The sequence below is a fragment of the Ochrobactrum sp. PL_is501 genome (assembly GCF_055816895.1).
On sequence record NZ_JBVPGR010000040.1, the window covers coordinates 511,642 to 568,759 of the forward strand.

Sequence of the window (57,118 nt, forward strand, 5' to 3'; positions counted from 1 at the left end):
TCAAAAGATACGACAACTTAGGGAGCAGAAAAACCGTGCAACCCCAGGGTTTCAGGGCGATCCTGCTTCAACTCCGATACCCGGCACTGCGTTTGTGCTGCGACAATTCAAGAGAGAAGAAGAGGTAAAACTACTCAGGAAGATATATGGACGGAAATTTATTCAGATTTCCGCCTATTTAGATAATGATGAACGCAAACAGACGCTCAAGCGAAAAATTAAAGGCTACTCATCGGCAACAGTCGCAGACTCCAAAGCGGAAATACAAGCCATTGAACTGATAAACATAGACAACCACGAAGAGACGCACGATTACGGTCAGCGTGTCTCCGACGTTTTTCATTTAGGTGACGTGTTTGTATCCGGCATAAACAGCGCTGAAGTCGACAAGACGATCAATCGCTTCATCAATGCTTTTTTTGGAGATAATAATATTTCGCCGACAAAGATGGAATATGGGATGTACGCGGCTGCGGGCGCGGCGCTCAGATCTATCGATTTATCGAGACAAGTCGGAGCTGCTATTTTCTCTAGACAGGGCGAAATAATAACTCTGGGCTGCAACGAGGTCCCCAAAGCCTTTGGAGGAACATACTGGTGCGATGACGTTAGTTCGCCGCATCGCGATTTTGAAGAAGGAAAGGACGCAAATCAACAGCGAAAAACAGAAATACTACATGACTTTGTCGATCGCTTAGTAAATGAAGGATATATCAAGAATTTTTCAGATGAGAAAACTTCGAATTTAGTTAGAGAACTCCTGCAGAATGACAATATAAATAAATCACAACTAATGGATATTATCGAATTCGGCCGGATGATTCATGCTGAAATGTGTGCAATTACCGACGCCTCTAGACTTGGAAAAGCGCTCAAAGACAGTATTTTATTTTGCACCACTTTTCCTTGTCACATGTGCGCAAAACATATTGTTTCCTCTGGGATTAAAAGGGTCGTCTTTTTAGAACCATACCCGAAAAGTTATGCGGAAAAGCTTCACTCTGATTCAATTTCTTTCTCAGATAAATCTCGAAAAACTCATGTAATATTTGAGCCTTTTATTGGAATATCACCTCGGAGATATAGAGATATATTTGAAAAAAAGAAAAGAAAAGACAAACAAGGGAAATCTAAAGCTTGGTATCAAGGAAAAGCTGTACCGCAGATTGAAGATGCCAGCTCAGGCTACATAACATTTGAGCAGTCAACCGCAGTGCTGCTAAAAAAGCTTTTCAAAGAAACTATGATAGAATAAGGGGCGCCGAAGCGCCCCTAAAACAATCTTGGATCAATCATCGCCCATCTTGAGCGCTTGAATGAAGGCCTCCTGCGGGATTTCGACCTTGCCGAACTGGCGCATGCGCTTCTTGCCTTCCTTCTGCTTTTCCAGAAGCTTGCGCTTGCGCGTCACGTCGCCGCCGTAGCACTTGGCCGTCACGTCCTTGCGCAGCGCCGAGATCGTTTCGCGCGCCACGATGCGGCCACCAATCGCCGCCTGGATCGGAATCTTGAACATGTGCTGCGGGATCAGCTCCTTCAGCTTTTCGCACAGCGCACGGCCACGCTTTTCAGCCGCCGAACGGTGCACCAGCATCGAAAGCGCGTCCACCGGCTCTTCGTTGACGAGGATCGACATCTTGACCAGATCACCCTCGCGGTAATCCGAAAGATTGTAGTCGAACGAGGCATAGCCCTTCGAGATCGACTTGAGGCGGTCGTAGAAATCGAACACCACTTCATTGAGCGGCAGATCATAGGTGATCATGGCGCGCGGGCCGACATAGGTCAGGTCGATCTGGATGCCGCGGCGCTCCTGGCAAAGCTTCATGATCGCGCCCAGATAATCGTCCGGCGTCATGATGGTTGCCTTGATCCAAGGCTCCTCAATCGCGCTGATCTTCACAATATCCGGCATATCGGCCGGATTGTGCAGTTCCTTCTCGGTACCGTCCGTCATTTTCAGGCGATAGACGACCGAAGGCGCGGTCGTGATGAGGTCGAGATTGAACTCGCGCTCCAGACGCTCCTGAATGATTTCCAGATGCAGGAGACCAAGGAAACCGCAACGGAAGCCGAAGCCAAGCGCCGCAGAGGTTTCCATTTCGAACGAGAACGACGCATCGTTGAGGCGCAGCTTGCCCATGGCAGCGCGCAAGTCCTCGAAATCCGCCGCGTCGACCGGGAACAGGCCGCAGAACACAACCGGCTGCGCGGGCTTGAAGCCGGACAGCATCTTTTCGGTCGGGCGGCGATCTTCGGTGATCGTATCGCCAACGCGCGTATCGGCCACTTCCTTGATGGACGCGGTGATGAAGCCAAGCTCGCCGGGACCGAGTTCGTCCACCTGAACCATTTTCGGCGTGAACACACCGGTGCGTTCCACCGGATATTTCGCGCCGGTGCCCATCATGCGGATGGTCTGGCCCTTCTTGAGCACGCCATCGATGATGCGCACCAGAACGATGACGCCAAGATAGCTATCATACCAGCTATCGACCAGCATCGCTTTCAGCGGCGCGTTGCGGTCGCCTTCCTTCGGCGCCGGCAACTGCGTGACGATGGCTTCCAGCACATCTTCGATGCCGAGGCCGGTCTTGGCGGAAATATGCACGGCCTGCGCCGCATCGATGCCGATCACTTCCTCGATCTGCTGCTTCACGCGCTCAGGCTCGGCGGCGGGCAGGTCGATCTTGTTCAGCACGACCACGATTTCGTGGTTGTTGTCGATCGCCTGATAAACGTTCGCCAGCGTCTGCGCTTCCACGCCCTGCGAAGCATCCACCACCAGCAGCGAACCTTCGCACGCGGCCAGCGAGCGCGAGACTTCATAGGCAAAGTCGACGTGTCCGGGCGTGTCGATCAGGTTCAGCACATAATCTTCGCCGTTCTTCGCCTTGTAGGAAAGACGGACGGTCTGCGCTTTGATGGTGATGCCGCGCTCGCGCTCGATATCCATCGAGTCGAGAACCTGATCCTTCATCTCACGCGTATCCAGCCCGCCGGTCAACTGAATGAGGCGGTCGGCCAGCGTCGATTTGCCGTGGTCGATATGGGCGACGATCGAAAAATTGCGAATATGGTCAAGTGGTGTGCTCATGCGCGCGATTTAACAGCAAGACGCCAAATTTCAAAGGAGTATTCGCGCCAAAAGGCGGGAAAACCGGCAGCTTTCGCAATCGTGACAACAAGTCCCCTTTGCCTTGTGGCAAAAAGGCGATAAATCACCGCTCGAATAGCGTGCTTTCATGCAGGAGTTTAGGATGAAGACCGAACCGAACGAAGTCCACAACAGGCCGAAACTGGTCACCGTTTTCGGCGGCTCCGGCTTTGTGGGGCGTGCGGTCGTGGCGGCGCTGACCAAGCGCGGCTATCGCGTGCGTGTCGCCGTGCGCAAGCCGGAAGTGGCTTATTACATGGCGCCGCTCGGCAATGTCGGCCAGATCCAGATGGTGCAGGCTAATGTCCGTCATCGCGGCTCGGTGGAGCACGTGATCAAGGGCTCCGACCATGTGGTGAACCTTGTCGGCATTCTGGCCGAAAGCGGCCGCCAGCGTTTCAACACGGTTCAGGTGCTGGGCGCGAAAAACATTGCCGAAGCCGCAAAGGCCGCAGGCATCCGCATGACGCACGTGTCCTCGCTTGCTGCCGACGCCAATTCGCCGTCGGCTTATGCACGGACCAAGGCGGAAGGCGAAAAGGCCATTCTGTCCGTCTTGCCCGATAGCGTCATCCTGCGCCCGTCGATCATTTTCGGTCCAGAAGACCGCTTCTTCAATCGCTTCGCCAATATGGCGCGCTTCTCGCCTTTCCTGCCGGCCATCGGCGGCGGCGAGACAAAACTCCAGCCGGTCTACGTCGGCGACGTGGCGGAAGCCGTGGCGCGTGCCGTCGACGGCAAGCTGACGGCAGGCGGCATTTATGAGCTGGGCGGTCCGGACGTGCAGCCGTTCAGGAACTGGATGAAGGACATGCTCGGCGTGATCGGGCGCAAGCGCGTGATCCTTTCCACGCCGTGGTGGGTTGCCCGTTTGCAGGCATCGATCCTCGGCCTGCTGCCGAACCCGATGCTCACCAACGATCAGGTGACGCTGTTGAAATTCGACAATGTGGTTTCGGAAAAGGCCATCAAGGAAGGCCGCACTTTGCAGGGCATCGGCATCACGCCGGAAAGCGTCGACGCCGTGCTGCCGTCCTATCTGTGGCGCTACCGCGTCGCCGGACAGTACACCAAGACCGGCTTTGCGTGATCCATAGTCAAGGCGGAAATGAACAAGGGGCCTCGCGGCCCCTTTTCTTTGGTTCGAGCATTTCCAGCAAAAGTGTCGACAAAAGGCGACACGCTTTAGTTCCAGATCAACAAAGCCGCGAGGCCGGCAGATCCGACAATCAGACGCCACCAGGCAAACAGCTTGAAGCCGTGGCGAGACACGTAATCGAGCAGATAGCGCACGACGAAAACGCCGGAGATGAAGGCCATCACGAAGCCGACCCCGATCAGCGCGCCATCGTTGAACGACAGGATATTGCGGCTCTTGTAGAGATCATAGGCAAAGGCGCCCGCCATGGTCGGCATGGCGAGGAAGAACGAGAACTCGGCTGCCGAACGCTTGTCCGCACCCAGCAGCAGCGAGCCGACGATGGTGGAGCCGGAACGCGACACGCCCGGTATCATCGCCAGGCACTGGATGAAGCCGATGGCGAGGCACATGGGCAGCGGATAATCCATCACATCGTGATAGCGCGGGCGCAGATTGATCTGGTCCACCCAGAGCAGGATGAACCCGCCGATAATCAGCATGATGCAGACCAGCATCGGCGTTTCAAACAGCACGCTCTTGATGAAGCCATGCGCCAGCGCGCCAATGAAGGCAGCGGGAAGGAAGGCAACCAGAACGCCAAGGACAAAGCGCCGCGTGCGGGCATCGCGGGGGAAATCGGTGAGGATTTTCAGAAGTTTCGCCGAATAGACCGTCAGAATGGCCAGAATGGCGCCCAGCTGGATCAGCACCTCGAAGGTCTTTCCTGTGGATTCAAAGCCAAGAAAATGCCCGACCAGCAGCAAATGCCCGGTGGAGGAAACCGGAATAAATTCGGTCAGGCCTTCGATAAGGCCGAGAAATGCAGCTTCCAGAAGATTGAAAATATCCATGAAGTCAGTACCTTGGGATAGTGGGCACGGCGACGGGTTAAAAAGACGGAGCGGGATAGCGGGCCATCGGCTGAAAACACGCATTTCCAGCGATTGCTTGTCTCCCGCAAACATAGCCCTTATAGACTTTATATTCCGTTGAGGCGGCGTCGAATCGCTTGATAGCAGGAAATAGCCTGCTGCATGCGCAAACGCCAGCCGCCGTGCAAACTCCGGACGTTCAATTCAAGCTTCAGTCGAGAGTCTCGCGTCGATCATGCTTACGCTTTTTCATCATCCCATGTCTTCGGGTTCGCGCTATGTGCGGCTCATCCTCGGCGAATATGGCGTTGAAGCGGAACTTATCGAGGAACGCCCGTGGTCGCGCCGCAAGGAGTTTCTGGCGCTGAACCCGGCTGCGACCCTGCCCGTCCTTCTGGCGGAAAACGACCTGCCGGTCGTCGGCGCGACGGTCATTGCCGAATATCTGGACGAGACGCGCGGCGCATTGAAGCGCAGCCGCCGCCTTCTGCCCGAAAGCCCGATGGAGCGCGCCGAAGTGCGCCGCCTCGTCGACTGGTTCCTGCTGAAATTTGAAAACGAAGTGACGCGCCACATCGCCCGCGAGCGTGTGTTCAAGCTGCAAATGGCGGCAGAAATGGGCGGCAGCGCGCCGGATTCGACCGCCATCCGCGCCGCCCGCACCAATATCCGCCAGCATATGAAATATATCGACTGGCTGGCCGCAACCCGCGACTGGCTTGGCGGCGCACATCCTAGCTACGCCGATATGGCGGCGGCGGCCTCCATTTCCGTGCTCGACTATCTGGGCGAAATCGAATGGGGCGAAACCAAAGCGGCGCGTGACTGGTATGCCCGCATGAAGTCGCGCCCGGCTTTCCGCCCGTTGCTCTCCGACCGCGTGCGCGGGCTTGCCCCGGTGGCCCATTATGGCGACCTCGATTTCTGATAGCCGCGAACAGAAACTCAAGCGCTTCCTCATCGAAGAGGCGAAGGCGGTGGGTTTCGACGCCGTTGCCTTCACCACGCCCGATGCAATTCCGCAAGCGCCCGAACGGTTGCGGCAATATATTGCCGACGGCCATCACGCCGACATGGAATGGATGGAGGAAACGGAAGCCCGCCGCGCCGATCCGAGCGTGCTGTGGCCGGAAGTCCGCTCCATCATGATGCTGGCCATGAATTACGGGCCGGACGCCAATCCGCTCGCCATTCTGGACAAACGAGATCGCGCGGCCATCTCGGTCTATGCGCAGAACCGCGACTATCATGACATTATCAAGGGCAAGCTGAAACATATTGCGAGCCGCTTCGCCGCGCGCGCCGGGCAGGACGTCAAGGTTTTCGTCGACACCGCGCCCGTCATGGAAAAGCCGCTGGCGCAAGCCTCCGGTCTCGGCTGGCAGGGCAAGCACACCAATCTGGTAAGCCGCGAGCTTGGCTCATGGCTGTTCCTCGGCTCGATTTTCACCACGGCGGAAATCCCGCCCGACCAACCTGATCGCGACCATTGCGGCTCGTGCCGCGCCTGCCTCGACGCCTGCCCGACCAAGGCTTTTCCCTCGCCCTATCGCATCGATGCGCGGCGCTGCATTTCCTATCTCACCATTGAGAACAAGGGCCCGATCCCGCAAGAATTCCGCAAAGCCATGGGCAACCGCATCTATGGCTGCGATGACTGCCTTTCCGTCTGCCCGTGGAACAAGTTCGCGCAGGCGACCAGCGAAATGAAGCTGCAAGCCCGCGACGAGTTGAAGGAGCCGCGTCTCGGTGACCTGCTGGCGCTGGACGATCCGGCTTTCCGCACGCTTTTTTCCGGCTCGCCGGTAAAGCGGATCGGGCGCGACCGCTTCATCCGCAATGTGCTGATCGCCGCTGGCAATTCCGGTGATGCCGCGCTTCTGCCGGATGTCGAACACCTGCTGGAAGATGCAGCGCCGGTCGTGCGCGGCGCGGCTATATGGGCCTTGAAGCAACTGGCAAGCCCCGATCGCGTGGCCAGCATGCAGAAACGCCTGGCCTCGTCGGAAGAGGATGCTACGGTACAGGCCGAGTGGAATATGGAGGAAGTTTGATGCGTATTTTTCTGTTCGGCGCTGGTTATTCCGCTCAAGGCTTTGCACGCAGGATGAGCGGCGAAGCGGAGCGCATCGACGGAACCACACGGCACGAGCAGAAATTCCCTTTTCTTGAACAGGCAGGCATAAAGCCCCTGCTTTTCGATGGTGAAACGCCCTCGCCCGAACTTCTCGACCGGCTTGCCCAATCGACCCATGTGGTCGTTTCGATCTCTCCCGGCGAAAGCGGCGATCCCGCCGTCGCCGTGGTTGAGGAAGCGCTTCGCCGTCCCGACAACACCATCCGCTGGATCGGCTATCTGTCGACGGTCGGCGTCTATGGCGACCATCAGGGCGAATGGGTGGACGAAACCACGGCCTGCAAGCCTGCCTCCCGCCGCAGCCTTGAGCGCATCGAAGCCGAAATGGCATGGGGGCAATTGAGCGAACGGCATGGAACGCCGCTGGCCGTGTTGCGTCTCTCCGGCATTTACGGGCCGGGCCGCAACGCCTTCATCAATCTGGAGCGCGGCAACGCACGGCGCATCGTGAAAAAGGATCAGGTCTTCAACCGCATCCATGTCGATGACATTGCGGGTTCCTTGCGCTTTCTGGCAGGCACCGACACAGGCGGCATCTTCAACATCACCGACAATGAACCAAGCCCGCCGCAGGATGTCGTCACCTATGCGGCGGAATTGATGGGCGCGACGCCGCCGCCGGAAGTCCCCTTCGAGGAGGCCGAACTGACGCCGATGGCGCGTTCCTTCTATGGTGAGAACAAACGCGTCTCCAACCGCCGCATCAAGGATCTCGGTTACGAATTTGCCTATCCCGACTACCGGACAGCCTTTTCGGCCATGTGGCGCGAGGATAGCTGGCGCTGAAGCCGTGCTGCTGCTAAAAGCAAGCCTGCAATCGAACCGGGACGACACAGAATGAGCAGTACCGAACTCGCAACCAGATAAGCCGCAACAGCCTTTCCGACCTGTTGCGGCGTCTGCCCCGGACCAACTTTCCTTAAAACGCATCCCGAAGATGCGCGTTTATAAAAGGCAGATCGCCGCCCGATTTTCCTCGAGCGGATGCTTAGTCATGCCTTTTGATAACAAACAAACTCCACAGTGGAGCTATTCCCTGCCGTACGCGCTGGCGCTGATGGCTCCTTTCGACATTCTCGCCTCGCTGGCCATGGACATCTACCTGCCGGTTGTGCCGTCCATGCCCGCCATCCTTCAAACGACACCCGCCATGGTGCAGCTGACCCTCAGTCTCTACATGGTGATGCTGGGCGTCGGGCAGTTGCTGTTCGGCCCTTTGTCGGACCGTTTCGGACGCAGGCCGGTCCTCATTGGCGGCGGGCTGGTTTTCGCCCTTGCATCTTTCGCCCTGGCGATCACCGACAATGCCACGCTATTTGTGGCGCTTCGCTTCGTACAGGCAACGGGCGCGTCGGCGGCACTTGTGGCCACTTTCGCAACTGTCCGCGACGTCTATGCAAAGCGTCCCGAAGGGGCGACGATCTATGGCCTGTTCAGCGCCATGCTTTCCTTCGTCCCGGCGCTTGGGCCGATTGCCGGCGCACTGATTGCAAAGGGTTTCGGGTGGCGGGCGATCTTCGCCACGCTCGGACTGTTCGGCCTCGCCGCAACGTGGCGCGCTTGGCGCCATTGGCACGAGACGCGACCGAGCAGCACTGCGCCAGCAGCCGGAAGTCTCAGCCGGATCGTGAAGGACTTCCGCTTCTGGACCTATACGCTTGGTTTCGCGACAGCCATGGGTACCTTCTTCGTGTTCTTTTCCACCGCACCGCGCATTCTGATCGAACGCGGCGGCTTCGACGAGACCGGCTTCAGCTTCGCCTTCGCCAGCGTTGCCGTGGTCATGATCGCCGCCACGCGTATCCTGCCCCGCCATACGCAGAAATGGGGCGCGCGCACCAGCGTGGCGCTGGGCATGGCGACACTTCTCGCCAGCGCCCTGCTTCTGGGCCTCGGCGAAACATTCCTCAAGCCCTCGTTCCTGAGCCTTATCGTCCCGATGTGGCTTGCCGCTTTCGGGATCGTTCTCACCGCGTCAATGACGGCAAACGGTGCGCTTGCCGCCTTTGATGACAGCGCGGGCATGGCGGTCGCGGTCTATTTCTGCATCCAGAGCCTGATCGTCAGCCTTGCAGGAACAGCGCTTGTCATCTTCTTGCCCGGTCATACCGCATGGCCCCTGATCGCCTTCTGCACAGCGATGCCATTGCTGGTTCTGACCTTGCTGGCAAGGCTGCGGCAGCGCTGACGAAATGGCGGTCGGCAGCACAAACTGCCGACCGCCATTGAAGCCCCGCCGTTGACACAGCATAATGCCCGCAATCCGGCTGTCTTGATTCGCAGCCGCAGCGCCCTTTGGCAAAACTGGAATTGCCCCATGATCGCAAACAAATTGAAGAAGTTCGTTCTCGCAGCTTCGCTGGCCGCAATGATCGCTCCCGACTTCGTGCCCATGGCCATGGCGGAAGACATGCCCGCCAAACAGGCCTTTGGCGCACAAGTGCTGCCGGTGCTTACGCAAGACCCGCAATCCATCGGCTTTTATGCCAAGGGATGCCTCGCTGGCGCCGTGGCACTGCCGACGGACGGGCCAAACTGGCAGGTGATGCGCCTTTCGCGCAATCGCCGCTGGGGCCATCCGCGCATGATCGGCCTTCTGGAAAAATTGTCTCGCGATGCCGCACAGGACGGCTGGCCCGGCCTCTTGGTCGGCGACATTTCGCAGCCGCGCGGCGGCCCGATGCTGACGGGCCATGCTTCGCATCAGGTTGGCCTCGACGCTGATATCTGGCTGACGCCCATGCCGAAAAAACGCTTTACCGACGCCGAGCGCGAGAGCGTGTCAGCCGTATCGATGCTGCAAAAAGATTCGCTCTATGTCGATCCGAAGAAATGGACCCCTGCCCGCACGGCCCTGCTGAAACACGCCGCAAGCTATCCGGAAGTAGAGCGCATCTTCGTGCATCCGGGCATCAAGAAGCAGCTTTGCGACACGGTGACCGGCGACAGAAGCTGGCTTGGAAAGGTTCGCCCCTATTGGGGTCATTTCTACCATTTCCATGTGCGCCTGACCTGCCAGCCCGGTTCGCCCCAGTGCAAGGGACAGCCGAAGGTCGCCGCCGGTGACGGTTGTGACAAGTCGCTCGCCTGGTGGTTTACGGATGAACCATGGAAGCCTGCAAAGCCATCGAAGGAGCCGCCGAAAAAGCCGCGTCCGGTGATGGTCTCCGATCTGCCGAAGTCTTGCGCCGCCGTTCTCAATGGTCCTGCGCCGAATTCGGTCGCCGATGTCACCTACGGCGTGCAGTGAGGCTTTTGGCACTTTTCAGGCCTTTGGCGCTTCGCTATAGGCTTAAAACGATTTAGAAAGCCGGAGTGGTTCCGTTCGAACAGAACCGCTGGAACCGCTCCGGCTCTTTATCCAATCGCATTGTCCGACGCAAAACCGTTTCACACTTTTGCTGGAAATGCTCTAATGACAAGGTTATCAACTCGTAAGGTTGCTTATTCATGACGGAACGCCTGCGCATCGCACTGATTGCCCACGACCAGAAGAAGGACGACATGGTCGCCTTCGCAAAAGCGCATGAACAGGCACTGGCCCGCTATGACATCGTGGCGACGGGAACGACCGGCGGCCTCATTCTGGATGCCTGCCCTTCGCTTAGCATTCAGCGCGTGAAAAGCGGGCCGCTCGGCGGCGACCAGCAGATTGGCGCGATGATCGCGGAAGGCACGGTGGAAGTGCTCATTTTCTTCATCGACCCGCTGTCGCCGCTTCCGCACGATGTCGACGTGAAGGCGCTGACGCGCCTCGGCAGCGTCTATGACATTCCGATGGCGCTCAATCGTGCGACTGCCGAAAGGCTGATCAAGGCGCTTGACTGATCGGACACGACCAACCAGCAGGCGAAGACATGACCAGGGAGAGGACATGCAAGTGACTAGCCACGCCGAACAGGGTTTCCCGTTTCCGGTGCTCGTCGGCGATATCGGCGGCACCAATGCCCGCTTTGCCATCCTCGTGGATTCCAATGCAGAGCCGAAAGAGTTTCCCGTTCTCCAGACGGCGAATTACGCCACAATCGATGAGGCCATACAGAGCGCCATTCTCGACCACACCTCGATCCGCCCGCGTTCCGCCATTCTGGCTGTGGCCGGTCCTGTCGACGGGGATGAAATCGACCTCACCAATTGCGACTGGGTGGTGCGCCCGAAAAAGATGATCGCCGATCTCGGTTTCGAGGACGTGACCGTACTGAACGATTTCGAGGCGCAGGCGCTTGCCGTCGTGTCTCTCGGCAGCGATCATCTGGAACAGATCGGCGGCAAGCCCGAAGAAGTGATCGCCACCCGCGTCGTGCTTGGCCCCGGAACGGGGCTTGGCGTTGCCGGGCTTGTCCGCACCCGCCATGCCTGGGTGCCGGTGCCGGGCGAAGGCGGCCATATCGATATCGGCCCGCGCACGACACGTGACTATGAGGTCTTCCCGCATATCGAGCGCATAGAGGGCCGCGTTGCTGGCGAGCAGATTCTTTGCGGGCGCGGACTGCGCAACCTCTATCTGGCCATATGCGCCGCCGACAAGGTGACGCCGACGCTGGAAACCCCCGCCGACATCACATCAGCCGGGCTTGACGGCAGCAATGCGCAAGCTGAGGAAACCCTGCACCTGTTCGTCACCTATCTTGGACGGGTGGCGGGCGATCTGGCGCTGATCTTCATGGCGCATGGCGGCGTCTATCTTTCCGGCGGCATTCCGCAGCGCATTCTTTCCGCGCTGCAAGCCGGTGCCTTTCGCGAGGCTTTTGAGGACAAGGCCCCGCACAAGGCCATCATGCGCGACATTCCTGTCCGCGTGATCACGCACCAGCTCGCTGCCCTTGCCGGGCTTTCCGCCTTTGCGCAGGCCCCTGCCCGTTTTGAAGTCGCGACCGAAGGACGCCGCTGGCGCATCGGAGCATGATTCCGAAAAGTGGAAACCGGTTTCCGGATAAAATCATGCTCAAGCAAAAATTTAAAGCGAGATGTTTTTAAGCTGAGCCATCATCCCGCTCCGAGCAGTAAAGCTTGAGGATGGTCAAGCTGCACGGATAACGTTATAGAAACGCTGCGCTGAAATTGCCGCTGGCTTTATCAGTGCAGCGTTTCCGTATGGGAAGTCGTATTTTCAACGATAGCCGCCGGTCCAGCCGGAGGGCAAAGAGACAAAAAGCGCTTTTGCACGTGAGCCTATTCAAAAAGAAGAACAAGAAGATCGATACGGGCGAAGCCACCCGCGTAATCCGGCGCATGATGTCGGAAAACATCCGCGAATATAAGAAGAACTATTTCATCGCCATTCTCGCATCGCTCATCGTCGGCGCATCGAATGGCGCGCTGGCCTATCTGATGAAGCCGATGATCGACAAGATTTTCTACGAGCAGAATCTCGGTCTGGTCTGGGTCATTTGCGGCACATTGCTGGTCATTTTCATATTGCGCGGCATTTCCGGCTACATACAGGCCGTGGAACTCGCCAAGATCGGCAACAATCTGGTCGCGCGCTATCAGAAGCGCATTTTCGACCATCTGATGAGGCTCGGCCTCGATTTCTACAACGATACCCGTTCGGGCCATCTGGCGGCGCAGATCAACCAGAATGTTTCCGGCATCCGCGATCTTCTCAACATGACGATTTCGTCGATCGCGCGCGACCTCATTTCGCTGATCGGTCTCGTCGGCACCATGTTCTATATGGACCCTGTCCTGTCCATCGCGATTTTCCTGATCGGACCGCCGCTCATTCTGGCTGTCGCCTATATTTCGCGCCGCATCCGCTCCGTCACCCGTGATCTCGTGCATCTCAATTCCCATCTGCTGGGCGCGATGCAGGAATCGATCCAGGGCATTGCCATCGTCAAGGCCTTCACGATGGAAGACCAGCTGCGCGCCAAGATCGGCAAGCTCATCGATCAGTCGGAAGGCCGCAGCAACAAGATCGCCAAAGTGTCCGAGCGCACCACACCCATTTCCGAAATGCTGGCCGGTTTTGCCGTGGCGGGCGTGCTGGCCTATAGCGGCTATCGCGCCATTCTCGAACAGCAGCCCCCCGGCGCGACCTTTGCCTTCATCACGGCAATGCTTCTCGCCTACGATCCGGCGCGCCGCCTCGCCCGCCTTCAGGTCGGGCTGGAAAAGGCGCTCGTCAATGCCCGCATGATCTATGAAGTGCTGGATATAGAACCGCGCCAGCGCGATGTTCCGGACGCGGTGGAACTGAAAGCAGGCCCCGGTGAAATCCGCTTCGAGGATATTTATTTCTCCTATAACGAGACCGCGCCGGTGCTGCATGGCGTGAGCTTCGTCGCCAAGGCAGGCGAAACCACTGCTGTAGTCGGCGCTTCGGGCGCGGGCAAATCCACCCTCATCAACCTTGTCCAGCGCTTCTACGATCTCGACCGCGGCAAGATCCTGTTCGACGGGCAGGACATTGAACACGTCAAGAAGCAGTCGCTCCGCCACGCCGTCGCCTATGTCTCGCAGCAGCCCTATCTGTTCGAAGGCACCATCGCCGACAATATCCGCTATGGCCGCCCGGACGCGACGGATGATGAAATCATCGAGGCGGCGAAGCTTGCCCATGCGCATGACTTCATCCTGCAACAACCGCAGGGCTACGATACGCCGGTCGGCGAAAACGGTGTGACGCTTTCCGGCGGCCAGCGCCAGCGCGTTTCGATTGCCCGCGCCATCGTGCGCAACGCGCCGGTTCTCCTGCTCGATGAGGCGACTTCCGCGCTCGATAATGAATCGGAAAAGCGGGTTCAGCAGGCGCTGGAAGGCATCATGCAGAACCGCACTACGATCGTGATTGCGCATCGCCTTTCCACCGTGGTCAATGCGGATCGCATCGTGGTGATGGAAGCCGGTCGCGTGGTGGAGGAAGGCCGTCACGACGATCTGATCGCCATCCCGAATGGCGTCTATGCCCGCTTTTATCAGTTGCAGAGCGGCAATGGCGATATCATCACCGAAAAGACGGCAGAAGAATTGCGGACAGGAGAACCACGATGAGCGGAGAAACCGAAAGCAGCAAAATGGGCCTTGTCGTCGTCGGCGCTGGCGGACGCATGGGCCAGACCCTGATCCGCACCATCCAGGCCATCGAAGGTGCGAAACTGGTCGGCGCCATCGAACGATCCAGCTCACCGCTTCTGGGCCGGGATGCCGGCGAAGTCACCGGCATCGGCCCGCTCGGCGTGACGATCACCGACGATCCGCTGCCGGTGTTCGCCAAGGCGCACGGCGTCCTTGATTTCACAAGCCCTGCGGCAAGCGTCGAATTTGCAGGCCTCGCCGCGCAGGCCCGCATCGTGCACGTCATCGGCACAACCGGCTGCTCAGCGGAAGACGAAGAGAAAATCCGCGCCGCCGCCCGTCACGCAACCATCGTCAAATCCGGCAATATGAGCCTCGGCGTCAATCTTCTGTCCGTTCTGGTGCAGAAGGCCGCGCAAGCGCTCGATCCGGCCGATTTCGACATCGAAATCCTTGAGATGCATCACAAGCACAAGGTCGACGCTCCATCCGGCACCGCCCTGCTTCTCGGCGAAGCGGCAGCGAAGGGACGCGACATTGCTTTGGCGGAAAACAGCGTGCGTGTGCGCGACGGCTATACGGGCCCGCGCGAAACCGGCTCCATCGGCTTCGCCACGCTGCGCGGCGGTTCGGTCATCGGCGACCATTCGGTGATTCTGGCCGGTCCCGGCGAACGCGTCGTTCTCTCGCATCATGCCGAGGACCGGTCGGTCTTCGCGCGCGGCGCGATCAAGGCCGCACTCTGGGCCTATGGCAAAAAGCCCGGTCTCTATTCCATGCTCGACGTTCTCGGGCTGAATGACTGATTTTCTTTACCAATGGAGCGTTGCATATGTCTCGTACTCTCGTCCTGGTCCGCCACGGTCAAAGCGAATGGAACCTCAAGAACCTTTTCACCGGATGGCGTGATCCGGGCCTGACCGAACAGGGCCATGCCGAAGCCAAGGCCGCTGGCCAGCGCCTGAAGGCCGCCGGTCTCAAGTTCGACATCGCATACACGTCCACCCTGTCGCGCGCGCAGGTGACCTGCCAGCACATTCTCGATGAGCTGGGCCAGTCGAACCTCGAAACGATTCGCGATCAGGCCTTGAACGAGCGCGACTATGGCGATCTGTCCGGCCTCAACAAGGATGATGCCCGCGCCAAGTGGGGCGAGGAACAGGTGCATATCTGGCGCCGTTCCTATGACGTCCCGCCTCCGGGCGGCGAAAGCCTGAAAGATACGGGCGCTCGCGTATGGCCTTATTATCTGCACACGGTGCAGCCGCATGTGCTGCGCGGCGAGACGGTTCTGGTTGCCGCACACGGCAATTCGCTGCGCGCGCTCATCATGGCGCTCGACGGCCTGACGCCGGAGCAGATTCTTAAGCAGGAACTCAACACCGGCGTTCCAGTCATCTACCGGCTCAATGCTGATTCGACCGTTGCCTCGAAGGAAATTCTTGAAGCGTAATCGCTATTTGGCTGTGAATTTATCGGGCGCGCCCGCGCGCCCGACGCCTTTTTCAACGTCAAAAAAGCATCGGCTGAAAAAAAGCTGGCTGAATGTCGAAAACGCGATTGACAGAGGCAGGCCGACCCCTTAGATGGGTCCTCGTCGCCCAGATGGCGGAATTGGTAGACGCACCAGCTTCAGGTGCTGGCGCTCGCAAGGGCGTGGAGGTTCGAGTCCTCTTCTGGGCACCATTTCCAAGTCTTCGGACCACTACCAAGGTCCAGAAGCACCCCAAAAAGCCCGCGCAAGCGGGCTTTTTTGTTTGGGGTTGATGTTCACTGGCCGCAGGCTTTACGCCCCCGATTCACCCAGTATTCTGACAGACGATGCAGTTTTCTCCTTCCGAACGCGCCGCTTTCTTTGAATTGCTGAAATGGCGGCGCGACGTCCGTCACTTCAGCGACAAAGCCGTAGACGATGGGATCATCGGGGCTTTGCAGAAAGCGATGGATTATGCGCCTTCCGTCGGCAATGCGCGCCCCTGGCGCGTTATTTCTGTCGAAAGTGCCGCAACACGTGCAGCCGTCCGCGACATTTTTCTGGAAGCCAACCGGTCAGCCGCTGAGCTCTATGACGGCGAGCGCGCCCAGCAATACCGGAACCTGAAACTGGAAGGCATCAGCGTTGCTCCGGTGCAGCTTGCCATTTTCACCGAAACCGCGCCCGTCGAAGGGCATGGCCTCGGCAGGCAGTCCATGGCCGTTACCCTTGAACACAGCACGGCCATGGCGGTCCAGAACCTCAATCTGGCGGCAAGATCGTTCGGGCTCGGCGTCGGCATGGTTTCCATTCTCGATCCAGACGCGATGGAAAAGCTTTTCGAGGCCCGGTCCAGCTGGCACTTCAGCCTTTATCTGTGCATCGGCTGGCCGCTGGCGGATGATGACACCCCGCTGCTGCACAAAAATGGCTGGCAGGAAAACAAGCCGACGGTCTGGCGGCGCGCCTGAGCTTCTTCAACAGTGTGTTGTCAACAGCCCGATGAATTGTGCCTATTGCGCTATTCTCGCAATTGGCGGCACAATCCCGCCCGCTGTGCTCAAATATAATAACGGGGAGCGAACATGCGCCGAAAGGGCTTGCTGGAATTCGGCAGGAACAGAACGCTCTATGGCCTGTTCCTGCTCTGCGCGATCTGCGCCATTGCGGGCAGTGTGATGAGCTACAATGGCGAGGATTCAGGCTGGCGCTGGCTGCATTATCTGACCAAGCCAACCGCAACCCTGTTGCTGCTCGCCGCCGTCCTTTGCGCCGGGCGCCCCAAATCGAAATCTTACGGTTTCGCCATCGCTTTTGGCCTGGCTTTCGCTGCACTCGGGGATTTTTTCCTGATGCTGCCCGGCGACTATTTCATGGCGGGACTGATCTGCTTTCTCATCACCCATTGCGCCTATATCTATGCGCTTTGCCGCGATACGCGCTTTGCCGCGCATAAGGGCGTTTTCGTCCTTTTCGCCATCGCCGCCCTTGCCATCATAGCTGGCCTCTGGTCGTCACTGCCAACGCCCATGAAAATCCCGGTCATCATCTATGCCGCTGCCCTCGGCATCATGGCAGCACAGGCGATGAGCCGCGCGCTCGGCACCGAACCGGAAACGCCGCAACGCTACGCCGCCTGGCTTGCGGCTGCAGGCGGTCTTTTCTTCATGGCAAGCGACACCCTGCTGGCCTTCGGACGGTTCAGCCTCGACATTCCGCTGAATGGCCTTTGGGTGCTGGCAACCTATTATGCCGCCCAATTCCTCTTTGCCCGCTCCACGGAGGACTTTGCCTATGGCAGTTGAAGAACAGACGCTGCAACTGTCGTTTGAGCGCCTGCGTCACGGCTGGCATGAGAACCGTCCGGCCTATGAGCAGCGTCTGGATGATCTGAAGCGGCTGCGTCAGGCGCTCGAAAAGCGGCTTGATGAAATGGCGATGGCCATCAGCGCGGATTTCGGCAACCGCTCACTGCACGAAACCCTGCTTGGCGAGGCCAGCGTCGTTTTTGCCGAAATCGATGATGCCCTGCATAACCTCAAGCGCTGGATGAAACCGAAACGCCGCAAGGCCGGATGGAAAATGTGGCCCGCCAAAGCGGAAATTCGCTATGTCCCGCTCGGGGTGGTTGGGATCATCGCGCCGTGGAACTATCCCGTCAATCTGGCGCTGGCACCGCTTGTCGCGGCAATCGCAGCCGGAAACCATGTTTTCCTGAAACCGTCCGAACATACGCCGCGCACGGCGGAGTTCCTGCAAAGCCTGCTTGCCGAAGTTTTCCCGGAAGACCGCGTTACCGTGGCGCTTGGCGATGCATCGCTTTCCGCGCAGTTCGCATCGCTGCCATTCGACCATCTCTTTTTCACCGGCTCAACATCTGTCGGGCGCAAGATCATGGCGGCGGCGGCACCGAACCTGACGCCGGTTACACTGGAACTCGGCGGTAAATCGCCCGCCATCGTCAGCGAGAATGCCAATCTCAAACGCGCCGCCCGGGCAATCGCGACGGGAAAATTCTTTAATGCCGGGCAGACCTGCATCGCGCCGGATTATGTTCTGGTCCATCAGAGCCAGCGCAACGAATTGGTAAACCTGCTGCGCGCTGAAATGCAGGCACGCTATGGCGGCTCATCAGCAGCAAAAGACCAAACCACCATCATCAGTGAAGCACAGGAAGCACGGCTCACGAACCTCCTGACCGATGCCGCGAACAAGAGCGAAGCTGTCATTGAACTTCTCGCCGGTTCCGATCAGCCGCGATTGATGACACCTGCCCTTGTGCTGGAGCCCGCCGCCGACAGCGAAATCATGCAGGAGGAGATTTTCGGCCCGCTTCTGCCAATCGTCAGCTATCGCCTCCTCGACGATGCCATCAGTTTCGTTCTGAAGCTCGACCGTCCGCTGGCGCTTTACTGTTTCAGCGACAACACCGCAGAGATCGAAATGATGCTCAGCCGCATTGTCGCGGGCGGGGTCTGCGTCAACGATACGCTCTATCAATTTGCCTGTAGCGACCTGCCATTCGGCGGCGTGGGCGCAAGCGGCATGGGCCAGTATCATGGCCATGACGGCTTTCTGACCTTTTCGAAGGCAATGCCGGTCCTGACCAAATATGCCCCGGCGCCGAGCGATCTCATCAGGCCACCCTATACCGGCCTCACCGACCGGCTGATCCGTTTCATCGCAAGATGAGGCCTGGAACCTTGAAGCATGTCTCCAAAAAGCGGGAACCGTTTTATCAGGCACAAAACACTTTAACAGTGCACTCGCGTCCGGCTCTCGCCGAATTGTGTAGGCAATTGCTATTCAAACAGCTGTACAATCTGACTATATAGAGACGGATGCGAGTTTATCTCACTGTAGAAGTCATCGTCTTTCGGAACCGAATAGCTGACTGGTGAAAAACGGGTGCTGAAAAAGAAAGAACCAAACCGGATATCGAAGACCATCCTGACTGCGATCCGGAATAGGCCGGGTTACAGGCCGCTCAACGCCAATATTGCTGGCGGTGACGTCGTCATTGCATCCTACAATGTCCACAAATGCATTGGCATCGACAAGCAGTTCAATCCGCAGCGCACGGCCGAAGTCATCAGCGAGATCGACGCGGACGTGATCGCGTTGCAGGAAGCCGACCGGCGTTTCGGCGAGCGTTCCGGCCTGCTCGATCTGGGCCTGCTTGAGCGCCGTCATGGCCTCATCCCCGTTCCCATTACCGCGACAATGCCCAAAGGCCACGGCTGGCACGGCAATGTGCTCCTGTTCCGCGAAGGGGTGGTGCGCAATGTGCAGCAGCTCAAGCTGCCCGGTGTCGAGCCGCGCGGCGCGCTGGTTGCGGACTTGCAATTTCCGGCAGGCCCTCTCCGCGTCATCGCCGCGCATCTCGGCCTTCTGAAACGCTCCCGCGAGCAACAGGCCGAAAGCATCCTTACCGTCTTGCAGGAGGCTGACACACTGCCGACCCTGCTGATCGGCGACCTCAACGAATGGCGCGTCGGCAAGCGCTCGTCGCTGGCCGCCCTCATGCCGACATTCAACCATGTCGCAACGGCAGTGCCGAGCTTCCCTTCGCGGTTCCCGGTTTTCGCACTGGATCGCGTGCTGGGCGCGCCGCATAATCTGGTCACATCGGTTGAAGTGCACAACACGCCGCTGGCGCGCCTGGCGTCCGATCACCTGCCGATCAAGGCGCATCTCGACCTCAAATCGGCAACGAGCCTGCTCGAAGAACTCAGCCCGGAAATATTTAACAGCCGAACGGGATGATATTCAGAGGTAAGGCGAGCCCAGCCAGATAATCCGGTCGAGAAGACGCTCCAGAAATGGCCGGTTCTTCAGCCGCGCAAGATTGACCTCGCGGCTCCCCTCTATCACCTTGCCGATGCGCTCTTCCACCTCGCGCGCCACGTCGCGGTCGAGGATTTCCAGATCGACCTCGAAATTCAGCCGCAACGAGCGCGGATCGATATTGGACGACCCGACATAGGACCATGCGCCATCGATGGTCATCAGCTTGGAGTGATTGAAGGCACCGCCAGCCCGCCAGATACGGCAACCATCCTTCAAGAGCTGATCGAACTGCGCGCGCATGGCGCGGTCCACCAGCTTCAGGTTGTTGACGCCCGGCACGACGATATCCACCGACACGCCGCGCCGCGCCGCCGTCACCAGCGCGCTGATCAATTCGCGGTCCGGCAGAAGATAAGGCGTCATGATGAGAATATGCTGCTCGGCAATCGAGAAGGCGCCCATCATCATGCGCTGGTTGGTTTCCACGTTCTTGTCCGGCCCCGATCCAACGACACGCACCAGCGTTCCCGTCCCCGGCGGGTTTTCCGGCGGCGCGATTTTCCATGCTTCCCCGGTCAGAAGCTCGCCGGTGGCAAAGCGCCAGTCTTCCGATGCGATATGAAAGAGATCGGCGATAGCCGGTCCTTCCAGCTTGAAATGCGTATCGAAGGCAACCGCGTCGCCAGCTATCCTTCGCACAAAGCCCGCGCGGATATTCATGCCGCCGGTAAAGGCGATCTTGCCATCGACGATGAGGATTTTGCGGTGGGTGCGCAGGTTCGCGTAAGGCAGGCGCAGCCCGATGATGATATTGCCGTTGAACACATCAACCGCGACGCCCTTGTCCTTCAAGAGCTTGACGATGCTTGGAAAGGAATAGCGCGCACCGACGGCATCCACCAGCACCCGCACTTCCACGCCGCGCCTGACCGCATCGCCCAGAGCATCGGCAAATACTTCGCCAATCCCGTCCCGGTCGAAAATATAGGTTTCCAGCATGATGCTGCGTTCGGCGCGGCCTATTGCGTCGAGCATCGCGGCATAAGCTTCGTCGCCCGTTTCCAGCATCTCGATGCTGTTGCCGCTGGTGAAATCGTAAAGGCTGACCGCATCGCCAAGAATCTTCATGGCCCCGAACTGGCGTCCGAAGGCGGCACGCACCAGATCGTTCGTCGTATCGAAATGCGACAGGTGATAAAGCGCGATCTTGCCCATATTGGCGCGCTGGTGGCTGAGCGTCGAACGCCGGATGCGATTTACGCCAGCAATCGCATAGACAACCGCTCCCACGATGGGCGAAAGCACGATCACGCCGACCCAGCCGATGGCTGTCCGGACTTCCTCCTTCGTCATGGTCGCGTGAATGGCGGCGATCGCTCCGAGAACAACCGACAGGACAAACAGGATATGCGGCCAGTAGTGGGAAACGAGATCGAACATCACATGAACTTTAAGCGGAACACGACTGCAATAGCAAAGAGATATAATGGGAGATCGTCGCGACGAACAGTGTGCGCATTGGCGTTCTCACCGGTTCATCGCAAAGCTGGCCAAATCCGGGACATGCCTTATATTGTTCACGAGGCATGACAATTTGAGGGACGTCTCATGGCAACAGCTCATAATGATTTCGACCGCCCGACCTTTCCAAAGGAACTTTCCAGCAAGTGGGGCTGGTTCGTCGCCCTTGGGGTCGCGCTTCTGATCCTCGGCGGCATCGCCTTCGGCAATCTGGTGCTGGCCACCGTCGTTTCGGTCTATTACGTCGGCCTGATGATGCTGATCGGCGGCGTCATCGAGATCATCCACTCCTTTGGCGTCAAAACCTGGGGCAGCTTCTTTTTCTGGCTCCTGAGCGGCCTGCTCTATACGGCAGCCGGCATTGTCGCCTTCATCAATCCTGTGCTTGCAGCCGGTGTGCTGACCTTCCTGCTGGCGGCAGCGCTTCTGGGTTCCGGTGCTTTCCGCATCTGGCTCGGCTTCAAGTCGAAACCGTCCGCAGGATGGGGCTGGATCGTTGCGGCGGGCGTCATCACCATGCTGCTCGGCCTCATCATCGCCATGCAATGGCCGGTCAACAGCCTGTTCATCCTCGGCCTGTTTCTGGCGATAGACCTGATTTTCCAGGGCTGGTCCTTCATCGCCTTCGGCCTTGGCATCAAGAGCCGATAATATATGCAAAGCATTTAAACTCGACCTTTTGGCAAAGGACTGCTAGATGAACCGCCAATCTTTGCGGCGGTTCATGCTGCCCGTCCCTTTGCCATTACGAGTTTCTTCATGCCCGCTGACCATCCCGTTTCCAAGCGCCGCACATTCGCGATCATCGCGCACCCGGACGCCGGTAAGACCACGCTGACCGAAAAGCTGCTGCTGTTCGGCGGCGCCATCCAGCTTGCCGGTGAGGTGAAGGCCAAGAAAGACCGCATCCAGACCCGTTCGGACTGGATGAACATCGAGCGCGACCGCGGCATTTCCGTCGTCACCTCGGTGATGACCTTCGAGTACAAGGATTGCATCTTCAACCTGCTCGACACGCCGGGCCACGAAGATTTTGCCGACGACACCTACCGCACGCTGACCGCCGTTGATAGCGCCGTCATGGTCATAGATGCCGCCAAGGGTATCGAGCCGCGCACGCTGAAACTGTTCGAAGTCTGCCGCATGCGCGATATTCCCATCGTCACCTTCGTCAACAAGATGGACCGCGAGGCTCGCGACCCGCTGGAAATCCTCGACGAGATCGAGGAAAAGCTGGCGCTCGACACGGCCCCGATCACCTGGCCTATCGGCTCGGGCAAGAGCTTTGCAGGTACCTTCGACCTGCACAACAACACGCTGCGCCGTCAGGACAACGAAGAACAGCCGACCAAGGTGAGCGGACCGAAAGATGCCGCCGCCCTGTTGCCGGAAAACGAACGCGAAGCATGGCTTGAAGGCGTGGAACTGGCGCGCGGCGTCTGCCGCCCGTTCGACCTTGCGGCCTTCCGCGAAGGCCACATGACCCCAGTTTATTTCGGCTCGGCGCTGAAAAACTACGGCGTGCGCGACCTCATCGAAGCTTTCTGCGATTTCGGCCCCTCCCCGCGCGACCAGCAGGCGGATGCCCGCATGGTGGCGGCGACCGAAGACAAGATGACCGGCTTCGTGTTCAAGATTCAGGCCAATATGGACCCCAACCATCGCGACCGCATCGCTTTCCTGCGCGTCTGCTCGGGCAAGCTGTCGCGCGGCATGAAGGCGAAGCTGGTGCGCACCGGCAAGCCGATGAGCCTGTCGGCACCGCAATTCTTCTTCGCGCGCTCGCGCCAGATTGCCGACGAAGCCTTCGCGGGCGATGTGGTCGGCATCCCGAACCACGGCACCTTGCGCATCGGCGACACGCTGACCGAGGGCGAGGACATCCTGTTCCGCGGCGTGCCGAACTTCGCGCCGGAAATCCTGCGTCGCGTGCGTCTTGACGATGCGATGAAAGCCAAGAAGCTGCGCGAAGCGCTGCAACAGATGGCCGAGGAAGGCGTCGTGCAGCTCTTCCTGCCCGATGACGGTTCTCCGGCCATTGTCGGCGTCGTCGGCGCGCTGCAAATCGATGTTCTGACCGAACGGCTCAAGGTCGAATATTCGCTGCCGGTCGGCTTTGAAATGTCGCGCTTCTCGGTCTGCCGGTGGATTTCCGCCGACGATCCAGCGGAAGTCGACCGCTTCATCACTTCCCATCGCGCCGATATCGCACACGATCTTGACCGTGACCCGGTATTTCTCGCCCAGAACGGCTTCTCGCTCAACTACGAGGCTGAGCGCTGGAAAGACATTCGCTTTGCCACCGTCAAGGATTATCAGGTCCGCGGCAAAGCCTGATCCTTTGGAGAAAAAATGACCGATCCAGTTCTGGCTGCGCTCGATCTGCCCGAGGCGCTGCGGCAGCAATTGCGGGAATATCGCAGTCGAAAGGATGAGCTTGGCCGCTCAACGGCCAATGTACATCTGCTCGACCATCCCGAACGTGAACCTCTGGTTCTGAAAGTGGAGCCGCAAAGCCCGGTTGGCGAACTTGCCGACGAAGCGGCGCGGCTTCGCTGGCTCAAGCAGCAAAATCTCGCTTGCCCGGAAGTTCTCGCTTTCGAAATCGCCCCGGCGCACAGTTTTCTGCTGATGACGCGCCTGCCGGGTCAGGATCTGGCTTCGGCAGTCGGCACGCTCGCGCCTGAACATATTGTCGATATTCTGGCGAGCGCCCTGAATTCGATGCATGCCATCGACCCGGCATCCTGTCCGTTCAACCACCGGCTGGAGTTTCGCATCGAAGACGCGCGCAAGCGTGTCGAAGCCGGTGCGGTGGACGAAGAGGATTTCGACGAGGAACGAGAAGGACGGACCGCTCAGGGAGTATTCGAAGAACTGCTTCGCCTCAAACCTGCAAGCGAAGACATTGTCGTCACCCATGGCGATGCCTGCCTGCCGAATTTCATGGCTGACAAGGACGCTTTTTCCGGTTTCATCGATTGCGGCAGGCTGGGCCTCGCCGACCGTCATCAGGATCTGGCGCTTGCCTGCTGGAGCATCCGCTACAATCTGGGCGAGGAATGGGTACAGCCTTTCCTCGACATCTATGGCGGTCCCGCCATCGATGAAGCAAAGATCACCTATTATCGTCTGCTGGACGAGTTCTTTTAAAAAAACCAGGGAGATAGAGCGGCCCGATCTAATTGGATCAGATCGGCGCCCCTTTACCGATCCGCACATGGCGGAGTTTTTCGGGATTGCGCACGAGATAAATCGCATGGACCTGTCCGTCGACGATCTCCAGTGCCGCGACCTGCGGCAGTCCGTCCGCTTCCATGCTGATATGCCCCGGCAGGCCGTCGAATACTGCAAACTGCCGGATTGCCGGAGGCACGCCATCCGCTTTGCGGGAAATGCCCTCGTAAAAGCGCATGATCTTCGCGCGCCCATAGATGGGGTTGAGCGCCGCATTGCGAACACCGCCGCCATCTGAATACATTATGACATCTTCCGCCAGAAGCGCCTGCAATGCGGCAATGTCGCCACTGCGCGAAGCTTGAAAGAAGGCTTCCGCGATGGTGCGTCCACGATCTTCCGGCAAAATGAAGCGCGGCTTTTCCTGACGCACATGCACCCGCGCACGGCTTGCAAGCTGCCGGCAGGCCGCCGCATCACGGTCGAGCACTTGCGCGACTTCCCCAAAGTCCATGCCGAAAACATCATGCAATAGAAAAGCCGCCCGCTCCAGCGGCGACAGCCGGTCAAGCGCCAGCATGAGCGTCAGCGTGATATCATCGCTCCGGTCTTCCTCTTCCTCGACCAGAGGTTCGGGAAGCCATAAACCGGGATAGGTCTCACGGCGCACACGCGCGGATTTCAGATGATCCAATGCAAGCCGGCTCACCACGCGCACCAGCCAGCCCTCCGGTTCGCGGACAGCGTCGCGCGCTGCCCTGTTCCAGCGCAACCAGGCTTCCTGCACAATATCCTCGGCCTCCGTATGGGAACCGATCATGCGATAAGCGATGCGAACGAGCCGAGGCCGCAGAGCCTCGAACACGTCCGCATCGAAAGTTTTGCCCGTTTCAGGCTGCTGCCGCATCGGCTGTCACCGGATGCACCGTGCGGAACCCGACTGCCACACGGTTCCACGTATTGATCACATTGATCGCCATGCTGAGCTTCACAATCTCCTCATCGGTGAAATGCTCTTTCAAGGCCTCGAAATCCTCGTCCGGAGCGCGGGTCTCGGCAACAAGCGTCAATGCCTCGGTCCAGGCGAGCGCCGCCCGTTCGCGCGGCGTGAACAACGGCGATTCCCGCCAGGCCGCCACGAGATAAAGGCGTTCCTCGGTCTCACCGGCCTTGCGGGCATCGCGTGTGTGCATGTGAATGCAATAAGCGCATCCATTGATCTGCGAAGCGCGAATGCGAACGAGTTCATAAAGACTATATTCCAGTCCGCCCTCGGACACCGCCTTCTCCAGTTCGATCATGGCCTGCATGATCTTGGGCGCCAGCTTATACGGAACGAGTCTCGCTTCCATTATACGTCTCCTTGGTTCTACGATTTGTTGTCGTTCACCATCAAGACGAAACAGGCCCGTGAAATGTGACATGCCTCGCGGAAAAAATTATTTTCCCGCTTCCAGAAGCCGCTCCGCGATCTTCCCGGCCAGCCTTTCGGCCACCTCACCCTTGTCCATTTCAGGCCATTCCTCGATGCCGGAATGGCTTAGAATCCGCACGCGGTTGCGGTCGCCGCCCATCACGTCGCCGGAAACATCATTGGCGACGATCCAGTCCGCGCCCTTTTTTTCGAGCTTGGCTCTCGCATTTTCGGCCACGTCCTGCGTTTCGGCGGCGAAGCCGACGACAAGGCCCGGACGCTTCTCGCTATGCCCGACGCCAGCCAGAATGTCGGGGTTCTCGACCATGGCGAGTGTGGGCGCGCTTTCACCGGGCTTCTTCTTAATCTTCTGACCGGCAGCGTTCTCCGTGCGCCAGTCGGCAACCGCTGCAACCATCACCGCCGCATCAGCGGGTAAATGCCGCTCCACAGCCGCCTGCATTTCACGCGCCGTCTCGACATGGGTGACATCGACGCCTTCCGGATCGGGAATGTTAACCGGCCCCGACACCAGATGCACCGTCGCGCCAAGCCGGGCGAGCGCTGCCGCAATGGCATGGCCCTGCTTGCCGGAAGAGCGGTTGGCGATATAGCGCACCGGATCGATCGGCTCATGCGTCGGCCCGGAGGTCATGACGATGGTTTTGCCCGCAAGCGGTCTTGCCTGCGGCGCAAGGAGGTTTTCAATGGCCGCGACAATTGCCAGCGGTTCGCTCATGCGGCCCGTTCCGGCCTCGCCACTTTCCGCCATCTCGCCTTTCTCGGGACCTATAAAACGCACGCCGTCCTTTTCAAGCGTCACGCGATTGCGTTTCGTGGCGGGATTGTCCCACATGGCCGGGTTCATGGCGGGGGCGATCAGTACCGGCACCTTGCGGGCCAGCAGCACGGCGCTCGCCAGATCGTCGGCAAGCCCATTGGCCATCTTGGCCATCAGATCGGCGGTCGCAGGCGCAACAACAATCAAATCCGCATCGCGGGCCAGCCGGATATGCCCTACATCCTGCTCATCCTCTCGGGAAAACAGATCGGTAAAGACATGATCGGCAGAAACCGCGCCAATGGTCAGCGGCGTCACGAATTGCTGCGCCGCCTCCGTCATCAACGGAAGCACATGCGCGCCGCGTTCACGCAGACGGCGGATCAGATCCGGCGTCTTGTAGGCAGCGATGCCGCCGCCGATGATGAGAAGAATACGTCTTCCGGCCAGTGAAGCCCCTGTCCCCGGCGGTGCTGCCACGACCGGCGCGGCTTCATTCAGCCCGGCCAACAGGATGCGCGCCTCTTCTTCCATGGAGCGCCCGTTATGCGCCGCCCTGATGCGCAGCCGTTCCTTGGCGGAATCATCGAGATTACGGATGGTAATGCTGGCCATTTGATTGCACCTGTTACAAGTGCAATCATTGAAATCACTTTAAAAGTTCGCTGTCACCTTAAAAGTGATTTCATAGCCAAATATAGAGCTTGATTGCAATCGCAGCGAGCGAAATCGCAATCACGACCTGCGCGATGCGGCCCCAGCGCGAATGGCGCGCTTCGGCCCGGCCAATGGCTTCCGCCGTCGCCTCGTCAAAGCGCAATCCATTTGCGGCCATATCGTCCAGCGCCACGGAAACACGCTCCACGCGCGCGACCAGTTCCGGCGTCTTGCGCGTGAAATGCAGCAGCGAATAAGCGCTGTCCTTGGCGTCGAGAAGCATGCCCTGCGGCCCGAGATTTTTGCGTATCCAGTCGCCAACCACCGGTTCCGCCGCCTTCCACATATTGAAATGCGGATCGAGCGTGCGCGACACGCCTTCCACAACCACCATGGTTTTCTGAAGCATCAGCAGTTCTGGCCGGGTTTCCATATCGAAAAGCTCGGTCACTTCGAAGAGAAGCGTCAGAAGCTTGGCCATGGAAATGGTTTCGGCGGGCTGGCCATGGATCGGCTCGCCAATGGCGCGAATGGCCTGTGCGAAGCTTGCCACGTCATGCGTATGCGGCACGTAACCGGCTTCGAAATGCACTTCCGCCACGCGCATATAGTCACGCGTGATGAAACCATAGAGGATTTCGGCAAGAAAACGCCGCTGCTGCTTGTTGAGCCGCCCCGTAATGCCGAAATCGACCGCAACGATCAGCCCCTGATGGTCCACAAACAGATTGCCCGGATGCATGTCGGCATGGAAAAAGCCGTCGCGCAGCGTATGGCGCAGGAAGGACTGGATCAGCGTTTCGGCCAGTTTCTTAAGATCGAAACCCGCCGCCTCAAGCGCGGAAATATCCGACATCTTGATGCCGTCGATCCATTCCAGCGTCAGCACATCGCGGCCCGTGCGCTCCCAATCCACCTTGGGAACACGGAAACCCGCATCGTCCTTGATGTTCTCGGCAATCTCCGAAAGCGCTGCCGCCTCAAGCCGCAGGTCCATCTCGATGCGCGTCGTCTGCTGCAACGTCTCGACCACCTGAACCGGTCGCAGGCGGCGCGTGAAGGGCACATGGCGTTCCTGCATGCGCGCAACCATGTAGAAACCTTCAAGGTCGCGGGCAAAACGCTGGCGAACGCCCGGTCGGATGACCTTGACGGCAACCTTCTGGCGCACGCCGTCCTTCATGACTTCCGCCGGATGCACCTGTGCCATCGACGCTGCCGCTATCGGCGCATCGAATTGCAGGTAAAGATCATCGATCTTGCGGCCAAGCGAACCTTCAATACCCGCCACCGCGTCTGCCTGCGGGAAGAAATCGAGACGATCCTGCAAAAGTTCGAGGTCGGCGGCGACATCGCGCCCGACAATATCGGGCCGCGTTGCCAAAAACTGGCCGAGCTTCACGTAGGATGGGCCGAGCTTGTTCATGGCTCGCGACATGCGCTCGGAACGCTGCATGTGGCGTGCGCGCGGACGCGCCAGCATGCCCGCAATCTTGTGCCCGAACGCCGGAAGACCGGAAAGTCCCTCAACAGGCAAGGCACTGATGACGCCTTCACGCGTCAATATCCAGCCGGCCCGCATCAGCCGGAAAGCAGCGGAAACATTACCCATATGCTAGAGCTTCCAGCCGGAATGAAGCGCGGCAATACCGCCGGTGAAATTGCGATAGCTGACGCGCTCGAAACCGGCCTTCTCGATCATCGTGGCAAAATCCTGCTGCTTCGGGAATTTGCGGATCGATTCGACCAGATAGCTGTAGGAATCCGCGTCGCCGGTAATCATCTTGCCGATGCGCGGAATGGCGTGGAACGACCACTGGTCATAAACCGTGTCGAGGATCGGCAATTCGACCTCGGAAAATTCAAGGCAGAGGAAACGTCCGCCGGGCTTCAGGACGCGGTAAGCCTCCGACAGCGCCTTGTCGATGTGGGGCACATTGCGAATGCCGAATGCAATCGTATAGGCATCGAAACGGTTGTCCTCAAAAGGCAGTTCTTCGGCATTGGCCTCAACGAATTCGAGATTGTCGATAAGGCCCTTCTTGATCGCCCGTTCACGACCGACGCCCAGCATCGAGCCGTTGATATCCAGAATGGTGACATGGGCCTGACGGCCCGAAGCCTCGACAATGCGAAACGCAATATCGCCGGTGCCGCCCGCAACATCGAGCGAGGTCCAGCCGGGGCGCTTCGACGGCGCCAGCCATGCGATCATCGCATCTTTCCAGACACGGTGCATGCCCGCCGACATGAGATCGTTCATCACGTCGTACTTGCTGGCGACCTTATGGAAAACGTCGTTGACGAGGCCCTGCTTTTCGTTTTCGTCCACCGCCTTGAAGCCGAATGAATGCTCCATGCCACCTTGTGCGCCCACGCGGTCCGCATTGCCGTTCTGCTGGCTCATAGCTCATCCTGCTTCTGATTATTAAGACGAAAACGATTTCCGTAATGCATATAAAGCTTGTGCTGGACGATACAAGCAGAGACCGCCCTCCACTACCCCTTTTGTGAAGGGACCTTGCGAACCGTCTTGCGTTAGCGTTTAAAAATGGCCAAAGAGACATAAAACTGTGCGTGAGCGCTTGGCCCGGCGTTTTCTCCGGCGCGAACTGCCGCTAAAGTTAAAAATATAACGAGAAAAGTGGAAAGATCATGGGCGTTACAGTCGTCAGCCATCCGCTTGTCCAGCACAAGCTCACCATCATGCGCAAGAAGGAAACGTCCACAGCCAGCTTCCGGCGGCTGTTGAAGGAAATATCGCTGTTGCTCTGCTATGAAGTGACGCGCGAACTCGAATTGACCACCATGCCGATCGAAACGCCGCTGATGCCGATGGACGCCCCGATCCTTGAAGGCAAGAAGCTGGTCTTCGCCTCGATCCTGCGCGCTGGCAACGGCCTTCTGGAAGGCATGCTCGATCTGGTGCCCGCCGCACGCGTTGCCCATATCGGCCTTTATCGCGATCATGACACGTTGCAGCCCGTCGAATACTATTTCAAGGCGCCGGAAGATATCGTCAATCGCCTCATCATCGTGGTGGACCCGATGCTGGCCACGGGACATTCAGCAATTGCGGCCATCGACAAGCTGAAGGAGCGCGGCGCGACCAATATCCGCTTCCTCTGCCTGCTGGCGGCGCCGGAAGGCATCAAGCGCTTTACCGAAGCTCATCCCGATGTCGACGTGTTCACGGCTTCCATCGATGAACGCCTCGACGAAAAGGGCTATATCGTTCCCGGCCTGGGCGATGCCGGCGACCGCATGTACGGCACGAAGTAAGCACCAGCGCGCATCCCGAAAAGTGTGAAGCGGTTTTCGGGACAGATGCGCGCTAAAATAAACAATGCAGCGCGGCCCGCGCCTGCTATCATGCCTGGAAACGGGGGGCAGCATGGCGCGGGTTTTTACGATCCTTCTGGTATTCGCGGGATTGGCAATCGCCTTCCCACTTCTGTTTGAGAAATTCAGTTCGCGGCCGAACGCCGGAACATCCGCGACAGCTTCAACCGCTCCTTCGCAAAACCCTGCCGCCTATAGCGGGCGCCGCACGCAGATTGCGCCTGATGGGCGCGGCCATTTCATCACGGATATAAAAATCGCCGGCCAGACCCTTCGCGCCATGGTCGATACAGGAGCGAGTGTCGTTGCGATCAACGCCAGCGCGGCAAGGCGCATTGGCCTGTCGCTCAAACCCGATGACTTCAGATATCGCGTCTCGACTGCAAATGGCGAAACCCTTGCGGCGCATGCCATCCTGCCCGGTATCGAAATCGGACGGATACGGGTGGAGGACGTGGAAGCCATGATCCTGCGGGACGATGCGCTCTCCGATACGCTGCTCGGCATGAGCTTTCTGAAGCGTCTGCGTCACTATGAAGTATCGAATGGCACGCTCATGTTGACGCAATGATGTGATAGCGTACTTCCGATACAGGGCAAAAGCGGTTACATCCAATGACCATAAAGCCCCAATACCGATGGAAGCCAGCCATGACACCGGACCAACGCCTGACCGAGCTCGAAATTCGCGTAGCCGAACAGGAAAAGACCATCGATGAATTGTCATCCGTTCTGGCCGAACAATGGAAAACCATCGACCAGCTTTCCAAGAAGCTCGGCGCATTGACCGACCGCTTTCTGGAACTGGAAGAGCAGACCGCGCCGGACGTGCCAGTCACCAAACCTCCACACTGGTAAAACAATATGCTTCAGATCATCCCTCTTGCCGACCGTCCCGATCTCGTACCCGTCTGCGCCGCATGGAACCATGGGGAATGGGGTGAATTTACCGGCTTCACCCTGGAACAGACCGCCACGGCTTTTAGCGACCTCTCTCGCGAGGACGATGGACAGGCGGCGCGTGTTGCGCTCTGGAACGGGGAGCCAGCCGGGCTTGTGCTCCTGATCCACAGCGATCTGGAAACGCATCCTCATCTGAAGCCCTGGGTGGCGAGCGTTTTCGTCGCGCCCGGCCATCGCGGCAAAGGCGTTGCCAAGGGCCTTGTCGGCGCCATCGAGGATGCTGCCCGGCAACAGGGCTATGGAGAAGCCTATCTTTATACCAACAAGCCCGACCTGTACCGCCAGATCGGCTGGAGCGATTTCGAGACGCTGGAAGGCGACTATGCCGGAATGCTGATCATGCAAAAGAAAATCGCGCGGTAAAACCGCGGGATTTTCTGGTAATGACAGCCCTTATCGCGCAAGCGGGATCGGACAGCTCACGCCGGTACCGCGCAAGCCGCAATAACCGTTGGGATTCTTCGCCAGATATTGCTGGTGATAGTCCTCGGCATAATAGAAATCCGGCGCATCCCCGATTTCGGTCGTGATCGGTCCGATACCGCGAGCGGCCAGCGCCTGCGCATAGGCTTCACGGCTCTTTTCCGCCACGTCACGATCAGCCTTGTCGAAAGTATAAATGACCGAACGATAGGTCGTGCCTATATCGTTGCCCTGCCGCATGCCCTGGGTCGGATCATGCTCCTCCCAGAAAAGGGTCAGCAGCTCGTCAAGGCTCACGACCTTCGGATCATAGACTACAAGCACGACTTCCGCATGGCCCGTAAGACCTGTGCAGGTTTCCTCATAGGTCGGGTTGGGCGTAACGCCGCCCGCATAACCGACGGCCGTCACATATACGCCCGGCACTTGCCAGAACAGGCGTTCGGCGCCCCAGAAGCAGCCCATCCCGAACAGAACCTGCTTATAGCCATCAGGCCATGGTCCTTTCAGCGGGCGACCGTTCACGAAATGGGTGGCGGAGGTCGGGATCGGTGCAGCACGTCCCGGCAATGCCTCATCCGCCGAGGGCATCTGGATTTTCTTGCGATAGCTGTCCAAGAAACTCATGGTTTCCACCTCCTGATTATCGGGCGGTAAAACGGCCCAACGGACGCTCCCGGCGATGACCGATTGCATAGAATAAAAAGGCGAGTACGCCGAAAAGCAGCCAGCCGGGCTGCTCTAGCAGCGGAATGCAGACTGCATCCCAGGCTCCTGCCCCTATATAGTGCGCCACGAAGTTTTCTGCATCGGCCAATGTTTCGGGCGCGTTGCGCGACCACATGGACAAAAGCGGCTTGGCGATAAACTGCGACGCGCCGACGGACCGCGCTCCGTCAAGGATGGCGAAAATCACGGCGAAAGCCAGAAAAACAACCGCAAAACTACGCAATACAAATCGGATCACGATTCTCCGCCTCGGATTTCCTGCCCTGTTCCCGGCACCGGTTTTGAGCCCGATCTGCCGAAGATTTGTCTTTTTGATGTTGCTAAAGCATAGCACACAGAACCCATCAGGCTCAAAGGCAAGCTGGATGACAATTATATGATCAAAATAAACCGATAAATTTCATGGAGTTAGATCATGGAAGACGTTCTTTGCACAGGCTCGGTGATTTAGACGCAAAAACTTGCAAATAGCTGTTGAACATATGCATTTTCTGGCTATATTCGCGCCGCACCCGCTAGTTGGCGATTAACCAGCGCCTGTTTCGAAAAGCGGTGTCACGTTTGCAGTCAGTTTTCACCGTGAGACACGGTTTCCCGACAGCAAGGCAGACGGAGAGGTGGCCGAGTGGTTGAAGGCGCACGCCTGGAACGCGTGTATACGGGAAACCGTATCGAGGGTTCGAATCCCTCTCTCTCCGCCATTTGATTCTTCCCTAGAATAGTCATGCAGAATCGGTCGGTTGAGTATGTTCCCGCCTGTTCCACGTATTACGCTTCAGTCGTACTAACCTGCCTTACCATCGTGGCCGTACCACGCATTCCAGATATTCCATCAAAAGAAATTTATGAAGATACATTGAGGCCGAGCAACAGGCCACAAGTCCGCCCCCCAAATGAACCGCCGATCGCGTCAAATCGATCCATCTCAATCTGAATAAAATTCATTGCGGCAGTAGAATTCCAGACGGCACAATTCAAAATATATTAGGCTTACTTAATATATTATATGCGTAATATTTAAATCTTCACTGACAAACACGTATAGGTTGATATTTTTATTCGCCATATCGTAGCCATACCCTAAAAAATGGGAGGGTTATTGATTCAGCACACATTGGTGACCGAAAGTCTCGTATCGAATGACACAACCCGCACGGAATTGGGCAATGCGTTCGGCTCACAACTGGAAATTGCCGATGTACCGCAAGGATGGAGCGTCTACCACGCTGTCGAACGGACAGGGCTCACGGCGCCCGAAAAGCACGCGTTCCGCCTGCCCCCATTTCCGTTTTATTCCGGCGGGAAACTCGTCAAATCAGCCGTCGCAGATGAGTTCAGGTTTTCCTGCTTTCCTCATTTAACCCCATATGAAAGGGCAAGGGCATGAATGCTCCGGAAGCCTCGAAATTCAGAGAATATGCGCGCACGCTGGCAGCGCGCAGTGTTCCCAATGGCATTTTGAACCGCAGCGCCGCGTTGCGCGGGACGCGCTTTTTGGCCGATGCCGCCCGCGCCGCCAAATCCGGTAAACGACGTCCTTTTCAGATGGTAAATGTTGGCGCCTGCGACGGTGTCCTTTTTGATGACGTGACCCCTTGGCTTCACCGGATACCCCGATCCAAAGCAGTTCTGGTCGAACCCGTACCGTATAACTTGATCAGACTACGCAAAAACTATCCGGACGCCGAGCGGTTCAGGATCGAACCGATTGCCGTCACCCGGGAACAAGGTTCGATCACCGTCAAGACTTTCGATGCAAAAGCCCTGGAAGAAGGCAGTTTGCCCCTGGAATTCATAGGTTGTTCTTCGGTCACAGATACAAATCTGATGTCTGGCAAGAATGTATGGGGCCCGGATGATCCCAATTTCCATAAGTTCGCTCCACATCTGAAGGAAATCGTGGTTGCTTCAGATACGCTGCAAGCCGTGTTGGATCGCAATAATGTTGAGTATATCGATGCATTCCTGGTCGACTGCGAGGGCGCGGACTGGATTGTCTTCGACCAGCTTGATTTGCAGCGCTATCGCCCCGGCCTGATCAAAGTCGAAGTTGGCGCTCTATCCCCGACTGATGTCGGCAACGTCATCGTAAAGATGAAAGCGGCCGGTTATGATGTTGGCATCTATTGCGAAGATGTCTGGGCATTTGGATAATTGCGCTTCTCGGGAGCGATTTTCGAGTACCGGAGCAGAACGTACTTGCAAGTATGATCCCGAAAAGTTGCAGGCTTTTCGGGACCATACGTCCGAGAAAGGTATGTGAGCACCGGAACAAAGCCGGAGGTTTGCACCTCCGGCTATGATTCTTAGTTCAGGCCTTCTTCCTTGAGCGCCTTCTGCACATTCGGGCGGGCGAGCACGCGCTCGCGTAGTTTCAACGCCTTTGGATAGGCGCTCAAATCGACTTTGAGTCCAACACCCCAGCCGATGACGACAGATGCATAAGCGTCGGCCTGCGTGAAATCATCGCCAAGCCAGTAGGCCTTGCTGTCCGACAGCATGGCTTCGAACTGCCCCATGCGGCGATTGATATTGGCAATGACGCCAGCCTTCACTTCGTCACTCGGATCGCTCGCAAACAGCCCGCTGAATGCCGAATGGAGATCCGAGCAGAAGCCCAGGGCTTCCTGCAGGCGGGCACGTTCCATCGTGCCATAGGCTGGCTTGAATGCCGCGACGTCGGAATGGTCCCCGATATATTGCAGGATTGCGGCGTTCTGCGTGATGACGGCGCCGGGCTTTACTTCCAGCGCCGGAACCGCGCCGCGCGGATTGATCGCGAAATAGTCCCCGCCATCAGCCGTCTTCTTGGCCTTGAGGTCCACGGCCTCCAGCTCATAAGGCAGGCCCGCTTCCTTCAGGATGATGTGGGGCGCGAGCGAGCAGGCACCTGCCTTGTAGTAAAGTTTCATGGATATCTCCCATCGGTTTCGATGGAAGATATGTATCAATTTCACTCGCTCCCGCAAGAAACCAGGGATCACATTTCTTTGTGCCGCTCCGATATTCGAAATATTTTCCGGCAACAGGTTATTTATCAGAAAAGCGATGCGATCCGTGCAGGTTTGGAGGATTGCATGCTCGTCACGACAACCATCTTATTGAACTCACCGCGCTTGAACGCGCGCAGGAAGCGTGGATAGTCCCTGAACACCACACAGCCATTGGAATCGCCACGCCGCCCCAGCATAAAAGTATGCGCGAGAAGACCATCGCGATTATAGCGGTTGTTGCCATCGACAGGCGTAAGGCGAATTGCCTCGACACCATGGAACAATGCCTCGCGCATGCGCAGATCGTAGGTATGCGGCGGCGTGGGGCCACGATTCTTCTGGTTCACGTAACGCGGATTATCCCGCATCGGACCGAGGCCGGAATGCGCCTCCAGACGCTCGCCGCCAGGCAGGTAAACGGTCGCTGCGGAAATGTCATAAATTGCAACTTTGCTGCGTGAAGCCTGATTGAGAAGCGGGCTGAAGAGGCCAGCACGCGGTTCTTCCGTGGCACCGCTTTCCGGCGCATAGGCAAGCTCGGCCTTTTCACGCATGCGCGAGCGGCGGAGAGAAGGCTTCGCGCCCGGCACCGGCACATCGTCGGGCAGAAATGCGTCGCGGGCGGCGTCGGCATCAGCGGCCATGTCCGCCTTCTGATCCGGCGCAAGCTGCGGCACAGGAACGGCATTGCCAACCGGAAGACCTGCCTGTCCATTGGCAGCATCCGCCTCTTCTGCTCGCGAAAGCGGCTCGATCCTGCTGAACGCCGCGACCGCGGCCGGTGCGGCGGGCACTGGCGCATAGGCCAGCACCGTCGTACCGACTGTTGCGGCAGGTTCCTGCTCGATATTTGCCACAACCGGTTCTTCACGTCGCACGCGGTCGGCACGTAATTCGACAAGAGATGCCGTATCGACAGGCTTGTCCTCAATTACGGAATCGGGTCCGATGTCGGCAATGATCGGTTCATCACCGGCATTTTTGGCGCGGCGCCAATCGAGATTCGAATAAGCGGCGTCAGCGGTATAGGCCTCGATGAAGCCTCGCCTGATGCGCTGCGACGGTGCGAGCCTGTGGTCGACGACCGCAAGTGTCTGCGGCGCGGTCAGGGAGACGCGACGCAAGACCGGGGCAACAGGTGCAAAGGCTGGCACCACCGTTTCCAGCGTGCCGAGCGCCGTCATCATCCAGCTTCCGGCCACAAGGCCCGTCGCAGCGAAGACCGCAATGCGCGCAAAGCCTTTGAAACCGAATCGAAGCCTGGTGCCATTGCCACGCCGTGCTGCGCCGCCATACACTTCTGTTACACACGCCATGATACAAATCCGAGTGGAGATCACCTCTCACGGCACCGCCTTGCATGTCATTTCGGCAGAAAGACGAGCAAGACATGGCAAGGCGGTGACTGGAAGGTCGCCTCCAGCATCGCCAATTATGGTAACCAAATCCTTTACAGGGGGGAGAAATCCGTTTTCGCGGTCTCGAAAACCGGTTCAGGCCGTCAGCAGATAAGCGCCCTGTTTGGCACTTGGAAATTCCAGCCCCTCGACGGCAACGCGATTGCGCCCGCGATGTTTCACACGCATCAGGGCAAGATCGGCTCGTGCCGCTGTTTCCCACAAGGTTTCGCCGCCGCGCACCATGGCGATGCCGAAGCTGCAGGTCATTCCGCGACCTGCAGGCAACATGGCAAACCGATGCCGCGCGACAATTCCGCAAAGCCTCTCGCCCAGACGCTCGCAGGTTTCGGCGTCGCCGCTGACCAGAAGAACGAATTCCTCGCCGCCAACACGGCCAACGATAGTGGTATTTGGTGCAGCCATTTGCAGAATACGGGCGAACTCAATCAGAACCCGGTCGCCGGTGGGATGTCCCAGCTCGTCATTGATCGACTTGAAGTGATCGATATCAGCAATGATGACCCCATGATCACCACGCTGGGCTTCCGCCAGACGCAGATGCGCACGGCGCTCAAGACCGCGACGATTGAAAACGCCAGTCAGTGGATCGGCGTCACGCTCCGCCTGCAATTCCTTTACCACGTCGGAAGTCGTCGCCACCAGGAGAACAAGGCCGGCAGAGACGCCTGCAAAGGCGCTAAATATCATCACGCCCTGCCAATAGCGTGAATGTATCAATTCGGACGGTCGTGCAATTTCGCCAGAAAGCCCGAGCGCCAATCCCGCCTGCACGTAGAAATGCACCGCCAATAAAAGCAGTGCACCGAACAACACGCGATCGATCCAGCTTCGCCGTGCAAGTTCGCGCGCCTCGATGCAAAGAACCGCCGTCAGACTGCCCAGGGTCAGCTGGATGGCAAGCGCGATCGGTGAATAACCCATATCATTCGCAATGAAATAGATCATGGCGGCAAGAAAGGTGAGCCCGATCGGGACTGATGCGAGGCGCGAATAATGCCTTCCCATGCGTAGCATCACGCCTTCGCAAAGCAGCCAACCGCCCATAAAATGGAGGGCTGCGGCCGGCGGCGAAGCCAAGGGCAGGCTGTTCGAGATCAGCGATATCGGAACCAGAAGCCCGAGCGCGAAGCAGGCGAAACTCAGACCGAAGAGCAAAAGATGCCTGCGCTTCGTGTCGAGCATCCAGACGCCCAACATCGTCGCAGCAAACAGCAATACTACCAGCGGCGGTACGAACTTCACGAACAGGTCCTGAATCGGTTGAAAGCGGGAAGGCAAAAGCGCTATTTCAAATTGAACACAATGTGCAATTACAAACCGGACGCAAAGTCAAGTTTTTAGTTTACAATATTCATAAAAACTAAAATATAAAAGAGAAATTCTAAGAATAAGCGATTGCTAAAAAACAATCGGAAACAACATCCTCTGACGAAAATCTATTTTCACGCAATTTTGATCTGTGAACTTATCCCCAGAAGCTTTTTCGCGATCATGCGGCCGATAGGTATGGAAGACGTCGCCGCTGGTGACGGCGCATTGCATACATGCAGCATTTTCTCGGTCTCCTTGAACAGAAAATCATGCACCAGCGTACCGTCATCAAGGACAGCCTGCGCACGGATGCCCGCGCCCGGCGCGCCAAGATCGGAGAGTTCCAGCGACGGGCAATATTTGCGGCATTCCTTCAGATATCGGGCGCGGGAGGCCGAGTTGCTGAACTCGGACAGGGCCGAGCGCCAGTTCTTCATCGCCATCTTCCAGAAGCCCGGAAACACCGACATGTCCGCGACATCGCCAGCACGGAAACTGCCCTTGGCATATCCCTCCCGCGAGAAGCCCAGAACGGCATTCGGCCCGACCGTCACGCCGCCATCGATCGTTCGCGTCAGGTGAATGCCCAGAAACGGCAGATCGGGATCAGGGATCGGATAGATCAGATGGTTGACGATATGCGCCTTCGATTGCGGCAGGGTGAAATATTCACCGCGAAACGGCACGATGCGATGGCTGATGTCCAGCCCGGCAAGCCGCGCCACGCGATCGGATTGCAGCCCGGCACAGGCAACGAGTTTTGAAGCGCGCACGGTCTCCCCATCTGTCGTTACCGTGACACCCCTGTCATCCTCCCGGATTGCGGTTACCGGGGCGTTGAGCCGCACAATGCCGCCACGCTCGACAATCTCCGCCGCCATCGCCCGCGAGACCCGAGCATAATCGACAATGCCCGTCGCGGGAACGAGGAGCGCCCCGAGGCCCGAAACCGCAGGCTCGATCTTGCGCAGCGTCTGCTGGTCGACATGCTGGAACGCGATATCGTTCTGGACTGCGCGCCTGGCGAGCGCCTCCATGCGTTCAACCTCCTGCGCAGAGGTCGCGACCAGAAGCTTGCCGCATGTTTCAAACGGGATGGAATATTGCCTGCAAAAGGCTTTCGTGGCTTCCGCACCTGCCCGGCACAATTGCGCCTTCAACGAACCCGGCTGGTAATAGATTCCGGCATGAATGACCCCGCTATTGTGTCCCGTCTGGTGACGCGCGAAATCGCCTTCCTTCTCCAGCAGGATGATCCTTGCGCCGGGCTCGGCTTCCTGCATGGCTTTTGCTGTCGCGAGCCCGACAATGCCGCCGCCGATGACGCAGTAATCATAGTCTGCCACGAAGTCCCCTCCTCATGCCTTTTCCGACGCAAGCGCCCCGCCTTGCTACTGCCCTGCCTTGCTACTGCCCGGCACGACGATTACCTGTTACTTATACGATTGCAGCCTTGGTTGCAGCACCGCAAAATGGCATTCTTTGTCAAATCCGGTTCCCCCATGCGGAGAAGTTACATGCGCCATCAGTTCGACCTTTTTGCTCCTTCCCCGGCGGGAGAAGAACAGGCAGAACTGCGCCCTGCCCGCAGCAGGCCCGGCAAGACGACCAGCATCGATGAAGCGGAAATGGTGAAACGCCTGAACGACAGCGGGCGTTACCGCATCTTGCAGCGGCTCGATCCGCCACCGACCGTTCCCGATGCCGACAGGGTCGCCTTCCCGCGCCTCGGCGTGGTTGTGGATACGGAGACGACCGGCCTCAATCCGGCGCAGGAAGAAATCATCGAAATCGGTGCAGTGGCCTTTCGCTACGCCGATGACGGGTCGATAGGCGATATCTGCGCCACCTTCGGCGCGCTGCAACAGCCGTCCAAGCCGATCCCGGCTGACATTACCCGCATCACCGGCATCACCGACGACATGGTGAAAGGCCAGACAATCCCGCGCGAGGAACTCGACGCGCTTGTCGCCGAGGCCGATATCATCATTGCGCATAATGCCGGTTTCGACCGCCCGTTTCTTGAACGTTTTTCCATCGCCTTCGCCAACAAGCCATGGGCCTGTTCGGTCAAGGAGATCGACTGGACCGCACGCGGCTTTGAGGGCACCAAGCTTGGTTACCTGATCGGCCAGAGCGGCTATTTTCACAACGGCCACAGGGCCGAAGACGATTGTCAGGCCCTGCTCGCAGTCCTGAAGGAACAATCAGGCGGGACCACGCCCTTTGCCGAACTGTTGAAGGCAAGCCAGCGCGCGCGGATGCGCATCTATGCCGAGAACAGTCCTTTCGAAATGAAGGATCACCTCAAGGCCCGCGGCTACCGCTGGTCGGATGGCAGCGATGGACGTCCGAAATCATGGTGGACGGAAATCGGCGAAGAAGAACTCGAAGCCGAACTCGAATATCTGCGCACCGAGATTTACGGCTGGCGCGACGCCGATCCGCTGATCCAGAAGCTCACCGCCATGGATCGTTACAAGGAACGGGCGCCGCTACGGGCAAAGAAGTAAAAAAGGCTGCGTTTCCCTCATCTTGAGGAGGTGCGAAGCACCGTCTCGAAAGATCGGGAAACGCGTTGGGAAGCGTTTCCACAACCCCGCCCTCTCGCCCTTCGAGACGCCGCCTGCGGCGGCTCCTCAGGATGAGGGGCGGGATTTGGCGATCACGCAATAACAGGCCACGGCCTCTGTTCAGGCCGCATTTCCTCATAAGCGCGCGCCAATCGCAAAACGCCCAGATCGTCGAAACGCTGGCCGAAAATCTGCAAGCCGATTGGCAAGCCCTTTGCCGTATAACCGCAATTGATTGAAATCGCGGGCTGCTCCGACATATTCATCGCAACGGTGAAGGCAATATGTTCGAAGGGACGCTGCGGATCGTTGATCGGAGAGGCCCATTCCGCCGGATAGGTCGGCATCGGCGCGGTTGGCGAAATGATGAAATCAAAACCCTTCGATGCGGCAAGGGCGGCGTTGCGCATTGCGTCCATCTGGGCAAAACCGAGATAGACTTCCTCGCCGGAAAGCCCTTCCGCAGTTTCGGTCCATTGATAGATGTAAGGCAGGATTTTCGCCCGGTTTTCCGGCGTCATCTTCTTGATGTCGGACCAGGAACGCACGCGCCAGAACCGATCCAGACCGTCGATCATGGTGCGGTTGAGGAACGGCGCAACCGGCTCGACAATCGCGCCAGCATTGGAAAGCAGCTTCGCAGCCGCTTCCACTGCCGCCTTCGTTTCCGCGCCCACCGGCTCACCGAAACCGGCATCGAGCCACAGGCCGATCTTGAGGCCCTTGACGTCGATATTGAGGTCCATCCAGTCGATGTCTTGATAAGGCAAGCTCATGGCGTCGCGACGGTCGGGTCGCGACAGCACCGACATGTAAAGCGCGCTGTCAGCCACCGTTCGCGTCATCGGCCCGGCCACGCGACCGAGAAACGGCGGATCGATGGGAATGCGCCCGAAAGACGGCTTAAGGCCGACGAGACCGCACCAGCCCGCAGGCAGGCGAATGGAGCCGCCAATATCGGTACCGATATGCAACGGGCCGTAACCGGCGGCAGCAGCACTTCCCGCACCGGCGCTGGATCCGCCCGGATTGGTGTTCAAGTCCCACGGATTGCGCGCCAGCTTGTGAAAGCTCGACAGGCCCGAAGACAACATGCCGAGATCCGGCATGGTCGTCTTGGCCAGCAGCACGCCGCCAGCCTCACGGCTGCGCGCCGCGGGCGGCGCATCAACGGCAGCAGGCTTCAACGGCAGCGCCGCGCAGCCAAGCGGCACGGGCGTTCCTTCGGTCGCAATATTTTCCTTGATCGTCAGCGGCACGCCGTCGATGGGACCGGCAGGCTCACCCTTTGCCCAGCGTGCCTCGGAGGCCTTGGCCGCCGCCCGCGCAGCATCCGGATCATACGCCCAAAGCGCATTCAGCTTCGGCTCATCGGCTTCGATACGGGCGATGACCGCGTCCGTGACCTCGACCGGCGAAAGCGACTTCGCCTTATAGGCGGACACGAGTTCGACAGCTGACAAATCGGCAAGATTCGACATTGGGATTTCCTCAAATCACTCAGGCAATTTCAGTGTGGAGCTTGAGCGCCGCACTCGCTTGCGGCGACCGGAAAACGGCTTCGGCACGGCATCGACCAGCGCCCGCGTATAATCGTGCTGCGGGTTGTCGAAGACCTCGTTCGTCGGCCCCTGCTCGACAATATTGCCGCGATAGATCACGGCCACGCGGTCGGTGATGGCACGCACGACGCCAAGATCATGGCTGATGAAGAGATAGGACAGGCCAAATTTCTCCTGCAAATCCATCATCAGGTTCAACACCTGCGCCTGAATGGAAACGTCGAGCGCCGAAACCGGCTCGTCGGCCACGATCAGGGCCGGCTTGGTGATGAGCGCTCGCGCGATGGCGATACGCTGACGCTGCCCGCCGGAAAACTCGTGCGGATATTTTTCCGCCGATGCCTTCGGCAAGCCAACCGCTTCCAACACTTCCGCCACGCGGTCGTCGCGGTCTTTGGCGCTCGTGCCGCTTTCCAGCGATACGATCGGTTCGGAAATGATGCGCTTCACCGTATGGCGTGGATCGAGCGAACCGTAGGGGTCCTGAAAGATCGCCTGAAAGCCCTTGCGCGCCTCACGCAAACCGGCGCGATCAAGCGCATAAATATCCTGCCCGTTGATGAGGACCTGTCCCGATTGCGGACGCTCCAGCCCCATCACGGCGCGCGCCAGCGTGGATTTGCCCGAACCGCTTTCACCCACGATACCTAGGCTTTTCCCGGCTTCGATCTCGACATTCACGCCGTGCAACACCCGCAATGCGCTGGGCTTGGAGAAAAACGACGGACGCGGCAGCTGATATTCACGCACCACATCGCGCACCTGCAAGATCATGTTGCTCATGCCAGCACCTCGCCGTCTCGCGGGTGGATACAGGCGGCGCGATGCGCGATCCCCTCGTTCTCACCGATCAGATCCAGCCCCGGTATCGCCCTGCGGCAATCGTCCTGCACGAATGCGCAACGGTCGGCAAAGGTGCAATAAGGCGGACGCGCCAGCGGGTCCGGCACGACGCCTGGAATGGCGGCGAGCCGCTGGCGTCCGCTGCCGTGGCTACGCACCAGCGCGGCACCATGTGGGGAAGCCTGGAACAACCCCCGCGCATAAGGATGCGCCATGCGATTGAACACCGCTTCCGTGCGTCCGGTCTCGACGATGCGGCCCGCATACATGACGGCGATGCGGTCGGTCATTTCCGAGACCACGCCAAGGTCATGGGTGATGAGCATCAGGGCCGTGCCGGTTTCATCGATCAACTCGTCCATCAGGTTGAGAATCTGCGCCTGCACCGTCACATCGAGCGCCGTTGTCGGCTCATCGGCGATCAGCAGGTCCGGCTCGCAGGCAATCGCCATGGCGATCATCACGCGCTGGCGCTGCCCGCCGGAAAGCTGATGCGGGTAAAGATCGAGATTGAAGCGCGGTGCAGGCAAACCAACGCGATCCAAAAGGCGGCGCGCTTCACGCTCCGCATCGGCACGGCTTTCGCCAAGATGCAGGCGGCGGCCTTCGGCGATCTGCGCGCCGATGGACTTGACCGGATTGAGCGCCGTCATCGGCTCCTGAAAGATCATCGCCATACGCCGCCCGCGCATCTTGCACAGTTCGGCTTCCGGCTTGTTCGCCAAATCCTCGCCATCGAAGCGCAAGCGACCGCGCACGCGCATCCGGTCGGGCAGCAGGCCCATGGCGGCAAGAGCGGTGATCGATTTGCCGCTGCCGGATTCTCCCACCACGCCGAGGCGCTCGCCACGATTGAGCGTCAGGGTAATGTCCGACACGATGTCGGCGACCTTGAGGCCGATCGGCAGTTCGACGGACATAGTCTCCATTTCAAGCAAAGGCGTTGTCATCTCTGCCTCCTGACGCGCGGGTCAAGCACATCGCGCAATCCGTCGCCCAGCATGTTGAGGCCAAGCACGGCGAGCGTGATGGCAAGGCCGGGGAAGATGGCGAGCCATGGCGCGTCGTAGATGAAAGTCTGTGCATCGTTGAGCATCTTGCCCCAGCTCGGCATCGGCGGCTGGGTGCCAAGCCCGACATAGGACAGGCCCGCTTCCGCGACGATGGCGAGCGCGAACTGGATCGTCGCCTGCACGATCAGCACATGGTTGATATTGGGCAGCACATGCAAAAGCGTGATCGATATATCGCCGCGCCCCGCACAACGCGCTGCCTGCACATATTCGCGCTTCCACAGGCCGAGCGATGCGCCGCGTGTGACGCGCGCAAAAACCGGGATGTTGAAAATGCCGATGGCGATCATCGCATTGACCGCACCGGGCCCGAAAATGGCGGTAATGATGACAGCGGTCAGAAGGGCGGGAAACGCGAAGGCGAGATCGGTCATGCGCATGACGAAGCCGTCGATCAGCCCGCCACGCGCCGCCGCAAGCGAGCCGAGCGGGATGCCGATGCCCGCACCGACCAGCACGGCAATGATCGATACGGCGATGGAATTGCGTGCGCCGACCATGATCATGGAAAACACGTCGCGTCCAAAATTATCCGTGCCGAACAGATGATTGAAGCTCGGCCCCTGCAACTTGTCGCGGAAGTTCATCGCCGTCGGCGAATAAGGTGTCCAGACATAGGAGATGACGGCCATCGCGATCAGAATGATCGTGATGAGCGAGCCGACGGCCAGACTGCGGCTGGTCAATATCGTTTTGAATATGCCCGGTTTAGGGAAAGCCTGCGCCTCGCTCATCGGCTGCCTCCCGTCGAAAGGCGCGGATCGATGAAGCCATAGACAAGATCGACGATGAAATTGACCGCGATCACGGAAGCCGCCAGCAGCGTCACCAGCGACTGCACGGTCACGAGATCGCGCTGCGCAATGGCCTGAAACACCAGCCGTCCAAGGCCAGGCAGATTGAAGACGTTTTCGATGATGATGGTTCCTGCCAGCAGAAAGGAAAATTGCAGGCCGATGATGGTGACAACCGGGATCAGCGCATTGGGCACCGCATGACGCCAGAGCGCGGCCTTGCGCGTCAGGCCCTTGGCGCGCGCGGTCCGCACGAAATCCTCGCCCAAGGTTTCGATGACGGCTGATCGGGTGACGCGGGCCAGAATGGCGGCAAGCGGCAGGGCAAGCGCCAAAGCGGGGAGGAACAGCGAACGGATACCGTTCCAGAACCCGCTTTCCCAACCCGCAAAACCTGAGGCCGGAAACCAGCCAAGCTGCAAGGCAAACAGCAGGATCAAGAGCAGGCCAAGCCAGAAATTCGGGATCGCGACACCGACCTGCGCCACGCCCATGGAGAGCACATCGCCGGTCTTGCCGCGCTTGGAGGCGGCATAGACACCAACCGGGATGGCCACCGCGACGGACAGCACCATCGACAGGAGCGCCAGCGGCAGCGTGACCATGATGCGCGGCCCGAGCAATTCGCTGATCGGCACGGAATAGGTGTAGCTTGTGCCGAAATCACCTTTCAGAAAGCCGCCAATCCATGTGAGATAACGCCACCAGAGCGGCTGATCGAGGCCAAGCTGCTTGTGAAGCGCGGCCAATGTTTCAGGCTGTGCATTGATACCCAGGATCACCGCTGCCGGATCACCCGGCAACACCTGCATCAGCAGAAAGACGATGACGGAAGCCGCAAGCGTCGTAAGCAGGAGCGAAACCAGTCGCCCGGATATATAAGCCAGCAAAACGACCTCCTTGAAAAGACGGATATCCGCTTTTCACATTCCAATTTGCCGCACACCCTCCCCTTGTCTTTATGGGACGTACAGCCATTCGTGTTGTTATCCGCCCCTTTGCCAAAGCGCCGGGGCGGATGTTTTTATTCGGCCCAATAGGCTTGCGTCAGATCGTCAGCCGGGATCGGCATGTTCTTCCACAGGCCCTTTACGTTCTTGTTCCAGACGCCGATTTTCGGCAGCGCATAGAGGAAGACGTTCGGTTCGTCGGCGGCAAGCTTTTCCTGCAGCTTCTTTACGAGTTCGAGCTGTTCCTCATCGCTTCCAGCCTCGGCATAGGCCTTGTAGAGCGCCTTGTATTCCGGGTTCTGATAGTTGAAGTAATATTTGTCGCGGGCGTAGATATCGAGATCGCGCGCTTCCGTGTGTGCGATGATCGTGGCGTCGAAATCCGACCGCTTGAACACCTGATCCAGCCACTGGGCGAACTCGATCGGGACGAGATTGGCCTGAATGCCAACTTCCGCCAGCATGGCCGCGATGATCTCGCCGCCGCGTCGCGCATAGGCCGGTGGCGGAAGCGTGATGGTGATTGACGTGCCTGCCGGAACGCCTGCTTCTTCCAGCAACTGCTTCGCCTTCGCCGGATCATACGGATAGGTCTGCGAGAGATCGACATAGCCCGGATCGACTGGCGCATAATGCGAGCCGATCGGCGTGCCGAAGCCGGAATAAACGCCTTCGATCAGCGCCTTGCTGTCGATGGCATGAGCCAGTGCCTGACGCACCTTCACATTGTCGAATGGAGCCTTGGCATTGTTGAGCGACAGCAGAACCTTGCCCGCCGTATCGCCCACTTCAACCTGCAACTTGTCGTCACTCTTGAAGCGGCTGATCAGTTCCGGCGCCTGGAACATTGGAAACACGTCGATGTCACCGGCAAGGATGGCAGCGGCAGCAGCCGACGGATCGCTCACAAAGCGGAACGTGACGGCGGAAAGCTTCGCAGGCTCGCCCCAGTAATCCGGGTTACGCTCCAGCTCGACGCGGTCGCCCTGCACCCAGCGCTTGAACTTGAACGGCCCCGTGCCGACCGGCTTGGTCTTGTTGTCGGCTGCCGAATTCGGCGCGACCATCACCGCATCGCCCCAGCCCATATTGAACAGGAAGTTCGATGTCGGGCGCTTCAGCGTGACGACGGCGGTCGCGGGATCAGGGCATTCGGTGCTCGCAATCGGTTCGAACAGCCCCTTTTGCGCATTGGTGGAATCCGGCGCCACCGCGCGCTCATAGGAGAATTTCACGACCGAGCAGTCGAACGGCGTTCCGTCATGAAACTTCACGCCGGAACGCAGCTTGAACGTATAGGTTTTCTTGTCGTCGGAGACGGTCCAGCTTTCAGCCAGAAGCGGCTTGACCGTACCGTCCTCGACAATGCGCACCAGACCTTCATAGAGGTTCGCATAGGTAACCTGCCGGATGCCGGCGGCGGCGTTGGCCGTCGGATCAAGCCCCGGCGGCTCCAGCACTTCGCCGACCACCAGCGTATCTTTCGCAAAAGCACCGTTGATCGATGCCAGCATCGCGGCTGTGACCAGCCCGGCTTTCAGCAGCTTACCCATGGTTCCCCTGTTTCCTTCTTTATTTAAATCGAGCGCCCGCCATCCACGTCGAGCGCAACCCCTGTAATCATAGAGGCAGCAGGCGAGCAAAGGAAAGCCGCAGCTTCAGCCAGATCGTCGGGTTTCAACAGGCGGCCCATCGGGATGGAATCGCGGAATTTTTTGCGGATTTCCTCGGTGTCCTCACCCATGAATGTGGTGAGCAGCGGCGTTTCGCCGGCAACCGGATTAAGCGCCACAACGCGAATTTTCGCGGGCGCAAGCTCGATGGCCAGCGCCTTCGTGACCGACACGACCCAGCCCTTTGTGGCATTGTACCAGGCAAGATTCGGACGCGGACGCCCGGCTCCGGTCGAAGCGACGTTGAGGATTACGCATTCTTGTCCATTGGTACCATTCTCCTTGAAATGCGGAATGAGCTTGCGCGTCATCAGATAGACGCCGCGCACATTGACGCCGAGAATGCGGTCGAACTCGTCCGGCTCAACCAGTTCGGCATTTTGCGGCTTGTGGCCGATCCCGGCATTGTTGATCAGAATATCGACCTTGCCGAATTTCGACAGGGCAGCTTCCACCGCCGCATCGACATCGGCCTCCCTGGAAATATCGGCGGCCACGGCCAGCGCCGCATCGCCAATTTCACTCGCAACGCGTTTCGCGCCCGCCTCGTCGCGGTCAACGATGACGACCTTCGCGCCGCCATCGGCAAAGCGCTTTGCCATGCCTTCGCCAAACCCCGAACCTGCTCCCGTGATGAGCGCGACCTTACCTTCAAGCGACATCGTGCTTTACCCTAACCATGATATACAGAAATCGTCTTCAGCGAGGCGAATCCATAGAGCGCCTCGAAACCCTTTTCGCGGCCATGGCCGGATTTTTTCACGCCGCCGAATGGCAGCTCGATGCCGCCACCAGCACCATAATTATTGATGAAGACCTGACCGGAATGGATGGCATGCGCGAGGCGGAATTGTCGTCCGCCATCCTTGGTCCAGATGCCGCAGACAAGGCCATAGGATGTACCATTGGCAATCGCGATGGCTTCTTCTTCCGTGTCGAAAGGCAGGATGACCTGTACGGGGCCAAAAATTTCCTCCTGCGCCAGCCGATGATCGGCAGGCACGTCGCGGATCAGCGTCGGCAGGACATAGGCCCCGCCTTCCGGCGCGTCTTCAGCCAGCACACCCTGCGCGGCAATGGCGAGACCGCTTTCTTTCGCCAGATCCAGATAGTTCTCGACAATCGCCTTCTGGCGCTGCGACACGACCGGGCCGACAGACAGGTCAGCGCTGGCCGGACCAACCTTCAATGCGCGGTAGCGTTCGCTCATGCGGGCGACGACATCTTCATAAATGCTGCGCTCGACCAGAATGCGCGACGAGGCCGAGCAGGTCTGACCGGCATTCTGGATGCCCGCATTGACCAGGAACGGCAAGGCGCGGTCGAGATCGGCATCGGCGAAGACGATCTGCGGCGATTTTCCGCCGAGTTCCAGCGTTACCGGCACGGTGTTCTTCGCCGCCGCCGCCTGCACCGCCTCGCCCGTGCGCACCGATCCGGTAAATGAGATGTGATTGACGTCTGGATGTTCGGAGAGCGCCGCACCTGCTTCCGCGCCAAGCCCCGTCACCACGTTCAGCGCGCCTTTCGGCAAGCCCGCCTTTTCGGCGATCTTCGCAAATTCGAGGATCGTGAGGCAGGCTTCCTCGGCAGGCTTCACCACCGCAGCATTGCCCATGGCCAATGCCGCGCCAAGGCTGCGGCCCAGAATCTGCATCGGATAGTTCCACGGAATGATATGGCCGGTAACGCCGTGCGGTTCATAGATTGATAGAACCGTAAAGCCGTTCTGATAGGGCAGCGTATCGCCATGCACCTTGTCGGCGGATGCGCCGTAAAACTCAAGGTAACGCGCCAGCGCCACCACATCGGCACGAGCCTGCGTGACCGGCTTGCCAACATCCTTCGATTCCAGATCGGTCAGGAGGTCGATATTCTTCAAGACCTCTTCCGAAATGCGATGCAGCACGCGGCCACGCTCGGTCGCCGTCAGCTTGCCCCAATCGCCGGAAAGCGCGCTGCGGGCCGCAGCCACCGCCAGGTCGATATCGGCCTTGGCGCCGCGCGCAATCAGCGCCAGATCGCTGCCATCGGACGGGTTTTTGAGTGTGATGTGCTCGCCGCCAACGGCATCCTGCCATTCGCCCGCGATGAAATTGCCATAACGGAGCAAGCCGGCTCCTCCCGTCTTGTTCTCATGCTTCATCTTCATTCTCCCGAAGCGGCATTCCCGCCTCCAGTCTTGCCGTGGTTGCGCGGATATGCGCCCGCGCCAACCGTTCGGCCTCTTCACCATCACGCGCGGCAATGGCCTCGACAATGGCTCCATGCTCGCGGATTGCGTCGCGCGCCCGGTCGACCGACAGCGAAAAGGACGGCGCAAAAACCTGCGATGTCATGCGCAACAGCGGCACGAAGGCAATCAGCGAAGCATTGCCCGCCGTGTTCATCACCGCCATATGAAAATCGACATTGGACTGGGTATAGGCTTTCGGGTCCCACGGATCGACAACCGCGCCCTGTCCCGCAACATGCGCACGCAGCTTTGCGATATCCGCATCGGTCGCCCGTTCGGCGGCAAAGCGCGCCGCGACACCATCCAGCACTTCACGCACCGCATAGGCATCGATCAGACGCGTGAGATCGGCGGATGCGACACGAACGCCCCGCCCCGGCAGGTGAATGACCAGCCCGTCACGCTCCAGAACACGCAAGGCTTCGCGCAGCGGCGTGCGGCTGATGCCGAATTCAGCCGCAATATGCTCCTGCCTGAGTATCGCGCCCGGCGCGTAATCACCCGCATAAATTCGCTCGCGAAGCGCCTCTGCCACTTCGTCCAGCAAACGGGTCTGACTGCGCCATTCAAAAGCCGCCAATAGAAAAGCCTCCCAACTTTTCGAATTAGAATATCCTGGATACAAAATCAGTCAATCTGAAAACGGATATGCTTTTCAGAAATTAATCAGGAAAGAAAAGACCGGAAATTTCGTAAACGGCGCGCGAAACGATGCAAACTGTCAAAGCGCCTTTTTTTTGGGAATAGCGCCGGGCAACCCGCCCAAAAATTCTCACTCGCCAACGATTTGCGCCAGCATTTCGGCAAGCTGGCGGATCTGGTCGGGCCCACTGTCCATATGCCGAATGACGATTTCTATCGGCTCAACAGATGGCAATCCCGCGGCGGCAGGCACGACACGATGACCGGACAGCGCCACGCGTGTCGGCAACAGGCTGACGCCCAGCCCCTCGGCAACGGCGCTCTGAATACTGGCAAGGCTGGAGCTGGTAAAAACTACATGCCAGCGCCTGCCCACCCGGTCGAGAGCTTCCATCATGTCGCTGCGGTAAAGACCGTTGGGCGGAAACGCGACAAGCGGCAGCGGATCAGCATGGGAAACAGGGAAAGCGGCGCTATCGAGCCACGAAAGCGGTTCCGGCCAGTGCATGACCCCGACCGTTTCGCCGCGCTTCTGCTTCACCATGACCAGATCGAATTCGCCAGTTTCGAAACCTTTCTGCAAATCACGGCTGAGGCCGCTTGTCACTTCGAGCTTCGTATTGGGATGCGCGCGCATGAAACGCGCCAGCGCGGGCGTGACGAGCCGCGACGCAAAATCTTCCGGCAATCCGAGACGGAACACGGCGGCGAGCGCCGTGCCGGTCATGGCGGCTGCGGCTTCGTCGTGCAGGTGCAATATGCGGCGGGCATAGCCCAGCAGCTTTTCGCCCGCGTCGGTCGGGCGCACATCATGCCGGGCACGCTGTAGAAGCGCCTGTCCGGCAGCTTCTTCCAGCCGGATAATCTTCTGGCTCACGGTCGATTGTGTCGAATGCAGTTGCAAGGCCGCTACCGTGAAACTGCGGCTGTCGACAACAGCCACAAAGGCCCGCAAAAGATCGAGATTGAAAGCAGTATTCATAACTCAACTGGATATCAGTTAAACATTTAATTTCCAAATATGACACCCTGTCTGTAAAAACGCAACAAACAGGAGAACCAGCCGATGCGTCAAACAATGTTCAGCTTGAGTGCCTTGGCATTGATTGCAGGGATGACCGTTATGACCGAACCGACTTTGCCCGGCCCCAAGGCAGCGCAGGCTGCAACCCAGGCCGAAACCGCTCTTCTTCAAGCCGCAGCGGCCGGCGATCTCACCGCCGTCAACGCAGCCATCAAGGCCGGAGCAAACATCGAAGCTCGCGGCAAGAACGGCGAGACGGCGCTTCTTGCCGCAACCCATGGCAATCACGTCGATGTCGCCCGTGCGCTCATCGACGCTGGGGCAGACGTCAATGCCAAGGATGCGATCAAGGACAGCCCCTATCTTTATGCGGGCGCACGCGGGCATCTCGAAATTCTCAAGATGACGCTTGCGCATGGCGCGGATTTGAAGAGCACAAACCGCTATGGCGGAACGGCGCTCATTCCCGCCTCCGAACGCGGGCATGTCGAAACCGTGCGCACGCTGATCGAGGCTGGCGTCAAGGTCGATCACGTCAACAATCTTGGCTGGACGGCGCTTCTCGAAGCCATCATGCTGGGCGATGGCGGCAAGCGCCATGTCGATATCGTCAAGCTTCTCATCGATGCCGGAGCCGACGTCAATCTGGCAGACAATGATGGTGCAACCCCACTTCAGCATGCCCGCAGCCGCGGCTATGCGCCCATGGTGGCACTACTGGAAAAGGCAGGCGCAAAATGAGCAGCGACAATGCATTTCTCGATCAGGCTATAAAACTGGCATTCGACAATGTTGAAGCAGGCGGTCGTCCGTTCGGTGCCGTAGTCGTCAAGGGCGGCAAGATCATCGCCACAGGCGTCAATCGCATGCAGGCCGATTGCGACCCGACCGCCCATGCCGAATTGCTGGCGCTGCGTGCGGCGGGCAAGGCGCTGCAATCGCCGCGTCTCGATGGCTGCGAAGTCTATGCCAGCGGCCAGCCCTGCCCCATGTGTTTTGCCGCGATGCGCATGGCGGGCGTCGAAAAAATACGCTTTGCCTATTCCAACGAGCAGGCCGAGCCGTTTGGCCTTTCAACCGCGAAAATGGCTGCTGAACTCGCCAAGCCGGTCAGCGAACAAACCGGCATCAGCTTTGAGCACTCCCCACGGCAAAATGATCCTGAACTCTACGCAGCCTGGGAAAGCAAGAACAAGGCAGGCGCCTGAGACATGCAAACAACCACCCATCCGGCAACCGGCAGCAAGCACACAGCAAACATTGCTCTCATCGCGCTTGTCATCCTGGTCGGCCTCAATCTGCGTCCGTTCCTGACCGCGCCGGGGCCGGTGCTTTCGGACATCGCAGCCGATACCGGCATGGGTTTCGGCGCGCTGTCCCTGCTCACCTTTCTGCCAATGATGCTGATGGGGCTTGGCGCCTTCGCCGCACCGCGCATCCAGTCGCTGTTCGGTACCCGCCGCAGCATGTTCGCAGCACTTGCCGTTCTTGGAGCAGGCTCCCTTCTGCGGGGCTTTGCGCCGGACGGCGTTTCGCTGGTGCTCACCGCCATCCTGTGTGGCGCAGGCGTTGCGGTGATCCAGGCGTTGATGCCCGGCCTCATCAAGGCCAATTTCCCATCCAGCATAGCCACTGTAACCGGGCTCTATTCCGCGATGATCATGGGCGGCGGCGCGCTCGGCGCACGGCTGACACCATGGCTGGCGGGTGCAGAGCATAACTGGCGCTTCGCCCTTGCCGTCCTTGCAATTCCCGCAGTGCTGGCCCTGCTGACCGCGATTCCCATTCTTCGCGAAACATCATCATCGGGCAGAAAATCCGGAATCACCGGGCATCTGCTGCGCCGTCCGCGCACATGGGTATTGATGGCCGCTTTCGGCCTCGTCAATGCAGGCTACTCATCCATGGTTGCCTGGCTCGCCCCCTATTACCAGTCGCTGGGGCTTGCTGCCTCCACCACCGGCAATCTGATCGCAGCAATGGCCATAGCGCAAGCGCTTGCCGCTTTCGGCTTGCCGCTTCTTGCCCGCCGCAGTATCGACCGACGCCCATGGTTGCTGCTGACATTGGCCATGCAGGCTTCAGGCTTCGCAGGCCTTGCTTTCGCACCGCAGTTTTCGCCCTTCTTGTGGTCGATCATCTGCGGCGCAGGTCTCGGCGGCAGCTTCGCCCTTGCGATGATTACATCGCTCGACCACCTCTCCAGACCGGAAGAAGCAGGCGCTCTGGCCGCCATGATGCAGGGCGGCGGTTTCCTCATTGCCGCACTCGGCCCCGTCGCCACCGCGTTCTTGCATGGCCTGACCGGCTCGTTCGCATCGGGCTGGATTCTGCACCTCGTTCTGGTCGCGAGCATCTTTCCGCTCTATCTGAGCTTCAATCCGCGCAAATATGCACATGTGATGAAACTGCCGGCTCAGGCGGAAAATGGCGCATGATAGCGGCCTCCGGCCAGTTTGACGTCGGCTCCCGCTGCTGCCATGCAAGCAGCATGCGGGCACCAGGCGCTAAGGACACTAATTTCATCCACAGCTTTGAGAGGAACCGGCAAATATCTTGCACAAAGAAGCAAATTTCCCTGTTGCAATCTGCGAAGCGTTGGTCCATATAGCGCCTGCCTGACGGAAACGAACGGTTTCTGAAACGACTGGCGCGAGCGGGTGTAGCTCAGGGGTAGAGCACAACCTTGCCAAGGTTGGGGTCGAGGGTTCGAATCCCTTCGCCCGCTCCAGTTTCACAGATCAGGTTTTACGAAGGCTGCCGACAGGCGGCCTTTCGTGTTTCTGAAGCCCGTTTTCGAATTCCATTCAAAGCGTGTCTCCCCAAAGGGAGGCCGTCTGCGGGAAAACCAGTTCACCGGACTGATTTCGCCTCCCTAAAGAAGCTTGAACGGAAGTCCCGAAACAAGGGCCTTGATATAGCGTTTCTTCTGAAAATAGCCGTTGAGCGAGATACGCGGGATCGCCGTGGCTGGCATAACGCCAGCTTGCGGTAGCACACCCGGCTGTGTGGTCACGCCGGCATCGAAACCGGCATCCAGAACCGCCTTGATTTCACGCTCGCTGACCGCCGCCTTCCATCCATAGGGATAAGCAAAGGAACGAGGCCTGTAACCGGCATAGCGTTCCACTGAGGCGGTCGAATCAGCGATTTCCCGTACCAGCCGCTTGTCATCGACACGGCGCAGATTGACGTGCGTGACCGTGTGTGCACCAAGATGCACGAGTGGGTCCAGAGCAAGGCTCCGCAACTCCATGGGGCTCATCACCGATTCGTCGACAAGAGCGATTGCGTCGATTCCTGCCGCCTGCGCAGCCGCGTCGATGCGGGTTACCGCCTTGTCTTCATCGAAACATTGCACGAATTGAACAAGCCGGGCAAAAGCCGCTGATTTTTGAGCCGGGGTTGCGGAGCGGACACTGACGACACCGCTGCCAAAATCGAACTCAAAGCTGTCGGCCTCCATCACCAGAGCGGCGGTGGTTCTCCACCACATGGATCGCTTGCGTTCCACGAAGCCCGTCGTGATAAAAACCGTATATGGGATATTGTACCGCGCAAATATGGGAGCCGCGAATTCGGCATTGTTCCGGTAGCCATCATCCAGCGTGAACGCGACATATTTCCGCTTGCTATCCGGCCCAGAAAGCAGCTTCGGCAAATCATGCAGGTGCACTGGAACGAGACCGGTCTCCAATGCTGCCTCTATCGCCATTTCGAGCGTTTGCGGGGTAATCGAGAGAATGGCGTTGGGGTCCAGCCGATCTGCCGCATCCTCGGGCTTGACGTGATGCATCGTGAAAACGACGCCGCGCCCGCCAGCGGATGGGTAAAGCGCCGCCGCGCCGGAAAAGGCGATAGCCTCCAGCCCGGCCCGGATCAGCGGATACTTCAAACTGCCCTTTATTGATCGCAGCAACATCTTCTCGATTAGTTTTCCCCGATGCCCGGCCTTGCGAAAGATAGAACCAGGCCTTGAGCCCCGTTCGCCTATAGCAACTTCATCCGTCGAGGTGAATTGCTTTCGCAGTACCAGATTTCAGACAAGATGGGCAGCACGCTGAACAACACGTCATTTACCTTTACGATGGCGTTGTTCAGGAAGCGGAGGGGGCCCATTGCCTGTCTCGTAGTTGAATCAGACCACCCATTATCGCGAAGATCTCACCCCCTTCAGTTTCTACGCCTAAAGTGAAAGGCGTTATTATCCGCTGGTGTCTTGCTTGCCCTGGAAACGCAAAAACCCCGCTGCGTGGGCAACGGGGTTTTGGATCGTTGGTTGCGGGGGCAGGATTTGAACCTGCGGCCTTCAGGTTATGAGCCTGACGAGCTACCGGGCTGCTCCACCCCGCGCTATTAGTTGCGAACCTTATTGGCCCGGGAGCGAAGTCAGGCGTAGCCTGATGAGGTGAGGCCGTTAAAAAATCGATCCAGTGAATCGATTTTAGGCCGAACGGGCTGCTCCAAGCCACTCTCGCTTATTGTTTAATCGGTATTTTTTTGCTTCTGACGCTGATGCAAACTGTTTTGTATGTATTTTGAGAAGATGTTTTGCTTTGTGTGCTTTGCAGACCTGGCAGCGACCTACTCTCCCGCATCTTAAGACGAAGTACCATTGGCGCTGGAGCGTTTCACGGCCGAGTTCGGAATGGGATCGGGTGCAGCCGCTCCGCCATAACCACCAGGTCGGCGAAGAACACAAATTGAGAAGCTGGATTAGGGCAGTAAGGCAGTAGGGGAATAGGGCAGTATGTTTGGGCTGCGCCTGTATCCGGCCTTTGCTCCTAGTCTTGTCTGCACTGATAACAATAAGCACGCGACTGCGTGCCGCCGGTTTTCCGGCGCCCTGTCCGGAGCGAAGCGGCTTTAGCCGCGACAGCGTGAGGACAGAAGAATGTTTAGATTGAACAAGGTTCAATCTAAAT

General features: G+C 58.7%; 53 protein-coding genes, 4 tRNA genes and 1 rRNA gene (1 of these 58 cut by a window edge). 31 read left to right on the forward strand and 27 right to left on the reverse strand.

Annotated features, from left to right (window positions below):
- On the forward strand, positions 1–1,255 hold the 3' portion of the coding sequence (locus tag AC0TOF_RS21950) for an anti-phage dCTP deaminase (RefSeq protein WP_473769788.1). Its footprint begins 284 nt before the window's first position; 1,255 of the gene's 1,539 nt are visible here — the last part of the coding sequence; its start codon lies beyond the left edge, outside the window; the stop codon is at positions 1,253–1,255.
- A gap of 33 nt (positions 1,256–1,288) precedes the next feature.
- Here AC0TOF_RS21950 and lepA read toward each other — a convergent pair whose 3' ends face one another.
- Complete coding sequence (gene lepA, locus AC0TOF_RS21955; protein ID WP_122001448.1) at positions 1,289–3,097, reverse strand: translation elongation factor 4; 1,809 nt, start codon at positions 3,095–3,097, stop codon at positions 1,289–1,291.
- A gap of 163 nt (positions 3,098–3,260) precedes the next feature.
- Between lepA and AC0TOF_RS21960 the strand changes: the two genes are divergently transcribed.
- Positions 3,261–4,247, forward strand: coding sequence for a complex I NDUFA9 subunit family protein (locus AC0TOF_RS21960; protein ID WP_473769789.1), 987 nt, complete (start codon positions 3,261–3,263; stop codon positions 4,245–4,247).
- Positions 4,248–4,342: 95 nt separating this feature from the next.
- On the opposite strand, the gene AC0TOF_RS21965 is transcribed toward AC0TOF_RS21960, so the two are convergent.
- Entirely contained in the window at positions 4,343–5,149 is an 807-nt protein-coding gene (locus tag AC0TOF_RS21965; RefSeq protein ID WP_473769790.1) for an undecaprenyl-diphosphate phosphatase, read from the reverse strand.
- Positions 5,150–5,405: 256 nt separating this feature from the next.
- Here AC0TOF_RS21965 and AC0TOF_RS21970 point away from each other — a divergent pair, with 256 nt between their 5' ends.
- From AC0TOF_RS21970 to AC0TOF_RS22040, 15 genes are all read left to right on the forward strand, one after another.
- Positions 5,406–6,098 carry a glutathione S-transferase family protein gene (locus tag AC0TOF_RS21970; RefSeq protein WP_006467595.1) on the forward strand — a complete coding sequence of 231 codons (693 nt, stop codon included), beginning with the start codon at positions 5,406–5,408 and terminating at the stop codon, positions 6,096–6,098.
- Positions 6,079–7,224 (forward strand): tRNA epoxyqueuosine(34) reductase QueG, encoded by a 1,146-nt coding sequence (queG, locus tag AC0TOF_RS21975; RefSeq protein ID WP_473769791.1) that lies wholly within the window; start codon positions 6,079–6,081, stop codon positions 7,222–7,224. Before AC0TOF_RS21970 ends, queG begins: the two co-directional genes overlap by 20 nt.
- A complete protein-coding gene (locus AC0TOF_RS21980; RefSeq protein ID WP_473769792.1) occupies positions 7,224–8,093 on the forward strand; it encodes an SDR family oxidoreductase in 870 nt (289 codons plus the stop codon). The genes queG and AC0TOF_RS21980 overlap by 1 nt, the downstream gene beginning before the upstream one ends.
- 208 nt (positions 8,094–8,301) lie before the next feature.
- Complete coding sequence (gene cml / locus AC0TOF_RS21985) at positions 8,302–9,495, forward strand: CmlA/FloR family chloramphenicol efflux MFS transporter (RefSeq protein ID WP_473769793.1); 1,194 nt, start codon at positions 8,302–8,304, stop codon at positions 9,493–9,495.
- A gap of 129 nt (positions 9,496–9,624) precedes the next feature.
- Complete coding sequence (gene mepA, locus AC0TOF_RS21990) at positions 9,625–10,557, forward strand: penicillin-insensitive murein endopeptidase (protein WP_473769794.1); 933 nt, start codon at positions 9,625–9,627, stop codon at positions 10,555–10,557.
- A 200-nt stretch (positions 10,558–10,757) separates the two neighbouring features.
- Positions 10,758–11,135, forward strand: coding sequence for a methylglyoxal synthase (locus AC0TOF_RS21995; RefSeq protein ID WP_122001455.1), 378 nt, complete (start codon positions 10,758–10,760; stop codon positions 11,133–11,135).
- Positions 11,136–11,181: 46 nt separating this feature from the next.
- A complete protein-coding gene (locus AC0TOF_RS22000) occupies positions 11,182–12,213 on the forward strand; it encodes a glucokinase (protein ID WP_473769795.1) in 1,032 nt (343 codons plus the stop codon).
- A gap of 260 nt (positions 12,214–12,473) precedes the next feature.
- A complete protein-coding gene (locus AC0TOF_RS22005) occupies positions 12,474–14,303 on the forward strand; it encodes an ABC transporter ATP-binding protein (RefSeq protein WP_473769796.1) in 1,830 nt (609 codons plus the stop codon).
- A complete protein-coding gene (gene dapB / locus AC0TOF_RS22010) occupies positions 14,300–15,133 on the forward strand; it encodes a 4-hydroxy-tetrahydrodipicolinate reductase (protein ID WP_473769797.1) in 834 nt (277 codons plus the stop codon). Before AC0TOF_RS22005 ends, dapB begins: the two co-directional genes overlap by 4 nt.
- A gap of 26 nt (positions 15,134–15,159) precedes the next feature.
- Positions 15,160–15,780: a 2,3-bisphosphoglycerate-dependent phosphoglycerate mutase gene (locus AC0TOF_RS22015; RefSeq protein WP_473769798.1), complete on the forward strand. Its 621-nt coding sequence runs from the start codon at positions 15,160–15,162 to the stop codon at positions 15,778–15,780.
- A 146-nt stretch (positions 15,781–15,926) separates the two neighbouring features.
- Positions 15,927–16,013: transfer RNA gene (locus AC0TOF_RS22020), tRNA-Leu, on the forward strand.
- Positions 16,014–16,148: 135 nt separating this feature from the next.
- Positions 16,149–16,772, forward strand: coding sequence for a 5,6-dimethylbenzimidazole synthase (bluB, locus tag AC0TOF_RS22025; protein WP_473769799.1), 624 nt, complete (start codon positions 16,149–16,151; stop codon positions 16,770–16,772).
- 114 nt (positions 16,773–16,886) lie between these two features.
- Entirely contained in the window at positions 16,887–17,606 is a 720-nt protein-coding gene (locus tag AC0TOF_RS22030) for a lysoplasmalogenase (RefSeq protein WP_473769800.1), read from the forward strand.
- Positions 17,596–18,993: a coniferyl aldehyde dehydrogenase gene (locus AC0TOF_RS22035; protein WP_473769801.1), complete on the forward strand. Its 1,398-nt coding sequence runs from the start codon at positions 17,596–17,598 to the stop codon at positions 18,991–18,993. The genes AC0TOF_RS22030 and AC0TOF_RS22035 overlap by 11 nt, the downstream gene beginning before the upstream one ends.
- Before the next feature lie 216 nt (positions 18,994–19,209).
- Entirely contained in the window at positions 19,210–20,067 is an 858-nt protein-coding gene (locus AC0TOF_RS22040; protein WP_122001462.1) for an endonuclease/exonuclease/phosphatase family protein, read from the forward strand.
- Positions 20,068–20,070: 3 nt separating this feature from the next.
- Here AC0TOF_RS22040 and cls read toward each other — a convergent pair whose 3' ends face one another.
- Positions 20,071–21,531, reverse strand: a complete 1,461-nt coding sequence (gene cls / locus AC0TOF_RS22045) for a cardiolipin synthase (RefSeq protein ID WP_473769802.1) — start codon at positions 21,529–21,531, stop codon at positions 20,071–20,073.
- Between the two features lie 168 nt (positions 21,532–21,699).
- Between cls and AC0TOF_RS22050 the strand changes: the two genes are divergently transcribed.
- The 3 genes from AC0TOF_RS22050 (at position 21,700) to aph(3')-IId (ending at position 24,765) form a co-directional block, all read left to right on the forward strand.
- Positions 21,700–22,263: an HdeD family acid-resistance protein gene (locus AC0TOF_RS22050; protein ID WP_122001464.1), complete on the forward strand. Its 564-nt coding sequence runs from the start codon at positions 21,700–21,702 to the stop codon at positions 22,261–22,263.
- Positions 22,264–22,371: 108 nt separating this feature from the next.
- A complete protein-coding gene (locus AC0TOF_RS22055; protein WP_473769803.1) occupies positions 22,372–23,949 on the forward strand; it encodes a peptide chain release factor 3 in 1,578 nt (525 codons plus the stop codon).
- 15 nt (positions 23,950–23,964) lie between these two features.
- Positions 23,965–24,765 carry an aminoglycoside O-phosphotransferase APH(3')-IId gene (gene aph(3')-IId / locus AC0TOF_RS22060; RefSeq protein WP_473769804.1) on the forward strand — a complete coding sequence of 267 codons (801 nt, stop codon included), beginning with the start codon at positions 23,965–23,967 and terminating at the stop codon, positions 24,763–24,765.
- Positions 24,766–24,802: 37 nt separating this feature from the next.
- On the opposite strand, the gene AC0TOF_RS22065 is transcribed toward aph(3')-IId, so the two are convergent.
- From AC0TOF_RS22065 to ubiE, 5 genes are all read right to left on the reverse strand, one after another.
- Positions 24,803–25,696 carry a sigma-70 family RNA polymerase sigma factor gene (locus AC0TOF_RS22065; RefSeq protein ID WP_473769805.1) on the reverse strand — a complete coding sequence of 298 codons (894 nt, stop codon included), beginning with the start codon at positions 25,694–25,696 and terminating at the stop codon, positions 24,803–24,805.
- A complete protein-coding gene (locus AC0TOF_RS22070; protein ID WP_122001468.1) occupies positions 25,680–26,141 on the reverse strand; it encodes a carboxymuconolactone decarboxylase family protein in 462 nt (153 codons plus the stop codon). Before AC0TOF_RS22070 ends, AC0TOF_RS22065 begins: the two co-directional genes overlap by 17 nt.
- 87 nt (positions 26,142–26,228) lie before the next feature.
- Entirely contained in the window at positions 26,229–27,599 is a 1,371-nt protein-coding gene (gene coaBC / locus AC0TOF_RS22075; protein WP_473769806.1) for a bifunctional phosphopantothenoylcysteine decarboxylase/phosphopantothenate--cysteine ligase CoaBC, read from the reverse strand.
- A 70-nt stretch (positions 27,600–27,669) separates the two neighbouring features.
- On the reverse strand, positions 27,670–29,253 hold the full coding sequence (gene ubiB / locus AC0TOF_RS22080) for a 2-polyprenylphenol 6-hydroxylase (protein ID WP_473769807.1): 1,584 nt from the start codon (positions 29,251–29,253) through the stop codon (positions 27,670–27,672).
- A 3-nt stretch (positions 29,254–29,256) separates the two neighbouring features.
- Entirely contained in the window at positions 29,257–30,048 is a 792-nt protein-coding gene (ubiE, locus tag AC0TOF_RS22085; RefSeq protein ID WP_473769808.1) for a bifunctional demethylmenaquinone methyltransferase/2-methoxy-6-polyprenyl-1,4-benzoquinol methylase UbiE, read from the reverse strand.
- Positions 30,049–30,296: 248 nt separating this feature from the next.
- Here ubiE and upp point away from each other — a divergent pair, with 248 nt between their 5' ends.
- From upp to AC0TOF_RS22105, 4 genes are all read left to right on the forward strand, one after another.
- Positions 30,297–30,923 carry a uracil phosphoribosyltransferase gene (gene upp, locus AC0TOF_RS22090; RefSeq protein ID WP_473769809.1) on the forward strand — a complete coding sequence of 209 codons (627 nt, stop codon included), beginning with the start codon at positions 30,297–30,299 and terminating at the stop codon, positions 30,921–30,923.
- 112 nt (positions 30,924–31,035) lie between these two features.
- Positions 31,036–31,554, forward strand: a complete 519-nt coding sequence (locus tag AC0TOF_RS22095; RefSeq protein WP_473769810.1) for a retropepsin-like aspartic protease family protein — start codon at positions 31,036–31,038, stop codon at positions 31,552–31,554.
- 80 nt (positions 31,555–31,634) lie between these two features.
- Complete coding sequence (locus AC0TOF_RS22100) at positions 31,635–31,841, forward strand: SlyX family protein (RefSeq protein WP_021587137.1); 207 nt, start codon at positions 31,635–31,637, stop codon at positions 31,839–31,841.
- A 6-nt stretch (positions 31,842–31,847) separates the two neighbouring features.
- Entirely contained in the window at positions 31,848–32,309 is a 462-nt protein-coding gene (locus tag AC0TOF_RS22105) for a GNAT family N-acetyltransferase (protein WP_473769811.1), read from the forward strand.
- Positions 32,310–32,339: 30 nt separating this feature from the next.
- On the opposite strand, the gene msrA is transcribed toward AC0TOF_RS22105, so the two are convergent.
- Both msrA and AC0TOF_RS22115 read right to left on the reverse strand, forming a co-directional pair.
- Complete coding sequence (gene msrA, locus AC0TOF_RS22110) at positions 32,340–32,996, reverse strand: peptide-methionine (S)-S-oxide reductase MsrA (protein WP_473769812.1); 657 nt, start codon at positions 32,994–32,996, stop codon at positions 32,340–32,342.
- A gap of 16 nt (positions 32,997–33,012) precedes the next feature.
- Entirely contained in the window at positions 33,013–33,336 is a 324-nt protein-coding gene (locus AC0TOF_RS22115) for a hypothetical protein (protein ID WP_473769813.1), read from the reverse strand.
- A 373-nt stretch (positions 33,337–33,709) separates the two neighbouring features.
- On the opposite strand from AC0TOF_RS22115, the gene AC0TOF_RS22120 reads away from it, so the two are divergent.
- Positions 33,710–33,799 (forward strand) — tRNA-Ser (locus AC0TOF_RS22120).
- Between the two features lie 682 nt (positions 33,800–34,481).
- On the forward strand, positions 34,482–35,252 hold the full coding sequence (locus AC0TOF_RS22125; protein WP_473769814.1) for an FkbM family methyltransferase: 771 nt from the start codon (positions 34,482–34,484) through the stop codon (positions 35,250–35,252).
- A gap of 152 nt (positions 35,253–35,404) precedes the next feature.
- Here the strand turns inward: AC0TOF_RS22125 and gst are convergent, their stop codons facing one another.
- The 4 genes from gst to lhgO all read right to left on the reverse strand — a co-directional run bounded on the left by gst (position 35,405) and on the right by lhgO (position 40,169).
- The gene (gst, locus tag AC0TOF_RS22130) at positions 35,405–36,010 is read right to left on the reverse strand and encodes a glutathione transferase (RefSeq protein WP_473769815.1); all 606 of its coding nucleotides are present in this window, start codon (positions 36,008–36,010) and stop codon (positions 35,405–35,407) included.
- Between the two features lie 125 nt (positions 36,011–36,135).
- A complete protein-coding gene (locus tag AC0TOF_RS22135; RefSeq protein WP_473769816.1) occupies positions 36,136–37,407 on the reverse strand; it encodes a DUF2778 domain-containing protein in 1,272 nt (423 codons plus the stop codon).
- Positions 37,408–37,584: 177 nt separating this feature from the next.
- On the reverse strand, positions 37,585–38,754 hold the full coding sequence (locus tag AC0TOF_RS22140) for a GGDEF domain-containing protein (RefSeq protein WP_473769817.1): 1,170 nt from the start codon (positions 38,752–38,754) through the stop codon (positions 37,585–37,587).
- Positions 38,755–38,954: 200 nt separating this feature from the next.
- Complete coding sequence (lhgO, locus tag AC0TOF_RS22145) at positions 38,955–40,169, reverse strand: L-2-hydroxyglutarate oxidase (RefSeq protein WP_473769818.1); 1,215 nt, start codon at positions 40,167–40,169, stop codon at positions 38,955–38,957.
- Positions 40,170–40,340: 171 nt separating this feature from the next.
- Here lhgO and AC0TOF_RS22150 point away from each other — a divergent pair, with 171 nt between their 5' ends.
- Positions 40,341–41,336 (forward strand): 3'-5' exonuclease, encoded by a 996-nt coding sequence (locus AC0TOF_RS22150; protein ID WP_473769819.1) that lies wholly within the window; start codon positions 40,341–40,343, stop codon positions 41,334–41,336.
- 152 nt (positions 41,337–41,488) lie between these two features.
- On the opposite strand, the gene AC0TOF_RS22155 is transcribed toward AC0TOF_RS22150, so the two are convergent.
- The 10 genes from AC0TOF_RS22155 to AC0TOF_RS22200 form a co-directional block, all read right to left on the reverse strand.
- On the reverse strand, positions 41,489–42,877 hold the full coding sequence (locus AC0TOF_RS22155; RefSeq protein WP_473769820.1) for an amidase: 1,389 nt from the start codon (positions 42,875–42,877) through the stop codon (positions 41,489–41,491).
- A gap of 15 nt (positions 42,878–42,892) precedes the next feature.
- Positions 42,893–43,741: an ATP-binding cassette domain-containing protein gene (locus tag AC0TOF_RS22160; protein WP_473769821.1), complete on the reverse strand. Its 849-nt coding sequence runs from the start codon at positions 43,739–43,741 to the stop codon at positions 42,893–42,895.
- Positions 43,738–44,751: an ABC transporter ATP-binding protein gene (locus AC0TOF_RS22165; protein WP_473769822.1), complete on the reverse strand. Its 1,014-nt coding sequence runs from the start codon at positions 44,749–44,751 to the stop codon at positions 43,738–43,740. Before AC0TOF_RS22165 ends, AC0TOF_RS22160 begins: the two co-directional genes overlap by 4 nt.
- Complete coding sequence (locus AC0TOF_RS22170; protein WP_121987370.1) at positions 44,748–45,608, reverse strand: ABC transporter permease; 861 nt, start codon at positions 45,606–45,608, stop codon at positions 44,748–44,750. The genes AC0TOF_RS22165 and AC0TOF_RS22170 overlap by 4 nt, the downstream gene beginning before the upstream one ends.
- Entirely contained in the window at positions 45,605–46,558 is a 954-nt protein-coding gene (locus tag AC0TOF_RS22175; RefSeq protein ID WP_473769823.1) for an ABC transporter permease, read from the reverse strand. The genes AC0TOF_RS22170 and AC0TOF_RS22175 overlap by 4 nt, the downstream gene beginning before the upstream one ends.
- A gap of 134 nt (positions 46,559–46,692) precedes the next feature.
- Positions 46,693–48,171, reverse strand: a complete 1,479-nt coding sequence (locus AC0TOF_RS22180; protein ID WP_473769824.1) for an ABC transporter substrate-binding protein — start codon at positions 48,169–48,171, stop codon at positions 46,693–46,695.
- Positions 48,172–48,194: 23 nt separating this feature from the next.
- Positions 48,195–48,953 carry a glucose 1-dehydrogenase gene (locus tag AC0TOF_RS22185; RefSeq protein WP_473769825.1) on the reverse strand — a complete coding sequence of 253 codons (759 nt, stop codon included), beginning with the start codon at positions 48,951–48,953 and terminating at the stop codon, positions 48,195–48,197.
- Positions 48,954–48,964: 11 nt separating this feature from the next.
- Positions 48,965–50,437 (reverse strand): aldehyde dehydrogenase family protein, encoded by a 1,473-nt coding sequence (locus AC0TOF_RS22190; protein WP_473769826.1) that lies wholly within the window; start codon positions 50,435–50,437, stop codon positions 48,965–48,967.
- Positions 50,427–51,107 carry a GntR family transcriptional regulator gene (locus AC0TOF_RS22195; RefSeq protein ID WP_122001489.1) on the reverse strand — a complete coding sequence of 227 codons (681 nt, stop codon included), beginning with the start codon at positions 51,105–51,107 and terminating at the stop codon, positions 50,427–50,429. Before AC0TOF_RS22195 ends, AC0TOF_RS22190 begins: the two co-directional genes overlap by 11 nt.
- 192 nt (positions 51,108–51,299) lie before the next feature.
- On the reverse strand, positions 51,300–52,151 hold the full coding sequence (locus tag AC0TOF_RS22200; RefSeq protein ID WP_473769827.1) for a LysR family transcriptional regulator: 852 nt from the start codon (positions 52,149–52,151) through the stop codon (positions 51,300–51,302).
- Between the two features lie 141 nt (positions 52,152–52,292).
- Between AC0TOF_RS22200 and AC0TOF_RS22205 the strand changes: the two genes are divergently transcribed.
- From AC0TOF_RS22205 to AC0TOF_RS22220, 4 genes are all read left to right on the forward strand, one after another.
- Positions 52,293–52,934 carry an ankyrin repeat domain-containing protein gene (locus AC0TOF_RS22205; protein WP_473769828.1) on the forward strand — a complete coding sequence of 214 codons (642 nt, stop codon included), beginning with the start codon at positions 52,293–52,295 and terminating at the stop codon, positions 52,932–52,934.
- On the forward strand, positions 52,931–53,401 hold the full coding sequence (locus AC0TOF_RS22210; RefSeq protein WP_473769829.1) for a nucleoside deaminase: 471 nt from the start codon (positions 52,931–52,933) through the stop codon (positions 53,399–53,401). Before AC0TOF_RS22205 ends, AC0TOF_RS22210 begins: the two co-directional genes overlap by 4 nt.
- Positions 53,402–53,404: 3 nt before the next feature.
- A complete protein-coding gene (locus AC0TOF_RS22215; RefSeq protein ID WP_473769830.1) occupies positions 53,405–54,631 on the forward strand; it encodes a cyanate transporter in 1,227 nt (408 codons plus the stop codon).
- A gap of 218 nt (positions 54,632–54,849) precedes the next feature.
- Positions 54,850–54,924 (forward strand) — tRNA-Gly (locus tag AC0TOF_RS22220).
- A 144-nt stretch (positions 54,925–55,068) separates the two neighbouring features.
- Here the strand turns inward: AC0TOF_RS22220 and AC0TOF_RS22225 are convergent.
- The 3 genes from AC0TOF_RS22225 to rrf form a co-directional block, all read right to left on the reverse strand.
- Complete coding sequence (locus AC0TOF_RS22225) at positions 55,069–56,115, reverse strand: polysaccharide deacetylase family protein (RefSeq protein WP_473769831.1); 1,047 nt, start codon at positions 56,113–56,115, stop codon at positions 55,069–55,071.
- Between the two features lie 354 nt (positions 56,116–56,469).
- Positions 56,470–56,546 (reverse strand) — tRNA-Met (locus tag AC0TOF_RS22230).
- Between the two features lie 218 nt (positions 56,547–56,764).
- Positions 56,765–56,879, reverse strand: a 5S ribosomal RNA gene (rrf, locus tag AC0TOF_RS22235).
- Positions 56,880–57,118 lie beyond the last annotated feature (239 nt).

Coding starts and splice junctions, on each gene's coding strand:
- lepA (WP_122001448.1), bottom strand. CDS start 3,097: ATGAGCACACCACTTGACCATATTCGCAATTTTTCGATCGTCGCCCAT.
- AC0TOF_RS21960 (WP_473769789.1), top strand. CDS start 3,261: ATGAAGACCGAACCGAACGAAGTCCACAACAGGCCGAAACTGGTCACC.
- AC0TOF_RS21965 (WP_473769790.1), bottom strand. CDS start 5,149: ATGGATATTTTCAATCTTCTGGAAGCTGCATTTCTCGGCCTTATCGAA.
- AC0TOF_RS21970 (WP_006467595.1), top strand. CDS start 5,406: ATGCTTACGCTTTTTCATCATCCCATGTCTTCGGGTTCGCGCTATGTG.
- queG (WP_473769791.1), top strand. CDS start 6,079: ATGGCGACCTCGATTTCTGATAGCCGCGAACAGAAACTCAAGCGCTTC.
- AC0TOF_RS21980 (WP_473769792.1), top strand. CDS start 7,224: ATGCGTATTTTTCTGTTCGGCGCTGGTTATTCCGCTCAAGGCTTTGCA.
- cml (WP_473769793.1), top strand. CDS start 8,302: ATGCCTTTTGATAACAAACAAACTCCACAGTGGAGCTATTCCCTGCCG.
- mepA (WP_473769794.1), top strand. CDS start 9,625: ATGATCGCAAACAAATTGAAGAAGTTCGTTCTCGCAGCTTCGCTGGCC.
- AC0TOF_RS21995 (WP_122001455.1), top strand. CDS start 10,758: ATGACGGAACGCCTGCGCATCGCACTGATTGCCCACGACCAGAAGAAG.
- AC0TOF_RS22000 (WP_473769795.1), top strand. CDS start 11,182: ATGCAAGTGACTAGCCACGCCGAACAGGGTTTCCCGTTTCCGGTGCTC.
- dapB (WP_473769797.1), top strand. CDS start 14,300: ATGAGCGGAGAAACCGAAAGCAGCAAAATGGGCCTTGTCGTCGTCGGC.
- AC0TOF_RS22015 (WP_473769798.1), top strand. CDS start 15,160: ATGTCTCGTACTCTCGTCCTGGTCCGCCACGGTCAAAGCGAATGGAAC.
- bluB (WP_473769799.1), top strand. CDS start 16,149: ATGCAGTTTTCTCCTTCCGAACGCGCCGCTTTCTTTGAATTGCTGAAA.
- AC0TOF_RS22030 (WP_473769800.1), top strand. CDS start 16,887: ATGCGCCGAAAGGGCTTGCTGGAATTCGGCAGGAACAGAACGCTCTAT.
- AC0TOF_RS22035 (WP_473769801.1), top strand. CDS start 17,596: ATGGCAGTTGAAGAACAGACGCTGCAACTGTCGTTTGAGCGCCTGCGT.
- cls (WP_473769802.1), bottom strand. CDS start 21,531: ATGTTCGATCTCGTTTCCCACTACTGGCCGCATATCCTGTTTGTCCTG.
- AC0TOF_RS22050 (WP_122001464.1), top strand. CDS start 21,700: ATGGCAACAGCTCATAATGATTTCGACCGCCCGACCTTTCCAAAGGAA.
- AC0TOF_RS22055 (WP_473769803.1), top strand. CDS start 22,372: ATGCCCGCTGACCATCCCGTTTCCAAGCGCCGCACATTCGCGATCATC.
- AC0TOF_RS22065 (WP_473769805.1), bottom strand. CDS start 25,696: ATGCGGCAGCAGCCTGAAACGGGCAAAACTTTCGATGCGGACGTGTTC.
- AC0TOF_RS22070 (WP_122001468.1), bottom strand. CDS start 26,141: ATGGAAGCGAGACTCGTTCCGTATAAGCTGGCGCCCAAGATCATGCAG.
- coaBC (WP_473769806.1), bottom strand. CDS start 27,599: ATGGCCAGCATTACCATCCGTAATCTCGATGATTCCGCCAAGGAACGG.
- ubiB (WP_473769807.1), bottom strand. CDS start 29,253: ATGGGTAATGTTTCCGCTGCTTTCCGGCTGATGCGGGCCGGCTGGATA.
- ubiE (WP_473769808.1), bottom strand. CDS start 30,048: ATGAGCCAGCAGAACGGCAATGCGGACCGCGTGGGCGCACAAGGTGGC.
- upp (WP_473769809.1), top strand. CDS start 30,297: ATGGGCGTTACAGTCGTCAGCCATCCGCTTGTCCAGCACAAGCTCACC.
- AC0TOF_RS22095 (WP_473769810.1), top strand. CDS start 31,036: ATGGCGCGGGTTTTTACGATCCTTCTGGTATTCGCGGGATTGGCAATC.
- AC0TOF_RS22100 (WP_021587137.1), top strand. CDS start 31,635: ATGACACCGGACCAACGCCTGACCGAGCTCGAAATTCGCGTAGCCGAA.
- AC0TOF_RS22105 (WP_473769811.1), top strand. CDS start 31,848: ATGCTTCAGATCATCCCTCTTGCCGACCGTCCCGATCTCGTACCCGTC.
- msrA (WP_473769812.1), bottom strand. CDS start 32,996: ATGAGTTTCTTGGACAGCTATCGCAAGAAAATCCAGATGCCCTCGGCG.
- AC0TOF_RS22125 (WP_473769814.1), top strand. CDS start 34,482: ATGAATGCTCCGGAAGCCTCGAAATTCAGAGAATATGCGCGCACGCTG.
- gst (WP_473769815.1), bottom strand. CDS start 36,010: ATGAAACTTTACTACAAGGCAGGTGCCTGCTCGCTCGCGCCCCACATC.
- AC0TOF_RS22135 (WP_473769816.1), bottom strand. CDS start 37,407: ATGGCGTGTGTAACAGAAGTGTATGGCGGCGCAGCACGGCGTGGCAAT.
- AC0TOF_RS22150 (WP_473769819.1), top strand. CDS start 40,341: ATGCGCCATCAGTTCGACCTTTTTGCTCCTTCCCCGGCGGGAGAAGAA.
- AC0TOF_RS22155 (WP_473769820.1), bottom strand. CDS start 42,877: ATGTCGAATCTTGCCGATTTGTCAGCTGTCGAACTCGTGTCCGCCTAT.
- AC0TOF_RS22160 (WP_473769821.1), bottom strand. CDS start 43,741: ATGAGCAACATGATCTTGCAGGTGCGCGATGTGGTGCGTGAATATCAG.
- AC0TOF_RS22165 (WP_473769822.1), bottom strand. CDS start 44,751: ATGACAACGCCTTTGCTTGAAATGGAGACTATGTCCGTCGAACTGCCG.
- AC0TOF_RS22170 (WP_121987370.1), bottom strand. CDS start 45,608: ATGAGCGAGGCGCAGGCTTTCCCTAAACCGGGCATATTCAAAACGATA.
- AC0TOF_RS22180 (WP_473769824.1), bottom strand. CDS start 48,171: ATGGGTAAGCTGCTGAAAGCCGGGCTGGTCACAGCCGCGATGCTGGCA.
- AC0TOF_RS22185 (WP_473769825.1), bottom strand. CDS start 48,953: ATGTCGCTTGAAGGTAAGGTCGCGCTCATCACGGGAGCAGGTTCGGGG.
- AC0TOF_RS22190 (WP_473769826.1), bottom strand. CDS start 50,437: ATGAAGCATGAGAACAAGACGGGAGGAGCCGGCTTGCTCCGTTATGGC.
- AC0TOF_RS22200 (WP_473769827.1), bottom strand. CDS start 52,151: ATGAATACTGCTTTCAATCTCGATCTTTTGCGGGCCTTTGTGGCTGTT.
- AC0TOF_RS22205 (WP_473769828.1), top strand. CDS start 52,293: ATGACCGAACCGACTTTGCCCGGCCCCAAGGCAGCGCAGGCTGCAACC.
- AC0TOF_RS22210 (WP_473769829.1), top strand. CDS start 52,931: ATGAGCAGCGACAATGCATTTCTCGATCAGGCTATAAAACTGGCATTC.
- AC0TOF_RS22215 (WP_473769830.1), top strand. CDS start 53,405: ATGCAAACAACCACCCATCCGGCAACCGGCAGCAAGCACACAGCAAAC.
- AC0TOF_RS22225 (WP_473769831.1), bottom strand. CDS start 56,115: ATGTTGCTGCGATCAATAAAGGGCAGTTTGAAGTATCCGCTGATCCGG.